Below are 55,821 nucleotides of genomic sequence, written 5' to 3'. Positions count from 1 at the left end.
CTCGACCAGACCGGGCTCGGTCAGGCCAGACTCGACCGGACCGGACTCGACCAGACCAGGCTCGACCGGACCGGACTCGACCAGACCAGGCTCCACCGAACCAGGCTCCACCGGACCGGACTCGACCAGACCAGGCTCCACCGAACCAGGCTCCACCGGACCGGACTCGACCAGACCAGGCTCCACCGAACCCGGCTCGACCGGACCGGACTCGGCCGATACGCAGACCCCTGACCGGCACAGCCACGCGCGCAGCCGCGCGGCCCGGCCCGCGACCCGGCCGCGGACGGCCGATACCGCCGGGTCCGCGTCCGGCCCGGGGTCCGGCCCGGGGGCCGGGGCCAGGCCAGGGCCCGTATCCGGGTCCAGGCCCGGGTCCGGACCGGGGTCTGGGTCTGGGTCCGGAACGGGGTCCGGACCGGGGTCCGGATCAGGCCCGGGTTCCGGATCAGTCTCCGGGTCCGGGTCCGGCCGGGGTTCCAGCCAGCGCAGCGCCCTCGCTCCGCTACCGCGCCGCGTACCGCAGACCAGCCTCGCCACCGAGCTGCGGGAGGACTCCGTGCCCTCCCGGGCGGACGACCCGTTGGAGGACTTCGACGCGGAGCGCGCGGCCGCCTCGCTCTCCGGTTTCCAGCGCGGAACGCTTCGGGCCCGTGACGACGGTGAGGAGTGGACGTACCACGAAGGAGGAAACGAACTAGGAAACGGAGGAGAGGAAGCCCCACCCGCGAGCCCAGGTACGCAGGTCCCCGTCCCCGGAAAAACCGTCACCTCGACTCCGCCGGCAGACCGCTCATGAAGGACACAGAAATGACACGCCCCATCCCCGCCACGCACAGCCAGCTCGACCAGCTGCTCACCGGACTGGTGGACCGGGTCGCCGAGGTGAACCACGCCGTCGTGCTCTCCGACGACGGACTGGTCGTCAGCAGGTCCACGGCGTTCCTGCGCGACGACGCCGAGCGGCTGGCGGCGACCGCCTCCGGCCTTGTGAGCCTCAGCAAGGGCGTCAGCATGGACTTCCGCGGCGGCCCCGTACGCCAGGCGCTCATCGAGATGCGCAACGGCTACCTGATCATCACCGCCGCCGGAACCGGCGCCCATCTCGCCGTGCTCACCCACCAGGGCGCGGACGTCGGCGTGGTGGCGTACCAGATGAACCTGCTCGTGAAGAAGATCGGCGAGCACCTGAGTGCGTCGCCGCGGGGCACGGTCGCCGCCGACCGCGGCGAGTGAGGTGAGCGGAGGCGAGGCGGCGGGTCGTCTCGTACGGCCGTTCGCGCTGACCGGCGGCAGGACCCGGCCCGACCGCAGCGACTTCTCCCTCATCACGACGGTGTCCGCGGTGGACCCGCCGCCCGCCTGGGCCGCCCGGACACAGCCCGAGCACGCCCGGATCCTGCGGCTGTGCGTGAAGCCGGTCGCCGTCGCGGAGCTGGCGGCCCACCTCGACCTGCCGGTGAGCGTGGTCTCCATCATGCTGTGCGATCTGCTGGCGGCGGGCCGAATCACCGTTCATGCGCCGCGTCCTGTCTCCGGGACGCCGGACATGGACCTGCTGCAGAAAGTGAGGGACGGCCTTGGCCGGCTCTGACGCACCAGTCAACGGGACTCCAGTCCAAGGGACTTCGGCCATAGCGGACCAGGCCCGGGGAAACTCGGCACCCGACACGGTCAAGATCCTGATCGCCGGCGGCTTCGGAGTCGGGAAGACCACCATGGTCGGGTCGGTCAGCGAGATCGACCCGCTGCGCACCGAGGAACGGCTGACCTCCGCGAGCCTGGGCGTCGACGACCTCCAGGGCCTCGACGGGAAGAGGGCCACCACCGTGGCGCTGGACTTCGGCCGGATCACGATGGGCCAGGACCTGGTGCTGTATCTCTTCGGTACGCCCGGACAGCAGCGGTTCTGGTTCATGTGGAACGACCTCGCGATCGGCGCGCTGGGGGCCGTGGTCCTCCTCGACGTACGCAGACCCGAGTCCAGCTTCGCCGCGATCGACTTCTTCGAGCGGCGGGGCATCCCGTTCGTCATCGGCGTCAACGGCTTCCACGGGCAGCATCCGTACACGCCCGAGGAGATCCGGGAGTCCCTGGCGCTCCCCGAGGGCACCAAGGTGCTGCTCTGCGACGCACGCGAGCGCGAGTCGTCCCGGGACGTACTGATCGCTCTGCTGGACCAGTTGATCGCCGCTTCAGCGAAGGCCTCGGCGTCGTAAGGAGAGCCGTAGGAGACAAGTCACAGGGAGACAAAGGCCACAGAGAGGCGTTCTTGCTGCGGAAACAGGGCATCATCCTCGGCACCGTCGCCCGCCCGCTGGCGCCTCTTCGGCTCCAGGACACCGTGCCGTCACACCGGGAGGGAACGGTTCCCGCTGTCCCCCTTTGCCTCGCCTTGTATCCGACACGCCCGCTCCCCACGGGTGTGCCGCGAAAGGACGACGTGCGCTGTGTCCTTGCTCCCTCTCGACAAACTCCCCGGGCCGCTCCCCGCCACCGCCACCCCCGGCCCCCTCCGCTCCCCCTCCCATACCCGCCACGCCCTTCGGGCACTGAGCCTGCTCCCGCTCCTTCTGGTCGCGGCCTGGGCGGCTCTCGACTGGCACACCGTGTACGACGGCGCCGCCCAACTGGCCTCCGCCGACCCCTGGTGGCTGCTGTCCGCTTTCTTCTTCATGTGCATGGGCTGGGTGGCAGCCGCGTGCGTCCGGCAGGGCGCCCTGCCCGAACGGCTCCCACCGGGGCTGCTGCTCGCCTCCCAGGTCGCCGCCGGCACCGCGAACCATGTGCTCCCGGCGAGCATCGGCGCCCACGCCGTCACGCTCCGCTTCCTCCAGCGCCAGGGCATATCCCTCACCAGGGGCACCGCCTCACTCGCGCTGTACTCGCTGGTCAAACCCCTGGCGAAGACGCTGGTACTCCTCGTCTTCCTGGTGTTCTTCCCGGGCGTGCTGGGGCTGGATGAACTCGTCCCGGACGAACGGACGTTGCACCTGATCGCCGGAGGCGTGGCGATCGGTCTGGCCGTGGCCGCGCTGCTTCTGTCGTTCGTACGTCCGCTACGGCGCCCGATCCTCAAGTTCGTACGCACCGCCCTGACCGACGCACGGATCCTGCACACCCGGCCCAGCCGCATCCTCGCGCTCTGGGGCGGAGCCGCCGCCACCCCGCTGCTCCAGGCCGGCGTGATCGCCTCGGTCGGCTTCTCGCTGGGCCTGCCGCTGACCTGGGCGCAGGTGACCTTCGCACTTCTCGTGGCCAGCACGGCGGTCGGAGCCGTACCCGCGCCGGGCGGCATCGGCCCCATCGACGCGGCACTGGTCTTCACCATGGTCCTCTTCGGCGCCCCCATGAGCCTGGCCACGACCACGATCATCGGCTACCGGGTCCTGACGATCTGGGTGCCGCTTCTGCCGGGAATGCTCGTGCTCTCGTGGCTGGTGCAGCGCAGGGTGTTGTGACGTGGTGACGGCCAGGTCTTCCAAGGGGACGAACGTCCGGTGCGCCGATCTCCCCCTGCTCGCTTGCTCGCTTGCTCGCTCGCTCGATTCGTAGTGATTCGTAGCGATTCGTACGCCGCTGAGGGCGAGCGTATACGCCGGATTGGCGTCAGCAGAGCGGTCGGCCGCGTTAGTCGATCGGGGCTCAGCGGCCAGTCCCCGAACCGGTCGCGAGCAGTCCGTTGACCACCAGCTCCGCCAACGCCTCCGCCGTGGCCGTGAGCTGCTGCGGCGAGGCGGCGTCGGTCCTGCCCAGGCGTCGCGCCAGAGGCACCTCCAGCAGTCCCGCGACGGGAGGGATGACGGCGAAGAACAGCACGTCGAGCGGGACGGGCCTCATGCGTCCGGAGGCCACGAGCCTGTCGATGACGGACACCAGGGTCTGCAGGACCGGGCTGATGTAGTGCTCGTACAGGTGGTCCAACCGCTCGCTGTCCCGGTTGAGTTCGTCGACGAAGAGCCGCCCGATCAGCGGCTCGTCCGCCGCTGTCCGGTAGAAGCCGGTGATGATCTGCCGCAGCTGCTCGGCCTCGTCGAGCGAGGGGTCCGGCTGCGGCAGACTCGCCAGCTGTGCGCCCAGGGCGGCGCCCACCACCGCGCGCCAGAACGCCGCCTTGGATCCGTACCGGTCGTTGATGAAGTTGTGGCTGACGCCCAGGCGGCGGGCCAGCTCCCGCGCGGAGGCATGGTCGTAGCCCAGCTCGGCGAAGGCCTCCAGCCCTCGTTGCAGGATGCTCTGCTCCTCGGGCACCGCGGGCGAGTGCGCGCCGGGGCGCCCCCGCCGTCGAGCGGATTCGGCTGCTGCTCCCACCGTTTCCTCCATTGCTGCTTGTACGTGCCTGCGCGCCGCGCACTGCCCCGGGCCCTCTCAGGGACCCTGGAACAGCTTACTTGACACATGTCAGATTCGAGCTGATCCGACCGGCGCCAAGCATCGCGAGAGCCAGTCGGCATGATCCTCTACCGGCGCGGCGTGCCGTCTACTGACCCTGACGCGGCGCCCGTGGTGCACATGTGAGACTCGGCCGGACGGCAAACGCACCCAACCGAAAGTGACGCCAACCATGACCGACTTTCCCGAATCAACGCTGGTGGTCACCGGAGCGACGGGACGCCTGGGTGGGCGCGTCGCCCGCCGCCTGGCCGAGCGCGGCATGGCGCAGCGGTTGCTGGTGCGTAACCCGGAGCGGGCGCCCGAGCTGCCCGGTGCCACGGCGATCGGCGGCAGTTACAACGACCATGACGCCGTAGTCCGCGGCCTGAGCGGGGCGAGGACCGTGTTCATGGTGTCCGCTTCCGAGAGCGCCAACCGGCTCGACCAGCACAGGGCTTTCGTGGACGCCGCGGCAGAGGCGGGCGTCGGGCACCTCGTCTACGTGTCCTTCTTCGGCGCCGCGCCCGACGCCGTGTTCACGCTGGCCCGTGATCACTTCCACACCGAGGAGCACATCCGGGCCAGCGGGATGGCGTACACCTTCCTGCGCGACAATCTGTATGCCGGGTTCGTCCCCGACCTGGCTGGCGAGGACGGTGTCATCCGCGGTCCGGCCGGGCAGGGACGTGCGGCCTTCGTATCCCACGACGACATCGCCGACGCCGCCGCCGCGGTCCTTGCCCGGCCGGCCGGGCACGCCGGTGCCGTCTACGACCTGACCGGTCCCGAGTCCCTGACGCTGGACGAGGCGGCGGAGATCGTGTCGGAGGTGCTCGGCCGCACCGTCACGTACCACCCCGAGACGGTCGAGGAGGCCTACGCCTCCCGCGCCTCCTACGGTGCCCCGCAGTGGCAGCTCGACGCTTGGGTGTCCACCTACACGGCCATCGCGGCCGGCCGGCTCGACGGCGTCAGCGACGCAGTCCCCCGCCTCACCGGCCACCCCGCCACCCCCCTCGCCGACGTCATACGCGCCGCCCGGGGAGGGGCCGGCAGGTGATCAGTACTCCAGCTCGGGGCGCAGGCGCAGCGGGCCGCCGACCGCGTGGAGGTGCTGTAGCACTTGGGCGTAGGAGTGGAAGAGCCCGGTCTCGTGGTAGGCGATGTCGTGCCGGGCGCAGAACGTGCGCACGAGTTCTTGGGCATGGCGCAGGCTGGGCCGCGGCATGGAGGGGAACAGGTGGTGTTCGATCTGGTAGTTCAGCCCGCCGAGCATGAAGTCGGTGAGCCGTCGGCCGCGGATGTTGCGTGAGGTCAGTACCTGTCGACGAAGGAAATCGATCTTGTCGTCCTTGGCGAACATCGGCATGCCCTTGTGGTTGGGGGCGAACGAGCATCCCATGTACAGCCCGAACAGCCCTTGGTGCACGGCGACGAAGCACACGGCCTGCAGGGGAGGCAGCACCCAGAACACGGCGCCGAGGTAGCCGCCGAGATGCGCCGTCAGCATGCCTGCCTCGGCCACCTTCGTCCTCCGCGATGTACGGGCACCGGTGCGCTCGAGCAGCGCCCGCACGCCGGCGACGTGCAGGGCGAGTCCCTCCAGAAGCAGCATCGGGAAGAACAGCCAGGCCTGGTGGCGGGCCAGCCAGGCGTACGCTCCGCTGCGGACGCGGGCGTGGTCCTGGGTGAAGGCGATCGCACCGTCGGCGATGTCCGGGTCGCGGTCGACGTGGTTGGGGTGGGAGTGGTGCCGGTTGTGCTTGGAGATCCACCAGCCGTAGCTGAGACCGATCAGCAGGTCGGCGTGCACGCGGCCGAGCAGGTTGTTGACGCGCTTGGAGCCGGAGATCTGGTGATGGCCGGCGTCGTGCCCGATGAACCCGGTCTGGGTGAACATCACCGCGAGGAAGGCAGCGGTCACCATCTGCCACCACGACGGTCCGATCAGGGCGAACGCGGTCCATCCGGCGGCCAGCAGAAGCAGGTTCCCCCCGATCTTGACGGAGTAGTAGCCGGGTCGCCTCTTCAGCAGCCCGCTCCGCTTGACCTCTCGGGACAGAGCGGCGTAGTCGCTGCCCCGGCTGCCGGGCGACGGTTCGGTCGTCGCGGCGTAGTCCGCCGGATCAGTGCTCCGGGCGCTGATGTCAGTGGCCACAGGGTTCCTTTCGGGGTGCACGGGCGCTGCCTGCCCGGCATGGGGAGGGGCGCCGGGTGCGGCACCGTACGGAGGCAGCACGAAACAGGCCCGCGGCGCGGGCCTGCCTCGGAACGGGGTTCGACCGGGTGTCCTCAGAGCGCGCGGACCTGGTCGGCCTGCATGCCCTTGGGACCCTGGCTGGCGGTGAACTCCACCCGCTGGTTCTCCTCCAGAGAGCGGAAACCACCCGTGTCGATCGCCGAGTGGTGGACGAAGATGTCGGCGCCGCCCTCATCAGGGGCGATGAAGCCGAATCCCTTGTCCGGGTTGAACCACTTCACGGTTCCTTGAGCCATGTGATGTCTCCTTCGAGATGGCGAGTAGTGCGGGAAACGCGCGCTTGCACGATCCCGGGCTGCTGGTCGCCAGCCGTCGAAGAAAACCCCCGAAAACGACAAAGCGCCCGCTGTCAGAACTCCGCGGGCGCTTCCACGTTCGCAAACTTCAACTACAACCACTGCCTACAACGCCCCGGGGGCCGGGAACGTTCCCGGCCCCCGGCCACCGGGCTCGAACCTGCCGCCCAGCGGCTTTCCAGGACGGACGGGCTGATGCGCGGACCGGCGCGAAAAGATGCCGTCGGCTGCCGGCCTCACTCAGGCCCTCGGCCCTCCGGTGTCGTCGGCGGCTCGGTGGGCACCGGCGCCGGCGGACGGAAGAGGACGGCCCGGGCCACGGGCGGGGTGAACAAGGCGGTGACGGGCGCGGAGAGGGTCAGTACGGAGCGGAAGGCGCGCCCCACGACGGGGTCGCCGGGGTAGCGCTCCTGGACTCGCCGCAGGTACCAGTCGGCGACGCGGTCCGCGGGCTCGCCGGCGACCGCGGTGCCGACCGCACCCGGCATCTTGCGGTCTGCCCCGGCGGAGATGTCCCATGCCTGCCGGGACGCCGCCAGGAGCGCCCGCTGCACGCGCCGCGTCGTGGGGGTCCGGCGCGGATCGGCCAGTGCGTCGCGCAGGGCGACCGCACTCATCGCGGCGACGGCCATGCCCTGCCCGTAGATCGGGTTGAAGGTGCACAGGGCGTCGCCGGTGGCGAGGAATCCGGCCGGGTGACGGCCGGGCAGGTCGTAGCGGCGGCGGATGTTCGCGGTCCGCCGGTAGCCGAACGCCGGCGAGAGCGGTTCGGCCTCGTCCAGCCACCGGTGCAGGAGCGGATGCGGCAGCCTCTTGGTGTACGTCTCGAACTCGTCGTCGTCCGTGGGCGGTTCGTCGCCGCGCAGCCCCGAGACGATCACCAGATGGGTGCCGTCTTCCAGGGGCAGCGCACCGCCGCCGTGGACCTCGGTGGGGCTGGGGTAGACGTAGTAGCCGAGGGTGTCGCCGCCCAGGACGCCGCTCTTGCCGCGGTAGATGCGGGAGGCGTACGCGAGCCCCGTGTCGATGGTCTCCTCGTGCGGGGCCTCGGCCCCGATCGCCGTGAACCACTGCGGGACCTTCGTGCCGCTGCCGGAGGCGTCGACGACCAGGTCGGCCTCGAGGGCCCGCTGGTTTTCGCGGTCGTCGCCGGAGCGGTCCCGCAGCAGCACACCCCGCACGCGCGAGGCGTCACCGAGGAGCCCGACGACATCCGTCCCCTCCACCGCGCTGATCACCGGGTTGGCGAGGACGCGCCGCCGCACCAGTTCCTCGAGCTGCGCGCGGGAACCGGTGTAGATGTGCGTCGTCGCGGGCAGCCGCCGGAGCCAGCGCCCGTCCTGCCGCTGCACCATGTCCGAGGGCATGCCCACGCGCGGCGCCCCCGCCGCCAGCAGCTCCGCCAGGAAGCCCGGCAGCAGCGACTCCAGGGCCACCTGCCCGCCCTCCAGCAGGACATGCGGATGCCGGCCCTGCGGTACGCCGGGCCGCGGCTTCGTGCCGTCCGGGAACCGGTCGCGCTCGACGACGGTCACCCGCTCGGCGTGCCCGGCCAGGACATGCGCCGCGAGCAGCCCCGCGAGGCTCCCGCCCACGACGACCGCATGCCGCCCGCCCCGGCCACCGCCCACACCCCAACGGCCCGTTTCTCCGGCAGAGTTCACCGATCCGCTCCCCTGGTCGCCACGTCGTGAGAAGGCATCAGTATCCCGCTCCGCAAAGAGGGTTGACCGCGTTCCGGCCCTTCTGCGCGTCCCGAACACACCCGCCCCGGATCACTCCCCCGGCCCCGCCGTCAGGGCGCGTTGCCGCTCAGGATGTCCACAGGCCAGTGGTTCCCTCCGGGAGGAAGGCGCATGGCCCACTTCGGCGAACGCGAGGCCGCGATCACGGACGCGGTGTGGGCCGAGGCACACCGCTGCTCGTGCGCCGCTGAGCGTCCGGGCGAACCCGCCGGCTCCCCCACAGGAACCGCCTAATATCACCTGTGATGGAGATCCGGAGACAGCACACGGCCCGCGGAACGCGGTGGACTACGCGGGTCGCGGCGTTCTGCCCTGCCGTGGCCGTGCTGCTCGCAGCGCTGGCGTTCTGCCTGGGGGTCACGGTCCACGGCCAGAGCGCCCCTGCCACCGCCTCCATGACCACCGTGTCCGCCGCTGCCGTCCCGGCGGGCACATCGGCAGGACCCCACGGGACGGCAGCCGCGCACTCGTCCGACTGCCTGCCCGGCGATGCGTGCTGCCGCCTGGCCGCCGAGGGTCTGCGAGCCGTGCTCGCCACTCCCGCCCAGCCCCTCCCAGCGGTCGTGTCCCGTATGCCGGGCCTTCCCCTGTTTCCGGACACTTCCTCACGCTCCCCGGGAGCCGCGCCGGCCTGTCACGCTCCCGACCTCCACGTCCTCCAGGTGCAACGGACCTAGACGGATGCCCGGCGCCGTGCGCGCTCGCGCACAAGCAGCCGGCTTCCGCCCATCGACTCCCACACCTGCACCCACCGCCGCGCGACGACACCGCGCTGCGGGGACGAGGAACACACAGCCATGAGCAAGACGAGCAAGAAGGCGGCCGCCGAGGCGCGGCGGGCCAAGATAGAGGAGATGCGTCGCGCCGAGCGGGCCCGCGAGCGCCGCAACCGCATCATCACCATCACACTCAGCACGGTCATCGTCGCCGGACTGGTCGGCTGGGGCGGCTACGCCCTCAACAGCGCCAACGAGAAGGACGAACAGCAGGCCGCCGCGAAGAAGAAGCCCGTACGCGGCGAGAAGACCTGGGACAAGAAGAAGCTCACCCAGAACCACGTCCAGGGCACCGTCGACTACACGATGAACCCGCCCGTCGGAGGCGACCACAACCAGGCGTGGATGACCTGCGACGGCACCGTCTACACCAAGCCCATCACCAACGAGAACGCCGTCCACTCGCTCGAACACGGCGCGGTCTGGATCACGTACAACGACAAGGCCGCCGACGCCGACGTCAAGGCACTGAGCGACAAGGTCTCCAGCACCCCGTACACGCTGATGAGCCCGAGCAAGGACCAGTCCGGCACCATCATGCTGTCGGCCTGGGGCACGCAGCTCAGCGTGGACAAGGCCGCCGATCCCAGGGTCGAGCAGTTCTTGTCCAAGTACGTCCAGGGCTCGCAGACCCCCGAACCCGGCGCCGCCTGCACAGGAGGCCTCACCGTCTGATGAGCTATACGACTGTGACGGAACCGGACGTGACCACTTCCGGCGACGCACCCGTCCGCAAGCCCTCCCCCGTCCCATGGGCCGTCGCCGCGGTGGCGGCCCTGGTCGCCCTCGGTCTGGTGCTCTGGCTGGTGGCCGCACCCGGCGACGAGGACACGTCCGACGCGCCCACCGCCGGTTCCGCCGACGCGGGCTTCGCCCGTGACATGGCCGTCCACCACCAGCAGGCCGTCGAGATGTCCTTCATCATCCGCGACCGCACCGACGACGAGGACGTACGCCGCCTCGCGTACGACATCGCGCAGACCCAGGCCAACCAGCGCGGCATGCTGATCGGCTGGCTCGATCTGTGGGGCCTGCCGAAGACGTCCGCCGACGGCTACATGGCCTGGATGAAGGGTGACGGCCACATGGGCCACCAGTCGAAGGGCGGCTCCCTCATGCCCGGCATGGCCACGGATGCCGAACTCGGCCAGCTCGGCAAGGCCCAGGGCAAGGACGCCGAGATCCTCTACCTCCAGTTGCTGACCGACCACCACATGGGCGGCGTCACCATGGCCCGCGCCTGCGCCGAGCAGTGCGAGGTGCCCCAGGAGCGGCAACTGGCTCAAGGGATGACTGAGGGCCAGCAGTCGGAGATGAGGCTCATGGCCGACATGCTCGAGGAGCGCGGCTCGGCGCCTCGCTGATGACGCCGTCCGTAAGGGCCGGTGGCCGGGGCGAGCGTCCCGGCCACCGGGGCGCTCCGTCCGCCGGCCCGGCGGCTCCCGCGTGCTACGAACCGGCAGACGGCTCAGGCGGGAAGTGCGCCGCCGGGTTCGGCGATCGTCACCGGCGGTCCCTCAGTCGCAGGTGACTTCGTCGCGGGGCACGTACCGCGTCTTGAAGGTCTCCCGCTTGACTTCCTTGCCGCTGTCCTTGAAGACCCGGTCGACCGCGACGTCGAAGCCTTCGAGCGGGGTCTGCGGCACGCACTTCTCTCCGGAGCCCTCGCGGGTTTCGGGCTGCTTCACGTTGGTGCGCGGGCCCTTGGCCGCTTCCACGGTGTCGTACTTCTTGGTGCCGAGGAAGGTGACCGTGACGGAGGTGTCCGTCGCAGTTGCGTCGATGTAGATGGCGTTGCCCGAGTCGTTCCTGAACTTCAGGTCGAGGAGGCCCCAGGCCACCGTCGCCTCCCGGCCCTCCGGATAGCGCTCGATGTAGAAGGAGTGAGCTCCGTACTCCACCGGCTTCACGCCGGCGAAGAAGATGGCGTTGAAGACCGTGGTGGCGACCGTGGAGACGCCGCCTCCGGCCGCCTTCTCGTACTGGTTGTTGTTGATGATGATGCCTTCCACGAACCCGTTGGCCTCGGTCCGCTCGCCCACGGTGCCGTTCAGGCTCCAGGTCTCGCCGGGCAACACGACGGACCCGTCGATCAGTTCCGCGGCGCGGCCGATGTTCGTGACGCGGTAGGCCTCGGGCTCGAAGTTCTCCGTGAAGCTCGAGATCCTCTCCTTGATGCCCAGGCGGCCGACGTTGTCGCGGGTCAGCTCGGGCTGGACCTCCTTGGTGGCCACTGCTCCGGTCCGGGCCGCGCCGGTCTTGGTCAGCAGCGGCAGTACGGCCTTCTTGAGCGCCTTGGCCGTGACCTCCTGTCCGGTCTTGCCGTCCGAGGCCACTGCCACTCGCCCACCGTCCAGGCGCAGCTTGGCGTTGACCGCCTTGTCGGTGGCCGGTGCGAGCGGACTTGCCACCGCGGGATCGGCGAGGAGCCCCTTGCCGTCCAGTGCGAGGGTCAGCCGCTTCTCCCCGTCCGGCTTCATCGTGAGGTGCTTGCCGAGCGTCGCCGGGCTGATCGCGATGTCGCGGCCACCCGCGGTGAGTGTGACCGGGGCCGACATCGCCGGCGTGGCGAGTTCCTTCATCGCGCGGTTCACCTCGGCCGCGCCGACCTCCGGTTCGGTGGTGCGGACCGGCAGCCGCACCGGCTCCTTCCCCTGCCCGGGGATCGCCGACGCCAGGGCCTCGACCGCACCGTCCACGTCCAGGGCCCGCCCGGTTACCGGCCGCTTCGGCACCGGCTCGCCCGCCTGGAAGACGACGTCACCATCCCGCGCCTTCCGGTCGTACGTCTTCGCCTTCTCGGCCAGTGACGCACGGGCTTTCGCCTCGTCCACGCGGATCACCGGTTCGACCTTGCGCTCACCACTCGTGAACAGGCGGCCGATCACGGTGAACGGGTCGGACCCCACTTGCGCGGCACGAGCGACGGTCTCCTCACTGTCCAACGAGATGCCGTCCACGTCGACGGTGCCGGCAGTGTCGCCGAGGCGCACCTTGACCGGCTCCGACCAGGCCCCGCCAAGGCCGCTGGCCAGCTTGTCCCTCGCCTGCGTGCGGCTCAGCCCTCCGATGTCGACGCCGCTCACCCGCGTGCCCTCGGGGACATCGTCACCAGAGGTCAGCAGACCCACCAGATACAGCCCGCCGAAGCCGACACCCGCCACCCCCGCCACGAGCGCGACACGAAGGCCTATTCGGCGACGACCGGCCGACGCGGTGTCGGCGGGTGGATCGAGAAGGGATGGGCGACTCACTGGTGCTCCTCGTCTGTGACTGTCGCGTGCGGGCAGGGCCCCGCGCCGGGGGCCGCTCGCCGGGCGAGGAAGAAGAGGTTTGCGGTGATTGAGAAGACTTCGGCACTGGTCCGGAGAGCCCGAGCGGCGGCGGTGCCGTTCCGTCTCGCCGCGGGGTCAGCCCCTCGACTGGTCGCCACACCCTAACTCCCAGCTCACTAAGCCAGTTAGTGGTAGGGGGGTAACGTCGGTCACTACCGCTGACGTCGTGAAGGGGCAGACGGAGGCGTCGCCCTTCGGCGTCTCGCCCCAGCTGCCCGCCCAGCCTCTCGGCGCCGGCTGCACACCCGCAGTGCAGCCGGCGCCGCAGCTGCCGGGCGGCGGCGAAGCCGCAGCGGTGCCGGTTCCGGTGCCCGAATGGCAGGGGCAGGCACCATGCGGCGCCCGCCCCTGGTCAGTGGACCTGCGGTGGGTCAGGCAGCGACGGGCTGCGACGCGGGCTCGGGGGTCACCAGACGGCCGGTGCGGTGCAGGCCGTACAGGGCGGCCGCGCAGGCGAGGCCGAGCGCGCACAGAGAGACCCACGGCAGCGCCGGCATCCCCGCCTCGCGGGCCGCGTCCAGCGCGGCACCGGTCAGCAGGTTGCCGAGCGTGATGCCGACCCCGCAGATGGTGTTGTACAGCCCGTAGTGCGTGGCCACGAGACGGTCACCGGAGAGACGCACGATGGTGTCCATCTCGAAGGGGTACGCGATCATCGTGCCGACCGCGAGCAGCAGCGCGGCGAGCGTCGGGGGCACCGCGGCCAGCAGCCACAGCCCCACTCCTGACCCGGGTACGGGCACGGCGGTGGCCACCAGCAACGGCACGAACGCCAGCCCCATGATCGCCAGCCCTCGGGTCAGCGCCTGGCCGGGTTCGTACCGGGCCTTGCACCAGGCGGTCACCCTCGTCTGCCCGACGATGGTGCTCAGCCCGGAGACCGCGAACAGCACCGCCACGGCGGCCGTACCGAACTCGCCGTCACCGCCGAGCCTGCGCACCTCCAGCGGCAGGGACAGATAGACCTGGAAGGTGAGGACGTACGAGCCGATCATGGCGCCGGAGAAGAGCAGGAACGGCCGGTTGGCGAGGATGCCGCGCCACTGGGCGAGCACACTGTCCCGGCCCTGACTCTCCTTGCCCTTGGTGTCCTCGGCCCGCCGGGCGGGCAGCGCGCGGATCTGCACGACGGACAGCACCGCGAAGATCGCGGCCGACACCAGGCAGGTGATGCGGAAGTCCACCCCGGTCAGCACCATGCCCACGAGCGGGCCGAGCAGGATTCCGGCCTGGTAGAAGACGTTGAACAGCGCGAACGCCTCGACCCTGCGCTCCCCCGCGTCCGCGGCGAGATACGCCCGGACCGCCGGGTTGAAAAGCGCTCCGGCGAGCCCGGTGGCCGCCGACGCGGCGATCAGTGCGGCCAGCGAGTCGACCAGTCCGAGTGTCGCGAAACCGACCGTACGCAGCACGCATCCGGCCACGATCATCGGCTTGTAGCCGAGGCGGTCGGCGAGTGTTCCGCCGACGAGGAACATGCCCTGCTGGCTGAAGTTCCGTACGCCGAGGACGAGTCCGACGACCCAGCCGGCCAGTCCGAGGGTGCCGGACAGGTGGGCGGCCAGGTAGGGCATCAGCATGTAGAAGCCGAGGTTGATGGTGAACTGATTGACCATCAACAGCTGGACACTCCGGTCGTAGGAGCGCATCTGCGTGAGTGTCGCCTTCACCGCGAACCACCCGTCCCCGTGACCGTCTCCGAAACGGTCTCCGCCACCAGGGCGACCGGATCGGTGACCGCCGTGCAGCGGGCCCAGCGGGTGACTTCCTTCTCATCGGGACGGCCGACGACCTCCGGCTCGGGCGCCGGAGTCACGCCCAACAGCCCATGTTCGGCGCAGTATTCGTCGTCGTAGACCGTCTCCAGATAGCGCTGGGGCCCATCGGGGAAGATCGCCACGATACGGGTGCCCGGCGGGGTCGTACGCGCGACCCAGCCGGCCACCAGCGCGACCGCGCCGACACTCCAGCCACCGGTGGCGTAGTGGGAGGCGGCCAACTGCCTGCAGGCCCAGACGGATTCGCCCGGGGCCACCCAGTGCGCCTCGCTGAAGTTCTCGTACGCCACGTTGCGCGGGTAGATGCTGGAGCCGAGACCGCGCATCAGGCGGGGCCGGGCGGGCTGCCCGAAGATGGTCGAGCCCACGGTGTCCACGCCCACCACCCGCAGCTCGGGGTACAGCTGACGCAGGACACGTGAGGTCCCCGCGGAGTGGCCTCCTGTGCCGACGCTGCAGACGAGTACGTCGATGTGGCCCATCTGCGAGGCGAGTTCGAGGGCGAGCGGAGTGTAGGCGGCGACGTTGTCGGGGTTGTTGTACTGGTCGGGGCACCAGGCTCCGGGGTGTTCCGCCATGAGTTCGGCGACGCGGTCGCGGCGGGCCTGCTGCCAGCCTCCGGTCGGGTGCGGTTCGGGGACCATGTCGACGGTCGCACCGTAGGCGGCGAGCAGCCGGTTCATCGACGGTTCGAGGCCGGGGTCGGTGACCAGGGTTACGGGGTGGCCGTAGACCATTCCGGCCAGGGCGAGGCCGAGGCCGAGGGTGCCGCTGGTCGACTCGATGATCGGGCGTCCCGGCCGCAAGTCGCCGCGCGCTCGGGCCCGTTCGACCATGTGCAGTGCGGGGCGGTCTTTGATGCCGCCGGGGTTGAAGCCCTCCAGCTTCGCCCAGAAGCCGCGGTCCGGCTCGGTGAACGGCTGGGAGATCCGCAGAACGGGGGTGTTGCCGACGAGCCCCTGGAGCGTGGGGCCGGCAGGGGTGGGGTCGCTCGTGGTCAGTGAGTGCATTTCGTTCGCTCTCGTATCGATACGGATGCGTGCGGATGCTCATCTCGCGCGACGGCCAAGGCACGCCGCACGGCGGGGCGCCGAGGGCCGCCCCGCGCGGCGGCCTCTATATGCGCCACCTGCAGATGGCGGTGAGAGCGGACCGGCCACCGCTCAGCAGCAGTCTTCGCACGGCGCCAGGGGGCTGTCGTACGGGAGTTGCTGTGGCGTCCGTCAGCGACAGCGCGGTGACGGCCGTCGGCGGGACTCGAAGAGACGGCTGCGGGACGAAGGCCTGCCCGAGGCGGGGACCGTGGCAACGGTCGGGAGACTCGGACGCGTCGGGGTTCTCACCGTCGAAGCCCTCGGCGGGCGGAGGGGCTTCACTCGAGGCCGCCGCCGATCGAACGGGCGGCTCCGGCGCGTGGCGTTGATCGCCGAGGCACACCGTCAGCATGAACAGCAGGGCGCACAGCGTGCTCCGGATGAGCAGGCTCCTCCGGAGCCGACGTAACCGTGAAGCACGGGAACTGGAGAGGGCAGGGATGGGCGGCACAGGTCCTCCGCGGGGCGGCCACTGCCCGTACGGGAACACTCCCGGTCGGGGCAGGGATCAGTGGGGGGTGAGGGAGAGAGCCGTCGACCGTCCCCGCGCCACGCCGTGGGCGCTGCGCGCGGGAGGTCGGACGTGATGTACCGGTCGCCGGGAGAAGGCATGACGCGGTCTTGGGCCGAGTCCAGGAATCCCGGAAAGGGGTGGACCGGTCCGGAAGGCGCCGGCCTAGATACGAAGAACCGTGGAGTCCGCCGCTTGCGTTCTCGGAATCGTGAAGCCCCGTGCCGCGGCGGCATGGCGGGCGGGCGCGGAGCCGGGCCCCTCGTCGCCGCTCTCCGGACTCAGCGGAGACAGGCAGGGCACCGCCACATCGGGACCCTGCGAAGGCTGTCCCATCACACAGTCCGCATCGGCGTGCTGCTGTCCGTGGCCGTCGTGATGACCCTCCGGCTGCCCGCCAGTCGGCTGCGCCGACATAGCACTCGCAACGTCTACGTGTTCGACGGCGGACCCGGAATGAACGCCTGCCGCCGAGACGCCCTTTTCGGAGGCGAGGTGACTCACCGTGGCGTCAGGACTGACGGCATGCGTATACAGCAGACCGAAGAGGAACAGGCCGAGCCCCACCACACGCCACAGAGCCGCTGATGAGCGGCTCCTTGGCATACGAGATGGAGACCAGGCCGTAATCATGCCGTGATCCTAACCCGACTGCGAGGACCCGGCATGCCGTCCCAGGAGAACATCGCGTGAACCCAGCCACATGACGGCGCCAAGGTCGCCCGATAGGGCCAATTGCGCCGAATTTCTGGGGACTTCACCGTTCGCAAACGTCTTGTTCTGCCCCGCTCCACGGCCGCGGAGAACAGAGAACGGGTGGCCGGACGGCAGTGTGCACCGCCCGGCACCCCCGCTTCTGTCGCCGGGTCAGCTCTTGCCGAGCATCTTGTTCATCTGCTCGATTTCGGCCGTCTGGGCCGTGATCACGGCGTCGGCGAGCTTCATGGCGTCGCCGTACTTGCCGTCGGCCTTCTGAGCCTCGGCCATCTCGACGGCTCCCTCGTGATGCTTGATCATCATCTCGAGGAACATCTTGTCGAACTCGGCACCGGAGGACTTGTCCAGCTTGTCCATGTCCTCACTGCTCATCATGCCGGGCATGCCGGACGACATGTCGTGACCCATGTCCGACATGTCCTCGGGGACCTCCTCGCCCCACGAGGTGAGCCAGCCGGACATCGTCTTGATCTCCGGGTCCTGGGCCCCCTTGATCTTCGCGGCGAGGTCCTTGACCTCCTTTGACGAGGCGCGGCTGTCGGCCAGTTCGGCCATGTCGACGGCCTGACGGTGGTGCTGGATCATCTCCTTGGCGAAGGAGACATCCTGGCCGTTGTGATCGCCGGCCTTGGCCGAGGCGGACGCGGACGGGCTGGAGTCGGAGTTCATCGACCCCATGTCGTGCCCGCCGTCGTCGCCGCCACAGGCGGCCAGGACGAGAGCCGCCGCACCGGCGGTGACGGCGAGTGCGGTACGACGGACGAGCTTGCGCTGTGCAGTCATGGTTGAGCTCCTGCGTTCGGATCTGGTGAAAGGCATGCCGAGACGCGGCGCCGCCCTGTGTGGGCATACGGCGACGCGTGGGGCGCTCTAGATCCGCAGGAGCTGGAGTTCGGAGAGTGAGGGCGGAGCGCGACCGCCGTCGGGATCGCTGCCGACCCGAGACGCCGGCGCGTCCGCAGCACCGGCGCGGGCCACCGGGTCGGGCAGGAGCGCCGGTGCCACCGCGGGACCGCCGGGTACGGAGGCCGAAGCGCAGGTCGGATCGGCATGATCCGTGTGGCCCGAACAGCCGCCCTCACCGTGATCGCACGCGCCGGGCATCGACGCCACGACGTCCGTGTACACGACCGACACCATCCGGTCGTGCCCCGGGGCAGGGGCGATCTCGGGAACGGGCCCGAGTCCGTGCATGCCGAGCAGGCCCAGCAGCAGAGCGCATACGAGCAGCCCACAGGACCGCACCGTCGAGTGCGGTCGAGGGAGCTGTCGTAAGCGGGTCACGGGCACATCGTAGGGCGTTGAAAGTCTGGTCGGCCCGCCGCCTACTATGAGCCTACGTATTCGGTGGCGAAAGGAAGTCAGGGCGATGCGGCGGCTGGGGGATCTCGAGGCAGAGATCATGGATCGTCTCTGGACATGGAACCGTCCGGCGACGGTGCGGGAGGTCGTCGACGACATCAACAAGGTCCGCCCCATCGCGTACACCACGGTGATGACCGTCACCAACATCCTGTACAACAAGGGCTGGCTGCTGCGGGGAAAGCAGGGTCGCGCCTGGTTGTACTCCCCGGTGCGCAGCCGCGAGGCGTACGCCGCCGCGCTCATGGAGGACGGTTTGGGCGAGAGCAAGGACCGCCCGGCCGCGCTGGTCCACTTCGTCGAGAACATGTCCGATGACGAGATGGCCGCCCTGCGCAAGGCTCTGCGGACCGTGGGACGACAGGAAGGCTGAGTCGTGAACGCGGCCCCGGTCCTGGTCGGCTACACCGCAGCGGTGGGGTTCCTCGCCCCGCACCTCATGCTGCGCGGCAACTGGCAGCACCGGACCCCCGCGCTGGCGGCAGCGGTGTGGCACGCCCTGGCGGTCTCCTTCTCGATCGGGACCGCGCTGGCCGCGTACAGCCTGGCCGTGCCGGCCGAGCACCTGCACGCGGGCCTGCTGGGCCTGCTGCACACCTGCGGCGTGGACGTGGGCACGACTCGGCCCGACCCGGACACCGCGGACCGGCTTGCCGTCGGCGCCCCCGCCGCGATCGGGATCGCCCTGGTGGCGAGCTTCGTCTTCCACGTCGTACGAGCCCGCCGGGTGCGGACTGAGCACCGGGAGGCGGTCGACCTGGTGGGCCGCCGTTCGGCCCGGCTCAGCGCCACCGTCCTGCCGTACGGCGTGCCCGCCGCATACTGTCTGCCCGGCCGGGACCCCCGGATCGTGATCAGCGACGCGGCCGAGCGTGAGCTGTCCACCGAGCAGCTCGCGGCCGTGCTGGAGCACGAGCAGGCCCACATCGTGGGCCGCCACCACCTGTTCCTGGCCGCGGTGGAAGCGTTCCACTCGGTGTTCCGGTGGCTGCCACTGGCCCGGCACGCCCGGGAACAGACGGCGCTCCTGCTGGAGATGGCCGCGGACGACCGCGCACTGCGCAACCACTCCCACGAGGCGCTGGCCACGGCGATGTACGAGATGGCCACGGCCCGCACTCCGAAGGGCGCCCTGGCTGCCGGCGGCCAGAACGTCCTGATCCGCCTGAAGCGAGTCCTCGGCCCGCGCAAGGCCCCGCACCCCGCCCTGCGGGGTTCTGCGGCCGCCGCGGTCGTGACCGTGCCGCTGCTGCCGCTGCTTCTCGCCTGCCCGCCCGGGATGAGCTGACGCCCGGACTTACCAGCTCTACGTGAGGCCGCTGTGACTCGGGATCACTTGCGATGCGTAATACGAAGCTACTAAGTTCTAAACTCCCTCTATGAATGCGGCGCTGGACGCGGGCCGAGGCCCCGCCCAGCGCCGGGTCCATGGGGCAGTGCCGAAGTCGGCTGGTGTCGCCCGACGACCAGAGTCCGTCGCTCGGTCCACAGACGTGCAGAGGAGTCACTCCACGATGGGAACGCACCGTCGGCCGAAGCCGCCCAGCCGCGCCCGGATCGCCACCCTCGGCATGGCCGCCGGCGCCGTCAGCCTCCTGCCGACGCAGAGCCAGGCGGCCCCCAATCCCACGGTGGGCGAGGTCCGCAAAGAAGTGGAACGGCTCTACGAGGAGGCCGAGGGCCCCACCGAGGAGTACAACGCGATCCGCGAGCAGCAGAAGAAGCTGCAGCGCGAGGCCGACCGTGCGCAGGACCGCCTGGCCCGCAAGCAGCAGGAGATCAACGAACTGCGGGAGGAGATAGGCCCGTTGGCGGCCGCGCAGTACCGCAGCGGCGGCATCGATCCGAGCGTGCAGCTCTTCCTGTCCGGTGACCCGGACGACTACCTCGACAAGGCCCAGATGCTCGACCGTACGAGCAACCGGCAGGCCGAGGCCCTGAGGGCGATGCAGAGCAAGCAGCGCGAACTCGCGCAGGAACGCATGGCCGCCCAGAAGCGCCTGAAGGCCCTGGAAGAGACGCGCACCAAGGCCGCCAAGACGAAGGGCGAGGTCCAGGACAAGCTGGCGAAGGCCCGCAAGCTCCTCAACAGCCTGACCGCCGACCAGCGCGCCAGGATGGAAGCCGACCAGGAGCGGGACGACGCCGCCGCAGGCGCCAGCGACTCCCCGTCGACGTACAACGGCCCGGCGAGCGGCCGCGCCAAGGCCGCCCTCGACTTCGCGTACGCGCAGCTCGGCAAGCCCTACGAGTGGGGCGCGACCGGACCGAACTCCTACGACTGCTCCGGCCTGACCGGTGCTTCCTGGCGTGCGGCGGGCGTTTCTCTGCCGCGTACCGTCAAGCAGCAGTACGACGCGGGCCGGAAGGTGGCCCGGTCCGATCTGCAGCCCGGCGACATCATCTACTGGTACAACGACAACCAGCACAACGGCATGTACGTCGGGAACGGCAAGGCCATCCATGCGCCGCGGACGGGCAAGAACATCGAGATCGTTCCGCTGGACTCGATGCCGTTCTTCGCCGCCAGCAGGCCCTGAGCACCGACGCCCCCACCGCCCGAGGAACGTTTGTGACGGCACGCCCGGCCGTCCGCCCTCTGCTCTTCAAGCCATCGTGAGCTCCGGGAAACATCTACTAAGAGGCTTACAGCAATCGGGTGACGTAGGCTCGCCACCCCAAAACGGGGGACCGGAGGGGGACGCCGACCAGGGGCTTTCGTGCCGGGCGCGTCGGCGATGAAGCCGCGGTACGCAATCCCACCCTCCCCTGAACACCTTCCAACTCCGAAACGTACTAAGGGCACTAGCAGTTAATGCCCCACGCAGCACCTCGCGGTGCTCCGTACGACGAGGCGGCGTCGGCAGCGCAGGCCCCGCCGGCTCGGACGATCGGGAAGGTGAAGATGGGAATGCTCGCGCTCAGTTGGGCCATCGCGTTGGTCTCCGCGCTGGTGGCCGCCGTCAGCGCGGTCCGGGTGGTGACCAGCAGCGGCGAGACGCGGTTCTCGGCAGGCGGCGACCTACTGATGGGGCTGTGCATGGCGGCCATGGCTCTGCCCGCGACGGTTGGCTGGTACGCGGGCTACGGCATGTGGTGGTCAGTGGCCTTCGGCCTCCTCGGGCTCGGGGCTGTGGCGATGGCGGTCAAGCACACGCGCTCGTCCGGGTGGAAGCATGGCCGTCACTGGGTACACCTCATCGTCGGCAGCTTCGGCATGGTGATCATGACGCTGGCCATGACGAGCACGTCGTCCGGTCCGGTGCTCGCGCTGGGCAGCGGGCACTCCATGGCGCACATGCCGGGCATGGAGAACACGGCGAGCGCGCAGGGCACAGCGGGCACGCACGAGATGGAGGGCATGGAGTCCATGGATGGCATGGAGGGCATGGGTTCCATGCCCGGGATGGGATCCATGCACGGAATGGACATGCCCGGCATGACGCATGCCGCGGCTGGCGCCGGTTCCTCCGACGGGTCCGGTTCCGTATGGCGGTTCGTGATCGCGGCTCTCGCTGCCTACTTCCTGCTGTCGATCGGCGCGTCCGTGTGGGCCAGGGTCCGGGGCACCCGGCGAGGCGGCCGGAGTGCCGGCTCCCGGGGAGGCTGGGTCCGCTGGCTGCTCGCCATGCCGGACACCGTGCTCGTCTATCTGGCGTCGTTGACGCTCTCGGTGTGGGACAAGACCAGCATGGGCCGGCGATCGGGCCACGGACGGCGCCGCAAGCTCGGAGCCGCGCCGGACGCGGCGCTGGCAGCGCATATCGGCATGGGCGGGACCATGTCCGCGATGCTGCTGATGATGGTCGCGTGAAAGCCGGTCTGGTCGTCCGCGACCGGTGAACGCCGCGACGGGACCCGCGCGGCCCCGTTGCCGGCATCAGCATCCGTCGCACGGAGTGGATTCAGCACGGACCCGCACGGCTCAGCAGGAGCCCATATCGCTGAGTGCGGGCACCCGCGAAGCCGTTCGTGTCCATCACCCGGGACGGAGACAATGGACATACGCGATCCCCGCGCTCGGGCGGCCTCGGACTCCGTTTCCCCCAGCCACAGGCCGCGTACGGGCGCCCGTCCGAAGGGGCCGGTCCGATGTCGCATCCACACCTCCGCAGGCGCACCGCCCCGTTGGCGCTCGGAGCAACAGCCGCCCTGCTGCTCGCGACCGCCTGTTCCAACGGGGACGAGGAACCCGCCTCGACCTCACCCAGCATCACGATGGAGAACTTCGCGTTCAGCCCGGCGAATCCGGAAGTGGGGCCCGGCGACAAGATCACCGTGGTGAACGAGGACTCCTCCGCTCACACCGTCACAGCCGCGAAAGGCGACGCCTTCGACACCGGGAACATCGCCGGCGGAGATTCCGGGTCGTTCACCGCCCCCTCCCAGGCCGGTCGATACGCCTTCGTCTGCACCCTCCACCCGAACATGACAGGCACTTTGATCGTCCGCTGAGCCGACAGGAACCTCGGTTGGCGCCCATCCCCTCCACGGATCTGAGCGCGGCGGGGCCCACATGGCATCAGAGCCACAGCCATGGCCCCGCACCCTGCCCGACGCTGGCGCCTCCGGCGCCCGCTGCCCCTCTCCAGCGGTTGTGGAGCAGTCACCGGACACGACAAGCCGCAGACCCCACCCCGTACACCGAGCGGCAGGGGCGGCTCGAGGCAGTCGGCGGCACTCTCCCCACCGGCCGTCCGCAGAGGCTTGAAAACACCCTCGCATGTATACCCCCGAGGGGTATATAGTTCTCGACCGTGAGCCCGAGGACGGGCCGCTATCGAGGGGAATGGGGATGAAGGACATGGACCACAGCGCTCACCACACCGGCACCACGCACGACCCGGCCGCCCACGAGGGCCACCACGGTCATGCCGACCACACGATGTCCCACGGCGCGCACGGGAGAGTGTCCTGGGCCATGGCGGCGAAGGCGACCCTGCACTGCCTGACCGGGTGCGCCATCGGCGAGATCCTCGGCATGGTCATCGGCACCGCCCTGATGTGGGGCAACGTGCCGACCATGGCCCTGGCGATCACGCTGGCGTTCCTGTTCGGCTACTCGTTCACGCTGTTCGCCGTACGCCGGGCCGGCCTGGACTTCAAGACCGCGATCAAGGTGGCCCTCGCCGCCGACACCGTCTCCATCGCCGTGATGGAGATCGTCGACAACACCATCATCGCCCTCACCCCGGGCGCGATGGACGCCCACCTTTCCGACGGGCTGTTCTGGTTCGCTCTCCTGGGCGGATTCGCGGTCGCCTTCCTGATCACCACGCCCGTGAACAAGTGGATGATCGGCCGCGGCAAGGGCCACGCCGTCGTCCACGCCTACCACTGAAAACCTGCCCCACACACGCGCCGCCCGGGACACCCCACAGCACAGGGGGTATCCCGGGCGCGCGTGTGTGGGGCACCACCGCACCACCCTCTCCGGGTGGAACTGGCCCGTCGGCTGCGACTGCAGAAGAGCACCGTCAGTCGGCTTGTTGGGCAGCCGACCGCCCGCGGCCGGGTGGAACGCGCCCCAGCCCCCGACGACGGCCGCGGCGTCGTCCTGCGCCTCACCGCCTCAGGACAGGAATCCGGTCAACCGGCCGGTGCACCAGAAGCTCCGCCGACAGCGGCAGCGCGACTGGCGGGCATCCGGTGACCAGCACCGGCTTCCACTCCAGAGCCGGTGGCGCCGATGTTCACGGTCGGCGACACCGCGTTGCCCCACACAAAGGCGGATCACTCAGCGTGAACCGGCGAGCCGACCGCACCAGCATCATTCCTCGCCCGGCACCAACCGCAGCGAAACCGAGTTGATGCAGTACCGCTGGTCCGTCGGCGTCGGGTAACCCTCGCCCTCGAAGACGTGGCCCAGGTGGGAGCCACAGCGCGCGCACCGCACCTCGGTCCGCACCATCCCGTGCGAATGATCGGAGACAAGTTCCACGGCATCCGAGTCGCGTGCATCAAAGAAGCTCGGCCAGCCGCAGTGGGACTCGAACTTCGTGTCGGAGGTGAAGAGTTCGGCGCCGCAGGCGCGGCAGGAGTAGACGCCCTTCGTCTTGGTGTCGGTGTACTCGCCGGTGAACGCGGGCTCCGTGCCGGCCTGGCGCAGGACCGTGTACTCGGCCGGGGTCAGCTCGGCCCGCCACTGCTCGTCCGGCTTTTCGATGTCGTACGACATGAAGCTCAGTCCCTCACTTCGACTGGAGGCGGTCCAGGATCCGCGGGCCCAGGTCGGTCACGTCACCCGCGCCCATGGTGAGAACGAGATCGCCCGGCACGGCCATTCCCGCGACCACGGTGGGGGCGTCCGCCTTGTCGTGCACCGGCGTCACCTCCGCGCCCGCCGCCCGTGCCGCGTCGACGATCAGCTCGCTCGTCACGCCGGGGATCGGGTCCTCACGCGCCGGATAGATGTCGAGGACGATCGACGCGTCGGCCAGGGACAGGGCCTGGCCCATCTCCCGGCCCAGTTCCTGGGTGCGGGAGAAGAGGTGCGGCTGGAAGACGACGAGGATGCGGCCGGAGGCGCCCGCCCGCATGGCCTCCAGGTCGGCGGTCATCTCCGTCGGGTGGTGCGCGTACGAGTCGATGACCTGCACGCCCGCCGCCTCGCCCTTGAGCTGGAGACGGCGCTTGACTCCGGTGTACGCGCCGAGCGCCCCCGCCAGTTCCGCCGCGGGGACGCCGAGCGCGACGCCCGCCGCCAGCGCGGCCACCGCGTTGCCCGCGTAGTGCCGGCCGGGGACCGAGACCGTGAAGGTCAGCTCCTCGCCGTCCAGCAGGACCGTGACCTCGCTCTTGAGGCCGTGCGGCACGATCGAGACGATGCGTACGTCCGCGTCCTCGGCCTCGCCGTACGTCACGACCCTGGGCCCACCGGAAACTCGCGACGTCAGTTCCCGCGCGCCCTCGTGGTCCGCCGAGATCACCAGTGTGCCGCCGGGCACGATACGGCCCGCGAACGTCTCGAAGGACTCGTAGATCTCGTCCATCGAGGCGTAGTTGGCGTGGTGGTCCAGCTCCACGTTCAGCACGATGGCCACCTCGGGCGCGTACTTGTGGAAGCTGCGGTCGCTTTCGTCGGCCTCGGCGACAAAGATCTCGCCGTCGCCGTGCAGCGCGTTCGAGCCGGGGGCGTCGAGGTCCCCGCCGATCGCGTACGAGGGAGCCAGGCCGAGTTCCGACAGCGACACCGCCAGCATGGACGTGGTCGTCGTCTTGCCGTGCGTACCCGCCACCGCGAGGGGCCGCAGTCCCTCCATCAGCGAGGCGAGGGCGTCCGACCGGTGGACCACCGGGATCCCGAGCTCGGCGGCCCTGGCCAGCTCCGGATTGTCCGCACGGATCGCGGAGGACACGACCACGCACGTGGCGTCATCGGCAAGGTGCTCGGCAGCGTGCCCAATGTGCACGGTCGCGCCCAGCGCCCGCAGCGCCTCAGCCGTCGCGGACTCCTTGGCATCACTCCCCGCCACCTTGGCCCCACGCTGAGCGAGAATCTTCGCGATCCCCGACATCCCGGCCCCACCGATCCCGATGAAGTGCGGTCGGTCCATGGCGGTAGGAAGGCCGGCTGCCATGCGTGTTTCTCCCAAAGGTGCGGTACGACAACGGTTCGCGCCCACTCTCGGGCGCGCGGCCCCAGCCTATTCTGTGCCGCACTTGCCCACCGGCGGGAGGGGACGTGGGCCGGTGCGTCATATGCCCGTCGCGCAGGTTCTGTCTCAGGTAACCCGCCCTGTGTACCAACACCGGGCCGTATGCCCACCCTGCGACGGGCTGACGCACCGGCCCACGGCCCCGCACCCACCACCCACCCAAGGGGCGCGGGGCTGTGACAGCAGCGGCTCCGCCGCGGGGCGCGACCAGCCACGACGGGCTCGCAGTCAAAACACGAACCCGGCCCCCACGGCGCTCCCATCCCCAGCCCAGCGCCGGCGTTACACCTTGCTGTGCGAGAACAGCTTCAGCACCGGCACCCCCACCTTGTGCCGAGCCCGCGAGGCCCAGTCGCGGTGGAAGAACTCCTCCACGTAGTGGGGATCGGTGAGCACGATCACCTCATCGGCGTCGGCCTCCTCGACAAGGGACTTGAGCGAATCCAGTGGATGGTGCTCGATCAACCGCCCCACCGCCTGCGCCCCCGCCGCCCGCAGGGCAACCAGCGAGACGTCGAGGGCTCGCTGCCCCTCACTGACCGCCTGCTCACCGGCGGGAGCCTCCAGCTCGCGCGCCGCCTCGTCCAGCGAGCCGAGCGCCACGTCGTCGATGGCTCGCAGCAGCCGGGCCGCCTGCTCGCCGCGGGGCTGGAGCAGCACATGGAAGGCCACCTCCTCGTCCCCGTGCAAACCGGTGACGAACTCCACGTCGGCGGACGTGAGGGCCTTCTCGATCATCAAAACGCTTGTGAACACGACAGACGCCCCTTCTCCTCCGAGGGCCGTCGTTGGCCCTGCCTCCTCCGTGGACCCGTTTCCAGGCCCGCGAAAATCATCCTGCCCCGTACCCGTACGGATACCGCGGGAACTAGTGTGCCCTCGCAAGCAGAACCGGAACGATCAACTCCGGTGCGTCACGCCCGACGGTATCGACTGAACAGGAAGCCGGCCTCCTCCAGCAGGGACGTCAGCTCGAACCGCCTGGGCACCGCCACCCGAGGCCCTCCGGCGATGCGCTGCGCGTCCCCCGCCGTGAGCATCGGCGAGACCGCGAGGCACAGCTCGTCGAGTACCCCCGCCGCGACCAGCTGACCGAGCAGCCGCGGCCCGCCTTCGGTCAGCAGCCGGTGCAGACCGCGCTCACCCAGGGCGCGTACGGCCCGGGCGGGGTCCACACCCATGCCGTCCCCGGCGATCACCACCTGGACGCCGGCCTTCTCGGCGGTCGCGATCCGGTCGGGAGCCGCCGCGGCTCCCGTGAGCAGCAGCGTGGGCACCAGCGGCGAGGTGAACAGCGGCAGCGTGAAGTCCAGTTCGAGGCTTGCGCTCACCACCGCGATCGCGGGCGCCGGGCCCTGGCCTGCCGCTTCGCGGAGCGCGGCGAAGTCCTCACGCGCGCGTGCGGGCCGGTACCCCTCCTTCCGTACCGTCTCCGCACCGACCAGCACCACATCCGCGAGCCCCCGCAATGTGCCGAAGATCCGCATGTCGGTGGCGCTGGAGATGGGCTGTGAGCGGCCGTCGTGCTGGGCGGCGCCGTCGAGCGTGGAGACCATGTTGGCCCGCAGCCAGGGCTCACGGCCACCAGGACCGTGCTCGGGATACGCATAGGCCGCGGCCAGCTCGGCCAGGCTCCACTCGCGGTCCGCGTCGCCCCCGGAGGGCGCTGTCTCGTCGGTCACAGGGAACAGGCGTCGCATATCGGCAGTGTGGCACGCCCCGTAGAGTGAGTAAGCGTGTCCACTTCCACCGCAGCCTCCGGGACCGGCCCGAGCGCCGATGCGACCCCGCTGTCCCTGTGCGCCCGCGAGCCGCACGTCCCCGCGGACCGGCTGGTCGCCGAGATGGTGCCGCCGCCGCGTTTCGACTCGGTCCGCTTCAGTACGTACATCCCGGATCCGAACCAGCCCAGCCAGAGCGAGGCCGTCAGGGTGCTCGACGGCTTCGCGACCGGGCTCGGCGGGGCGCACACCAGTGGTGCGGGCAGGCGCCGCTGGTTCTCCCGCAAGCCGGAGGCCCGGCCTGCCGGCCCTCGCGGTGTCTACCTCGATGGCGGCTACGGCGTCGGCAAGACGCACCTGCTCGCCTCGCTGTGGCACGCGACCCCGGCGGAGCCCACGCTCAAGGCCTTCGGCACGTTCGTGGAGCTGACGAACCTGGTCGGCGCGCTCGGCTTCCAGCAGACCGTGAAGACGCTGTCCGGTCACCGTCTGCTGTGCATCGACGAGTTCGAGCTGGACGACCCCGGCGACACCGTCCTCGTGTCCACGCTGCTGGGCAAGCTGGTCGAGGCGGGCGTAGCGCTCGCGGCCACGTCCAACACGCTGCCCGGCAAACTCGGCGAGGGCCGGTTCGCGTCGGCCGACTTCCTGCGGGAGATCCAGGGGCTTTCCGCGCACTTCCGCGCGCTGCGCATCGACGGCGAGGACTACCGCCACCGCGGGCTGCCCGAGGCCCCGGCGCCGTTCTCCGACGAACAGGTCACCAAAGCGGCGTACGCCACTGAGGGCGCCGCGCTCGACGACTTCCCGCACCTGCTGGCGCACCTCGCCCGAGTGCACCCCAGCCGGTACGGCGCACTGACCGACGGCCTGAAGGCGGTGTGCCTCACGGATGTGGGGCCGGTCCCGGATCAGTCGACCGCGCTGCGGCTCGTCGTCTTCGCCGACCGGCTGTACGACCGCGAAGTGCCGGTCCTCGCTTCCGGGTCGCCCTTCGACCAGTTGTTCAGCGAGGAGATGCTGAAGGGCGGTTACAGGAAGAAGTACTTCCGGGCCATTTCCCGGCTCACCGCGCTGGCCCGCGACGCGAAGCCGTTGGTGGAGAGCTGACTCCTGGGAACTCTCACCGGCCCCTTCAGGTTCTCTTCAGGGTGAAACGCTAAGTTAACCCTGCAAACAACTTCACGCGTTAGCTTGGTTGTTGACGTGAGAAGCCTTGACCGGAGAGCGGCTGAGAGGGGGCGCATGTTACGAGGCACGACGGCCCGAACGCTGTACTGCGTACTCGCCGCCGTCCTACTGGCCCTGCAGCTCTTTGCTCCCACCGTCTCCGTCGCGTCCGCACACCCGAGGACCGAAACCGCGGCCGACGCCAAAGCCTTCGGCTGCGGCGAGGGCAAGCATCTCAACGCCGAGACGCCACCCCTGAGGGTCCGCGACCGGCAGCGCTCCGCGGACTCCGCCCAGGAGAATCCGGCGCGCGCCCTGTGCGCCCGGAATCCCGCGGCCGAGCACGGGAACACGGCACACGCCGTGGCCGCCGAGTCGCTCCGTACGAGCAGATCGTCAAGAGCCCACTCCACGGCGGTACTTCAGGTCTTCCGTTGCTGATCTGACCGCCGGGAACGAACCGTTCACGACCCACCCTCACCACGCCACGTCTGCCGAGCGCGCGACGTGGGGGTCGTGCCGACGTGCCCGCATGCGCTCTGTCTCGTCAACCGACGTGCCGTCACGGCACGCCAGGTACACACCGACGCGCCCTCATGGCGCGCCAGGAGGAACTGACACATGCAGCCCCTCATCGATCACGCACGCTCCTTCCGCAAGCAGTCGGCTGAGCGCCCGGAGGAGTTCGCCCGCCTTGCCGAAGGCCAGTCCCCGCAGGTGCTGTTCATCACCTGCTCCGACTCGCGGGTCGTCCCGGCCCTGATCACCGGAGCCCGGCCCGGTGAACTCTTCGAGCTGCGCACCGCGGGCAACATCGTGCCCCCGTACGCCTCCGAGCAGCCCACCAGCGAGGCGGCCACCATCGAGTACGCGGTGGAGGTCCTCGGAGTCGACGACATCGTCGTCTGCGGCCACTCCCACTGCGGTGCCGTCGGCGCCCTGGTCCGCGACGAGGACCTGACCGCCGTACCCGCCGTCCGCGACTGGCTCGCGCACGCAACACCCAAGCCGACAGGCACGGTTGAGGACCCGACCGTCACCGACGCCGTTCAGGGCCACGTACTCACCCAGCTGCTGCGCCTCCGCTCGTACCCGTGTGTGGAGCGACGCCTGACAGCGGGTCAACTACGCCTGCACGGCTGGTTCTACGAGATCCACACCGGCTCCGTACTGACCCACGACGCCCAGTCCGACCTCTTCACGGAGCTCTGAGGGCCACCATGCGCAACAAGTACCCCTATCTGCGGCAGGATTTCGCCGCCTCCCTCGTCGTCTTCCTCGTCGCCCTGCCACTGTGCGTGGGCGTCGCCGTCGCCTCCGGCGTACCGGCCGAACTCGGCCTGGTCACCGGCATCGTGGGCGGGCTCGTCACCGGATTCCTGCCCGGCAGCAGCCTGCAGGTCTCGGGTCCGGCCGCCGGTCTGACCGTGCTGGTCTTCGAGGCCGTACGCGAGTTCGGGCTGCCCGTGCTCGGTGTCATCGTGCTGGCCACCGGACTGATCCAGCTCCTCATGGGCGCCCTGAAGTTGGGGCGTTACTTCCGGGCCATCTCGGTGGCCGTCGTCGAGGGCATGCTGGCCGGCATCGGGCTCGTCCTGATCGCCGGGCAGCTCTACTCGGCGGCGGGCGTGGAGGCCCCGGCCTCCGGTCTGGCCAAGCTGGCCGGACTGCCGGGGCTGCTCGCCGACTCCACCGGATCCGCCGAGGCGCTGGCCTCGCTCGGTCTCGGGGCCGGCACGATCGCCGTACTCGTCCTGTGGAAGCACCTGCCGAAGCAGGTGCGCACGGTGCCCGGGGCGCTCGGCGCGGTCGCGCTCGCCACGATCGTGGCGCTGGTGTTCTCGCTGCCCGTCGCGACCGTCGAGGTCCAGGGCCTGCTCGACTCGATCCAGCCGCCTGGGCTCGACGCCTTCGGTGAGCTGGCGAGCGTGGGCCTGCTCGGCACAGTCGTGGCCTTCGTGCTGATCGCCTCGGCGGAGTCGCTGTTCAGCGCCGCCGCCGTGGACCGGCTGCACGACGGACCGCGCACCGAGTACGACAAGGAACTGATGGCGCAGGGCGCGGGCAACACCGTCTGCGGTGTGCTCGGCGCGCTGCCGATGACCGCGGTGATCGTGCGCAGCTCGGCGAACGTCCAGGCGGGCGCGCGGACGAAGGCGTCCCGTGTGCTGCACGGCGTGTGGCTGCTGCTGTTCGCGGCGCTGCTGCCCGCGGTGCTCGCCTACATTCCGCTGCCGGCGCTCGCGGGCATCCTGGTGCACGCGGGCTGGAAGCTCATCCCGCTGCGGGGGATCGCGTCGATGTGGCGTGATCACCGGGGCGAGGCCCTGATCCTGTGCGTCACGGCCGTGTCGATCGTCGCGGTGAACATGTTCGAGGGCGTCCTGATCGGGCTCGGCCTGGCCGTCGCCAAGACGGCCTGGGAGGCCTCGCACATCAAGCTGGAGGTCATCGACAAGGGAGCGGGTCCGGTCCAGGCGTACCTGTCCGGCAACGCCACCTTCCTGCGGCTGCCGAAGATCCTCGACAACCTGGAGGCGCTGCCCCAGGACCGGCCGGTGGAGCTGGACCTGTCCGGACTGCACCACTTGGACCACGCCTGCCGTACGGCCCTGGAGAACTGGGCCGAGCGGCACAGCGCGACCGGAACCGAGCCGGTGAAGGTCAACGCACCGTAGCCGACCCTTAACACCCCGCGAGCAGACCTGGTCCGAGGCTCGACCGGAGCCTCAGACCAGGCATATTGTGAAAAGAGCGACATAAGACTACGTAAGCGACGCCTCGAACGACAGGGCCTCGACCGGCAGGGGGTCGTCATCATGCTTGAGGAGTTGCTGGCCGCGGGCGTGGCGGCCGGGAGCGCGGGGCTGGTGTACCTCGCGGCGGCGGCACGGATCGTCAGGCAGTACGAGCGGGGTGTCGTCCTGCGGCTCGGGCGGCTGCGCGGTGAGCCTCGACCGCCCGGGTTCACCATGATCGTCCCCGCGGTCGACAAGCTGCACAAGGTGAACATGCAGATCGTGACGATGCCCGTGCCCGCCCAGGAGGGCATCACGCGGGACAACGTGACGGTGCGGGTCGACGCGGTGGTCTACTTCAAGGTCATCGACGCGGCCAACGCGATCATCCGGGTCGAGGACTACCGCTTCGCGGTCTCGCAGATGGCGCAGACCTCACTGCGTTCGATCATCGGCAAGAGCGACCTCGACGACCTCCTGTCGAACCGCGAGAAGCTCAACCAGGGCCTGGAGCTGATGATCGACAGCCCGGCGGTGGGCTGGGGCGTGCAGGTCGACCGGGTCGAGATCAAGGACGTGTCCCTGCCGGAAACAATGAAGCGGTCGATGGCCCGGCAGGCCGAGGCCGACCGGGAACGCCGGGCCCGGATCATCAACGCCGACGCGGAACTCCAGGCCTCGAAGAAGCTGTCGCAGGCCGCCGGGGTGATGGCCGAGCAACCCGCCGCACTCCAACTCCGACTGCTGCAAACGGTCGTGGCGGTCGCCGCCGAGAAGAACTCGACGCTGGTGCTGCCGTTCCCGGTGGAGCTGCTGCGGTTCCTGGAGCGGGCGCAGCAGCCCCAGGCCTCTCCAGCCCTCGACGACCGGGGAGAGCCCATGGCTCCGCCGACTGCCCCGACTCCCCCGCCACCCGGGCCGCCTGACGACCTGTCACCACCCGTGTCGCGCGACGATCAGTGAGACGCCACGCTACGCGCGTGGTTCACGCGGCCCCAACCGCGTGGTACACACGTGCGGTCACAGTCCTGTCCGCCAACAGGAAGGCCGCCCCATGTCCGCCACACGACGGCAAGTACTCGCCCGCACCGGTGCCCTGGGAGCGGGCATCGCGTTCTCCGGTGCCCTGTCCGAACTCTTCGCCGGTACGGCCACCGCGCTCGGCCACTCCGGATACGGCCCCCTCGTCCCCGACCCCAAGGGCCTGCTCGACCTGCCGGAAGGTTTCCGCTATCGCGTGCTGTCCCGCGAGGGCGACGAACTCCGCTCCGGCGAGGGCAAGGTGCCGGGCAACCACGACGGCATGGCCGCCTTCGCCGGACGTTCCGCGGGCAGGCACTCAGGCCGCGTCCACCTGGTCCGCAACCATGAGAACCGCAACACCGCGACGCTCGCCGTCCCGACGGTCAAGGGGCTGACGTACGACCCGATGGGCAAGGGCGGCTGTACGACGCTGACGCTCGACGAGCACGGAAAGGTGCTCGGGGAACGGGTCGCCATCGCCGGTACCGCCGTCAACTGCGCGGGCGGGCCGACCCCTTGGGGCACCTGGCTGACCTGCGAGGAGAACGAGGACAAGGCCGGCACGAACGGCTACACCAAGGACCACGGCTTCATCTTCGAGGTCGACCCGGCGGATCCGTACCGCACGGGTGCCGTGCCGCTCACCGCGATGGGCCGCTTCCAGCACGAGGCGATCGCCGTCGACCCGAAGCGCGGCATCGTCTACGAGACCGAGGACGCCTTCGAGAAGCCCTTCGGCCTCTTCTACCGCTTCCTGCCCAACAAGCCGGAGGGCGGCAGGAGTTCACTCCGCGCGGGCGGCCGGCTCCAGGCGATGCGCGTGCCGGGCGTCCCGGACCTGTCCACGATCCAGGAGACGGGCGCCACGTTCGACGGCATCGAGTGGGCGGACGTACCGGACCCGCTCGCCGCCCAAACCCCCATCCGCCTGCAGGACTTCGGCCCCAAGGGCATCACCCACGCCCAGAAACTGGAGGGCTGCTACTGGGGCGGACGGAGCGTGTACTTCGTCTCGTCCTTCGCCCACAGCGCCGAGGGCTCCGCCGCCGACCACTACGGCCAGATCTGGCGCTACGACCCCGCCGCCCGCCGCCTCACTCTGGTGATCGTCTTCGGCCCCGACACCGACGTACAACTCCCCGGCGAGTCCCCCGACAACATCGCCCTCGCTCCCACCGGCGGCCTGATGGTCTGCGAGGACGGCGAGGGCGCCCAGCACGTGTACGGCGTGACGCGGCGAGGTGAGGTGTACGCGATGGCCCGCAACCGCCAGAACATCGGTACGCCCGAGCAACCCGAATGGGGCGAGTTCGCGGGCGTCACCTTCTCCCCGGACGGCAAGACGATGTACGTGAACTGCTATCGGCCCGGGACGACGTTCGCGGTGACGGGGCCCTGGCGTAGGTAGTCCCTCCGCGCGGTGCCGAGCGCGGGCCGTCGGCGGCTTCAACGACGAGCTGCCGGACCGTGGACGCGGCGTCAGGCCGGGCGCGTTCGATGTTCTTGTCCGCTGGACCGCAGCAGTGCGGCTCCCGTGGGAGTCAGGGTGTGCAGGACGGCCGGCCCGTGGCGGCTGCTGATGAGAAGGCCCGCATCGCGCAGGACGGCAGTGTGGCGGGTGGCGGACGCCGCGGAGACGCCCGCGGCGCGGGCCAGTTCGCCGGTCGTGGCACCCACCGCGGTTGCCTGGAGAATGACGGCGCGTGTCGCGCCGAGGAGCGCGGAGAGCGGGGCCCGTGGCTGCTGGGCGCCGTCATCGTCGATGCGAGGGGCCGCGGAGCGCAGCGGGTATGCGAGGACGGGCGGGAGGCCGGAGTCGGCCAGCGACACCGGGGAGCCCCAGCAGAAGTACGAGGGCACGAGCGTAAGGCCGCGCCCCTGCAGATACAGATCGCGGTCCTCGGCGTAGTCGACCTCCAGTGTGGGACGCCGCCAGCGCATATACGGCCCCAGCCCGGCCAGGAGCCCGTCGGTGCCGCCGTCCAGCAGGGCTCGGGCCCGGGCGGAGCGGTCGGCGTCGATATGTGCCTGTATGTGATCACTGTGGGGAAGAATGGCAACGTCGTAGTAGGTCCGGATCACTTGGACGAATTCGTTGCGTTTCCCGTTGTCGGCTAATCCCAGGGCCCAGGCAGGAGCACCGCTCACCCGGTCCAGGATGCTCAGTTCACGCAGCACCCGTCGGCGGGGGGTGCCGAGGATCGCTTCCAGGCCGGCGTCCAGGCCTTCGGATGCTTCGCCCGGCGTGAGGAAATCCGGGAAATAGGTGCCCCTCGGATAGAGGGGCAGCAACACGTCGCGGACGGCGGGTGCAAGGCCCTTGTCGTGCAGATCCGCGCGAGAAGTCCGATGCCAGTCGGCGTACGACCATAGACCTCGGCGGCTTTGGAAGCGGAGCAGGCTGAAGAAGACCTCCCAGAGCGGATCCGGTCTGGACGCGACTTGGACGCGCGCGAGATCGGAATCCGTGAAGTGGATGCGGAGCATTCAATTCCCCTCATTCACCAGGGCTTTTGCACTCAGGCGCAAAAGTATGTCGATGCCGCCGGGGAACTGACAAGGTGCTCTCGAAACCCATTCACGGGCTGGCTCACAGCACCGCCAACAGGGTTCAACAGGGAGGGAACTTGTGAGAAGTTCATCCGTTTTCGGCATGTGGGCACGGCGGACCGCGGTCACCGTCGCGGCGGTCGTCTTGGCAGGAGTGAGTTTGCCGTCGTCAGCGCACGCGAGCGTATCCCAGGGAGGCGTGTACGGCTCCGGAGTGGTGACGGACGACTGGGGGGACGAAGGGCCGCTCTCCACCACGAGGAACTCGCACAACAGCGTGGTTGGCCTCTGGCAATGGGTCTTGTGGGCTGACGGATACCTGCCGGAATCCGGCGTCGACTGCCATTTTGGAAGCCAGACGCGAGCAGCAACGATGAAATGGCAGGACGACCGCGGCCTCGATGATGACGGGATCGTAGGCCCGGCGACGTTCGGCAGAGCGGACAACAACCTCTACTGGGACGAGATCGAGATCCGCTACAACGGAAAAGTCCGGGACCTGGGCAGCATATACAGGACCACCTCCGGCATGTGGTACGGCAGCGGCGTCGGACGCTTCGCGTACACCAATGCCGACATTTGCGGCTGAGCTTGAACAGATGGGCCCCGCCGCCGCCCGAACGTGGCGGCCGGGCCCATCGCCCGCATGTGTGCGGCCAACTGGCAACTCTGTGCGAGAGCACTTCGCCCGGTCGAAAGTCCTGGCCCCGTGGTCGCGCTCGCGAGCACCCTTCTTTTCCCTATGACCGCCACCCATCTTGGGAGAGACACCATGCGCACGCGCACCCACCGCTTGGCCCTCGTCTGCGGCACCGCCGTAGTGGCCACCGGAGGACTCCTCGCCGGTACCCCCACGGCGAGCGCTGCGGCGGCCGAGGCCAACTGCAATTACATCGACGACTCCGCCCGGCCCACGGTCAGCCCTGGTGACACGGGAGATGCGGTTCGCCAGGTGCAGTGCCTCATCAACTACTACAGCGGCTACCCCAACTGGCTGGAAGAGGACGGGGGTTACGGCTCGTACACCCTGGAGGCCGTCCACTGGGTGCAGACCTGCAACGCCACCACGGGCGGTGCGGACGGCATCGTCGGTCCCAGCACGTGGTCCCGGCTCTACACCCCCAAGCCCGACTGCGACCTCTAGCCGCAACCCGACAGGAAGAACCCCACGATGAGACTCGCGTACTTCTCTGGCTCCCGGAGCGCAGGACAGGCGGTTTCCCCGTTACCTCGACGCACGTTCCTGACAGCCCTCGGAGCCGCTGCGGCGTTGAGTGCGGTGCCCCGCCCACCCTCGGCAGCGGCTGCCACGCCCGACGCGTACACCCTGCTGACCCGTGCGGACTGGGGCGCGGACGAATCACTGCGCTTCGCCGCCGACGGCACTGAACTCTGGCCGCCGCAGTACTTCCCCGTCCAGACACTCAGCGTTCACCACACCGACGACCGCAGCACCGACCCGGACCCGGCCGCGGTGATTCGCGGGATCTACCGCACCGACGTGCTCGTCGACGGCTATGGCGACATCGGCTACAACTACCTGATCGACAAGAACGGCCGTGTGTACGAGGGTCGCTGGTCCGGCACCGATGGCACGGCCGCGCATGATGCTGCGGGGCGGCTCGTCACCGGGGCACATATTGAGGGATACAACTCCGGCAATATCGGCATAGCCCTTCTGGGCACGCTGACCGACACGCCCCCGTCGCCCGCCGCACGCAGCACGCTGGTCCAGCTCCTGGCCGAGCTCGCCGAGCGGCACGCGATCGCCCCGTTGGGCAAGGTGGTCTACCGCAATCCCGTCAGCGGAGTCAGCCGACCCGCGCCGGCCATCGGCGGGCACCGCCATTGGGCGGATACCGACTGCCCCGGCACGGTGTACACCGCCATGCCGTCAATCCGCGAGGAGGTCGCCGACCTGCTCGCCGGGTGACGCTCACCGGGTGCTTTTCGATTCATCACCACTGCTGCTCAAAGCGATCGGATTCTCGTGTTGGACGGAAAAAACGTCGAGGGGGAGGCTGGGCGTACCGAATGACTCCCCCAGGAGGAACCTCCATGCAGACACGCACCATCGGCGAGGTCCAGGTCGGCGCGATCGGTCTGGGCGGTATGCCGATGTCCATCGAGGGGCGCCCCGACGAGCGGCGTTCGGTCGCGACGATCCACGCCGCGCTGGAGGCCGGTGTGACCCTGATCGACACCGCGGACGCCTATCACCTGGGCGCCCACGAGGTCGGCCACAACGAGTCCCTGATCGCCCGTGCGGTGGCCGAGTACGGCGGAGACACCTCTGACGTGCTGATCGCGACGAAGGGCGGTCATCTGCGGCCGGGCGACGGCTCGTGGACGCTGAACGGCTCGCCGGAGTACTTGAAGAAGGCATGCGACGCGTCGCTCGAGCGGCTCGGCGTCGAGGCCATCGGGCTCTACCAGTTCCACCGGCCGGACCCGAGGGTCCCCTACGCGGAGTCGGTCGGGGCGATCCGCGATCTGCTGGACGCGGGAAAGATCCGCTTCGCGGGCGTCTCGAACGCTGATCCCGATCAGATCCGGCAGGCAGGCGAGATCCTCGGCGGCCGGCTGGTGAGTGTGCAGAACCAGTTCTCGCCCAAATTCCGCTCCAGCGAACCGGAGTTGGAGCTCTGCGCGGAACTGGGCATCGCGTTCCTGCCGTGGAGCCCGCTGGGCGGGATCGCACAGGCCGGTGAACTGGGCTCGCGGTTCGCCGTGTTCGCGGACGTGGCGCAGGCGCACGGAGTGAGCCCGCAGCAGGTGTGCCTGGCGTGGCTGCTCGCGAAGGCGCCGGTGGTGATCCCGATTCCGGGTTCCTCACGCCCCGAGACCATCCGCGACTCGGTCGCCGCGACGGAGCTGAAGCTGTCCGCCGAGGAGCTGACCCGACTCGACGCGGCGTGACGAGCTGACGAGGAGCGCGGAGGAGGCGGGTTCACCGGTGCGGGCATCGGTCGCACCGGGTCCGGCCTCGGCCTACGCTGGAGCCATGAGCGACTACTGCGGCACCGGTGGCTCCGAGGCCGCCCGGGAGGCCCCGGAAGCTCCGGCGAAGGCCGAGGGCCCGCCATTCGCCGAGTGCGTGCTGTGCCGGAAGCCCACGGAGTACCCGGAGTCGTACAAGGGGATCACGCTGTGCCCCGTCTGCGAGTGGCAGGAGGCGCAGCGCACCGCCTGCTCCGGCTGATCAACTGCGGCGCGCTGTGAGCGCGCACGCCACCGCCGTCGCCGCGATCGCAACCATCGCGGACGCAGCCAGGGGCAGGACCGGCGCCGGTACCGTCCCCGACTGCGAGCCGTCCACCAGAGCCGTAATGGCTGTACGGGCCGGTGACCCCGCCACCACCAGCGCGAGGAGTGCCGCGAGCAGCATCGCCGGTACCGCCCGGCCGGGCGACCGCAGCAGCGGCCACGTCGTGAGCGCGCCGACAGTTGTGCCGAGGAGGGCGCACACCAGGGCGGCGAGCAGCCCGGCACCGCCCGCCGGGACGACGGGCACGCGCGTCTGGTGATCCGTACTCGCCGGGTCACTGATCACTGTCACGACCACCGTCGCCACCACACCCAACAGCGCCGCCGCGCCGAACGCGACCAGCAGACAGGCCAGATGCGCCCTCGCGGGCCCGACCGCCGCGCCCACACAACCGCGCGCCGCGGGCGGCTCGTTGGTCGCGCAGACCCGTACGAGCCACGCGGCGACGGGCAGCACCGCGGCGGCCCCGTAGCCGAGCGAGTCCAGCACCGGCTGCCCCGCCTGGACGCCGACGGCCAGGAACACCGCGTACAGGATGACCGGCGGCAGCCAGCGCTGCGAGCGCAACAGAAGGGCGGGCTGATAGCGGAGGAGGGCGGTCATGGGCGACCTTCGGATCGGAGCCGGCGGGTGTGCGAGTGCCGTACGACATCCTCCGCCACCGTCACCACGTGCCATGGCGGCCGAGCTGTCAGCAAGGTCCGCAGGAGTACGTCCGAGTGGGCTTCGGCCACGGTGAGGCGGAGCCCGCCCGCCCTCGTCTCCTCGACGGACGTGACGAGCCGCGCCGCGTCCGGCGGCAGCTGGGCACCCGGCGCGCCCTGAACCACGACGACGACCTGCGGTCCCTGTGGGACTGAACCGCCTTGATCCGTACGGAGCTTCAGAGTCCCCTCAACAACGGCGTACGTCGCGTCCGCCACCCCCGCCAACCGCCGCGGGTCGTGATCGACGAACACGGCCGTCCCACCCGCGGCCGTACGCTCCACCACGGCCCGTTCCAACTCCGCCCGGGCGGCGGAGTCGAGGCCGGTCCACGCCTCGTCGAGGACCAGCAACTCCGGCTCAGCGAGCAGCGCCTGGGCGACCGCGACCTTCTGGCTGCTGCCCTTGGAGAGTTCCGGCATCGGCGTACGGGCGTACGCGGCGGCGCCGAAACGCTCCAGCCACTCGTCGGCGGCGCGGCCGGCCGCCGCACGGGACAGTCCGTGGATGCGGCCGAGGTGGGTCAGATAGCCGGTCGCGGTGAAGGGGAGGGCGGACGGGAAGCGTTCGGGGACATATGCCGTGCGGGGGCGACCGGTGATACGGCCCTCTGTGGGGGCGTCGATTCCGGCGAGCAGACGCAGCAGGGTCGACTTGCCGGTGCCGTTGGCTCCCTCGACGCGGACCAGTGTGCCTGGGGCCAATGTCAGATCGATACCGCGCAGCACCCAGGGACCGCCGAGGCCGTAACGGCGGCCAACTCCCGCCAGCAGTAGCTCCCGTTCCATGCGGACCATCCTCACGCGTACGTTCGGCCTCGCGCAGAGGAACCGATCTTCCGCCTGGCAGACTGGAGGGCGTGAGCAGCGACCAGACGACCACCCCGGGCGGCCAGGCCGGCACTGAGGACACCCCCTTCCGCCATGAGTCGACCGCCCGCGACAAAGTGCCCCAGTTCGTACTGCCGTTGGTCGTCCGTATCGAGCGGAACGAGCCCCCGACGCGTACGGACGCACTCGAAACCGCTGCCCGCGCCGTCCTGGTGATGCTCAGCGACGAGCGGTCGCAAGGGGACGGCGAGTGGGCGCAGGCCATGCGGGACTGGCAGGACGCCCGGATCCGCAAGGTGGTGCGGCGGGCGCGCGGCGCCGAGTGGCGGCGGGCCGAGGCCTTGCCGGGCATCACGGTCATGGGCAGGTCTGCCGAGGTACGCGTCTTCCCGCCGGTCCCCCTCGACGGCTGGCCCAAGGACCTGGCCCGCCTCCAGGTCTCCGGCACGGACCTCGACGACCCGGAAGCACCGGGGGACGCCGACGCGACAGCCCCCGTGCTCTGGATGAGCCCCGAGGTCGACATGTCGGCCGGCAAGGCCATGGCCCAGGCCGGTCACGGCGCCCAACTCGCCTGGTGGGAACTCCCCGACGAGGCCCGCAAAGCCTGGCGCGACGCCGGCTTCCCCCTCTCGGTCCGCACTTCGCCTCCCGCCCTGTGGGCCCAACTCACCACGAGCGGACTCCCGTTGGTACGCGACGCGGGTTTCACGGAGATCGCGCCCGGGCTGACGGTCGCAGTCGAGGGGTACGACCGGGCCGACGCCCTGCCGGAAGGCGTGCGCCGACCGGCCACCTGGCGCTGAGCAAAGGGCTTGCTGCGAGCCGCCGCTGGCAGCAAGCCCTCCTTCTAGTCCAGGGCTAGCCCAGGGTGACGCGCAGGATGCGGTCCGCGCCGTCCGGCTGGCCTCCGGGGGCGTCGGCGTTGGTGGTTGTCAGCCACAGCTGCTCGCTGCCGGGCACCTTGAGCACCGTACGGAGCCGGCCGTACGTACCGACGTAGTACGCCGTCGCCGTGCCCACGTTCTCCGTGTCGCCCTCGATGGGGATGCGCCAGAGGCGCTGGCCGCGTAGTGCGGCCATGTAGACGACGTTGTCGGCGATGGCGATGGCGCTGGGCGAGGCCTCGCCGGTGGTCCAGGTCGCCTTCGGGTTGGTCATCCCGGCGACCGAGCAGGTGCCCTCGCAGGTGGGCCAGCCGTAGTTGGCGCCGGGCTTGATCAGGTTGAGTTCGTCGAAGCGGGTGTTGCCGAACTCGGCCGACCACAGCCGCCCGTTGCGGTCGAAGGCGAGCCCCTGCGGGTTGCGGTGGCCGAGGCTGTAGACGTGGGTGCCGAAGGGGTTGCCGGGGGCCGGGTCCCCGGAGGTGGTCAGGCGCAGGATCTTGCCGTTGAGGGAGTTCCGGTCCTGGGCCAGCGCGGTGTTCTGGGCGTCGCCGGTCGAGGCGTACAGATAGCCGTCGGGGCCGAAGGCGAGCCGTCCGCCGTTGTGGTAGCGGGCCTTGCCGATGCCACGGAGGATCACCGTGTAGCCGCTGAGCGAGGTGCCGTCGTACGTCATACGGGCGATGCGGTTGCCCTCGGCGGCGGTGTGCATGAAGTACACGTGGTGGTTGGTGGCCCAGTCGGGGTCGACGGCGACGCCCATGAGTCCACCCTCGCCGTCGGTGGTCTGGCTCTCGGGGACGGTCCCGACCTGGGTCTTCGCGCCGTCGGGGGCGACCGTCCAGACCCGGAAGTCGTCGCGCTCGGTGACCAGGGCGCCTGAGCCGTCGGGCAGCCAGTCGACGCCCCAAGGGATGGTCAGCCCGGTGGTGAGGGTGGTGACGGATGTCGGTACGCCATCAACTGCCCTCGCAGCGGCGGGAGTTGCGGTGTCGGCCTGGGCAGGAACGAGTCCGGTGAGGCTCGCGAGTAACAGCCCGGTCAGGGACAGAGCCGTGCCCGTGGTCAGCGCTCTGCGGGTTCTGTGGGTTCTGCGCTTGCTGGTCGGTCGCATCGAGTCTCCAAGAGTGGGGGGCCGTCTCAGAATCGCGACCTGACGGAACACGGTCAATCGCTTGAACGAAATCGCTTGCTACGGGGACTCACAGGGCCCCAACTCCCCCGGGTTGTTCAGCGATTGACCGCGAAGACCGTGCCGCTGTCATTGCCCACATAGACCGTGCCGCCGGTCGCCGCGGGTGAGGAGCGGATGTCCGCGCCGGTCCGGTGAGTCCACAGTTGCTTGCCCGTGCCCGTGTGTACGGCATAGAGGTTGCCGTTCTTGCTGCCGACATACACGGCCTTGCCCAGGACCGTCGGCGAGGAGTAGACGATGCTGCCGATGGTGAACTTCCACCTCTGCTTCCCGGTGAGGGCGTCGACCGCGTACAGATTGCCGTCGTCGCTCCCCACGTAGACGACTCCGCCGGACACCGCGGGCGAGGAGCCCACGCCGCCCCGTGTGGTGAAGGTCCAAAGGCGTTTGCCGGTATCGCAGTTGACGGCGTAGAGGTTGCCGTCGTAGCTGCCCGCGTAGACGACGCGATCGGCGATCGCCGGTGAGGACTTGACGTCGCCGTCCGTGTCGAAGGCCCAGGCGCGCTCTCCGGTCGCCGCGTCGATGCCGTACAGCCGGGAGTCCTCGCTGCCGACGAAGATCTTGCCCCAAGCGACCACCGGGGAGGAACGGATCCGGCCCTCGGCGGCGAACGCCCACTTCCGGTCGCCGGAACGGGCGCCCACGGCGTACAGCCCGCCGTCGTCGCTGCCCGCGTAGACCACTCCCCCGGCGACCACAGGTGAGGAGTTGACCTCTCCACGAGCGCTGAACTGCCAGCGCTGGTCGCCGGTCTTCACGTCGACGGCATAGAGGTGGTAGTCCGCGCTGCCGAAGTAGGCGAGGCCCCCGGCCACGGCGGGACAGGTGTAGACGCCGTTGCCGGTGCTGAACGCCCAGCGTCGCTCGCCGGTTTCGGCGTCCAGGGCGTACATGCTCCCGTCCTTGCTGCCGGCGAACACCAGCCCGCCCGCGGCGAGAAGGGCGGGCGCCACCGGGCCGCCGGTGCTGTACGTCCATCTCCGGTCCCCCGGGGCGGGGGCGGTCCCCGGGTCGTTCAGGGGGTCGTTGCCCGCGCTCTCGTCGGGGTCGTCCTGGTCGCCGAGCCCCAGCCAGTAGGTGCCCGCGCCGACGGCGGCGACGGTGCCTGCTCCGGCGAGCGCGATCAGCACGCGGCGACGGGTGGGCGTATCGGGATCGCGGTCTCCCCCGCCACCCGGAAGCGCTCCGCCGGTCGGAAGCGGTCCGCTGCCCGACGGCCCGGGTGATGGATCGCCCGACGGCGCGGGTGGTGACGGCTGCGGTCGCAGTCGCGCGTCCGTCCAGGTGGGCGGACCACTCGGGGGTACGGGGCCGAAGGCGCCCGGACCGGAGTACCGCGGGCCCTCGGGCGAGGCGACCGTCGGTGTCCGGAGGGCCTCGGGTGCCCCCGCGGATTGCCCGGACGGCTCCTGCGGCAGGCGGGGATCCACCGCGGCCCCGGCTCCCGCGACCCCGGCCGTCGCGGGCCGCGGGCCCGTCGGTGACACCTCGCGGCCCATGCCGGCCTCCTCGGCCCGCCGCACCGAGGCGGCCACCGGCGCGGGCAGCCAGGCCCCGCCGTGCAGGGCGAAGGTGACTGTGTCCTTTCCGTACTGGCCGTACTGGCCGTACGCCGCCGTGGGTGACGGAAGGATGCGACGGGCGAACTCCGCGAGCAGCTCCGCGACCGTGGGCCGGCGTGCCGGATCCTTCTCGAGGCAGTGGGCGAGGAGCGGGCGCAGCCCTTCCGGTACCGCGGACAGGTCGGGCTCGTCATGGACCACGCCGAAGCCGATCCCGGCCGCAGGGCCGGAGCTGAAGGGCGCTTCGCCACAAGCGGCGAAAACAAGCACGCTCCCGAGGGCGAACACATCGGAGGGCGTACCGGCGCGCCCACCCGTCAGCTGCTCGGGCGACATGAACGCGGGCGTGCCGACGACGACTCCGCTGCGGGTCAGCGAACTCGAACCGGCACTGATCGCGATGCCGAAGTCGATCACCTTGGGCCCGTCGGGAGCCAGCAGCACATTGGAGGGCTTCAGATCCCGGTGGACGAGTCCCGCCGCATGGATGGCCTGGAGCGCCTCGCTCAGCCCGGCGCCCAGCGCGAGCACCGAGGATTCGGGCAGCGGACCGTGCCGCGCGATGGTGGCGTCGAGCGAGATACCCGCGACATGGACGGTGGCGAGCCACGGCGGGTCTCCGTACGGATCCGCGTCGACGACCGCGGCCGTGAACGCCCCGCTGACAGCGCGGGCGGCGGCCGCCTCCCGCGCGAACCGCTGCCGGAACTCGGGGTCGTCGGTGAGTTCGGGCCGGATCGTCTTGACGGCGACCGCGCGCCCGCCCGGCGACCGCCCCAGGTAGACGCGCCCCATCCCGCCCGCTCCGAGGCGGCCCATGATGCGGTACGGCCCCACCTGCCGCGGGTCGCTGCTTTCCAACGGCTGTGCCATGGGCCCCCCTGACCCCGCCGGAGGGCCTCGCCCCCCGGATGTCTGTCCCGTCCATGATGTCCGGCAGGCGCAGAATACGCACCTCACTGTGCGCTCGGACGCGGGCGGAGTACGCGCGGGTTCCACAGCACGCGGCAGCACCCCTGCTGCTGAAGAGCTGAAGGGGTCGGGAGTTACTGTAAGTCGCCGCAAGTTGCCGGGAGTTGCGAAGGATATCCCTGAACAGACCTTGCCACCCGATCTATAGCATTTCATTGCAACGGACACCCTTGACAGCCTGCGGGCTGTTTCGCCACGTTTGAGCTCTGCCGAGTAGCAGGACAAGGCAGGACGGACGCGGAGAACGCGTGTGGGGGAAACGGGGGGCGGTCGCCCATGCGATCGATCAGCAGTGATGGCGACATCACAGACATCACCATCCACAGAGCCGAGCATCTCGACGCCTCGCTCAGCCGGGCCTGGCACAAGGCGATGGACGAGTCGCCCGACTACGCCAACCCCTTCCTGGCACCGGAGTTCGCGGCCGGGATCGGCGGTTGCCGCGGTGGCGCGCGGATAGCGGTCCTGCACGAGAGAGGCGAACCCGTCGGCTTCTTCCCGTACGAACGCAACTCCTTCGGCGTCGGCCGGGCCATAGGTCTCGGCCTCTCCGACTGCCAGGCCCTCGTGCACCGCCAGGGGATCACCTGGGACACCGAGCAACTGCTGCGCGCCTGCGGGCTGTCCGTTTTCGAGTTCGACCATCTAGTCGCGGAGCAGAAGCCGTTCGGCAGGCACGTCACGGGGACGTTCCCCTCACCGGTGCTCGACCTGAAGCCCGGCGACGGCGACTACGCCCAGTGGCTGCGGGCCGCGTACCCGGGGATCGCCAAGACGACGCTGAAGAAGGAACGCCGCCTGGGGCGTGACCTGGGCGAGATGCGGTTCGTCTTCGACGAGCGCGACCCGCGGGTGCTGCGCACGCTCATGCGGTGGAAGTCCGCGCAGTACCGCAGGACGGGACGGATGGACCGGTTCGCGCGGCCGTGGATCGTGGACCTGGTGGACCATCTGTTCCAGGTGCGCGAGGAGCACTTCACCGGTGTGCTGTCCGTGGTGTACGCGGGCGACCGCCCGGTGGCCGCACACTTCGGGCCGAGATCGCGCACGGTGTTCGCGGCCTGGTTCACCGCGTACGACCCCGACTTCCGCTACTACTCGCCCGGCCTGATCATGCACCTGCGGATGGCCGAGGCGGCGGCCCGGGACGGCGTACGGCTGATGGACATGGGCCGCGGCGACAAGGAGTACAAGGACTGGCTCAAGACCCGCGAGCTGCGCGTCGCCGAGGGCTTCGCGACCCGTTCGCACCCGGTGGCGACCGCGCACCGGCTGTGGCGCAGACCGGTGCGCGGCCTGCGGAACACGGTCCTGGCCCATCCCGCCCTGCGCGAACCGGCCGACCGGCTGCTCAAGACGGTCGGCACCTTACGGACGTCGGGCCGGACGGGCTCCGGCAGCGGCGTACCCCGCCCACACTGAGCGGGCTTCTCCCCTCCCCCGGGGCCTTCCGATGACGGAGCGGGCTGATCGACGCGCACGCGAGAGCACTCGCCCTGCGAAAGACACCCTTGCACGCCCCGGTACGCCCCCGTACGCCCCCGCGAACGACCCCCTCGACGGCCCTTCGACGGCCCTTCGACAAGAAGAGGTGACCATGCCGTACGGATCGCGGCTCGCCGCGACGATGACACGGCGGCTCGGACGCGAATGCGTCTACACACCCTCGGCACGGCTGGCGCTGTATCTGGCACTACGACGCTGGTGCCGGCCAGGCGCACGCGTGCTGATGTCGCCGGTGAACGACGACGTGATCCTCTTCGTGGTCCTCGCGGCCGGGCTGCGCCCGGTGCAGGCCCCGGTGTCCATGTGGGACGGCAATATCGACCCCGCCGCAGTACCCGAGTCGACCTGGCGGAACGTGGACGCCGTTCTGACCACGAACCTGTACGGGTTGCCGGACCGCGTCGTCGAACTGCAGCGCCGCTGCGAGGAGTTGGGGATCCCCCTGCTCGAGGACGCGGCACACGCGATCGGCACGCATGTGGACGGGCAGCCGATCGGGACGTTCGGGAAGGCGGCGGCATTCAGCCTGTCCAAGCATGTGGCGGCGATGGCCGGCGGTTTCCTCGCCGTCGAGGACGCGCGCACCCGGCGGGAGCTGGAGCTGCTGCGCGACGATCTCCTCGAACCGGCCCGCCTGCGCACCGACCTGGCCGCGGCACTGCGTCCGCTGGCGCGTTCCGCCGTACGCAGTCTCCATCTGGTGCGTCCCGCGTGGCGCACCATGCAGCGCCTCGGTCTGCTGGAACGCGACGACTTCCGCATGCCCCTGCACGCGCCCCGGCTGGCCCGTAGCGCTCGCGAGGCGCCCAGCCTGAAGGCATACGAGCCATGGGTACGCGTCGACCTTCACGACTTCCGCTCCCGCCACGGAGTCCTGGTCCGCGGCCAGTTGAAGCTCCGCATGGCGGGCCTCGACGCAAACCTCGCCCACCGCAGGGTCGGCACCTCCCTGCTGTCGGGCACCGTCTGGGCCTCCCCGGCGCTGCGCGACCGAGCCACCCAGGAGGGGCCTCCTCCCGTCTTCCGGGTTCCCCTCCTGGTCCACGACCGCGACGCCCTCGTGGAACGCCTGGTGAATCACGGTGTGGTCGCCGGATACATCTACGATCCCCCGCTCGACGACTACGCGGGCTCGGAGTTCGCCGAACCGTCCCCCGCCCCTTCGGCGGCCCGCTGGTTCGCCTCACACGTACTCCCGGCCGACCCGCTCCTGGCCCGCAGGATCACCGCCGCCCTGACCAGGGAGCAGGCGCGGACGGCGTACCCGCCCCTGCTGGCCCCGCTGCCGGCCCCCACGCCACGGACGCCCTTGGGCTGACGGAGATACGTACGCTCGCCAGGTGAACCTCCTTTTCCTGATGACCGATCAGCACCGGGTCGACACCCTGGGCTGCTACGGCAATCCGCATGTGGACACCCCGAACCTCGACCGGCTCGCGGCCACCGGCACCCGCTTCGACCGCTTCTACACCCCGACCGCGATCTGCACTCCGGCACTGGCCGGCCTGCTCACCGGCCAGTCCCCGTTCCGGCACCGCCCGCCGGCTGTACGACCGGCTGCGCGAGCGCGGTGACAACTTTTACCACTGGATGACGCCGATGTACGACATCGGGCCCTCCGACCACGACCCCAGCCTCAGCGTCTTCGAACTGGAGGACACTCCGAGAAACACGCCGAGTGACGATTTCGAGGCGAGCTGTGCGCCCTGTGTGCCCCTGCTGACGTAGTCACGACCTGCCGCGGCACACGCCCGTGTGGGACGGTGGGCAGTGCCGGGCCACCGGCCGGACCACCGACGCAGGAGGTCACGACCATGAACGACGTCGCATCCGCCCCCGTCCCGAACGCCGAACGGCTGGCCGAGGAGATCTTCACCGGGCTGCGCTCGGCCCTCGAGATCCTCGCCGTCGACATCGGCGTCCGCCGCGGCCTGTACGAGGCCCTGGCCGCGCACGGCCCCATGACACCCCGCGACTTGTCCAAGACGGCGGGCATCCATGCACGATACGCCCGCGAGTGGCTGGAGCAGCAGGCCGTCGCCGGCGTGCTGATCGCCTCCGGACCCGCCGCTTCCGGACCCGTCCACGACGATTACGAGCGGCGCTACGAGCTGCCCGCCGAACACCGGCGAGTGCTGCTGGACCGCGACGACCCGTTCTATCTGGCGACGGGCCCGCAGTTCATCGCCTCGATCGCCGAGGCCCTGCCCGAGGTGCTGGAGGCCTTCGGCACGGGCGGCGGCGTACCGTACGAGCGCTACGGCGAGGGCACCCGCGAGGGCATCGCGGGCCTGAACCGGCCCATGTTCCAGCCGGTGACGCTCCACTCCTGGGTCGCGGCCCTGCCGGACGTCCACCGGCGGCTCTCCGAGGCTCCGGGCGCGCAGGTGCTCGACCTGGGCTGCGGCCTGGGCTGGTCGACGATCGCCCTCGCCCGCGCCTTCCCCGAGGCCCGGCTGACCGGCATCGACCTGGATGCCGCCTCCATCGAGCAGGCCAGGCGCAACGCCGAGGAGGCCGGTCTCGGTGAGCGCATCGCCTTCGTACGCACCGACGCCGCGGGAGCAGGCCTCGACGGAGCCGTGGACCTCGTCACCGTCTTCGAGGCACTGCACGACATGGCGGACCCGATCGGGGTGCTCGCCTCGGTACGCGGACTGCTTTCTCCCTCGGGCGCTGTGCTGATCGGGGACGAGAAGGTGAGCGAGGAGTTCACCGCTCCGGGCCCGGAACTCGACCGGCTCAACTACGCCTTCAGCCTGCTGCACTGCCTGCCCGCCACCCGTGCGGAGGGCGCGAAGGTGGAGGCGGGCACGGTCCTGCGGCCCGCCACGGTACGTGCGTACGCCCACGATGCCGGATACGGCTCGGTGCAGGTGCTGGACATCGAGCACGACCTGTGGCGCTTCTACCGGCTGAGCCCGTGACGAGGTGCGACGGACAGGTGGACGGACAGGCTGCCCGGCGTACGACCTTGACAGTGACCGGGAGCCGGCGATGACACGGCAGGGTCGAACGGGGCAACCGCACCAGGCAGCTGGTGCTTCGCCGTACCGTCGACATCGCCTCCGCGGTCGGGTTCCACTGCATCGACTACGTGGTGCACGCGTGGGACGTCGCCGCCGAGGTGGGGATCGGTCTTCGGCTGCCGGACGAGGTACTCGCCGCGGGACTTGCCGTCGCCCGCCGGGTGCCGGCCGACCCGGCGAGTCGCGGGACGGGTTCCGCGTTCGCACCGGCGCTCGACGTGCCCGGCGGTGCGGACCCGCTCGACGAGACACTGCGGCTGCTGGGGCGCTCGCCCGAGGCATGGCCGGATCCCATCGGAACAGCGGCCGTCAAGGGCTGAACACAAGGATCATCCCGTCCGTATTTCATGGCACTGGCCTATTACGGGATCCCGGCCGGGCACAGGTACACGCCGACGCAACCATGGCGGACCGTCGGAACCTCAGCGGACCGTCGGAACCTCAAATGTTGCTCTGAACGTCCCCGCCGATGGGTTCGGCCCCGCTTGCCGGGGCCATGACCCGGTTACGCCGGAACACAGGTCCGTCGAAGGAGACGACGCACAGGTCCTGGTGAAACCGTGGTGAAGGAGGGGACGATGCAGCGACTGGGTACGGGAATCGGATGGCGGCCAGAAATCGCCGAGGCCGTCGAGCGCATGCCCGGCATCGACTGGGTCGAGGCCGTCGCGGAAAACGTGTGCCCGGGACACATCCCGGAGTCACTGCGGCGCCTGCGCGACCGCGGCGTCACGGTCATACCGCACGGCGTCTCACTCGGCCTCGGCGGCGCGGAACGGCCCGACGAGGACCGCCTCACCGTCCTCGCCGAGCGCGCCGAGGCGCTCGCCGCACCGCTCGTCACGGAGCACATCGCGTTCGTTCGCGCGGGCGGCCTCCTCACCGCCTCGCCACGACTGGAGGCCGGGCACCTGCTGCCCGTGCCGCGCACCCGGGACGCCCTCGACGTCCTGTGCGAGAACATCCGTATCGCGCAGGCCGCCCTTCCCGTGCCGCTCGCCGTCGAGAACATCGCGGCGCTGTTCTCCTGGCCGGGCGAGGAGATGACCGAGGGGCAGTTCCTGTACGAACTGGTCGACCGTACCGGCGTACGTCTTCTCATCGACGTGGCCAACCTCCACACCAACCACGTCAACCGCGGCGAGGACCCCGCCAAGGCCCTCGACGAACTGCCCGTCGAGGCCATCGCCTACGTCCACGTCGCCGGCGGCTTCGAGCGCGACGGCGTCTGGCACGACAGCCACGCCCACGCCGTGCCCCCGGCGGTCCTCGACATCCTCGCGGACCTGGCGTCCCGGGTGCGCCCACCGGGCGTACTCCTGGAGCGGGACGAGAACTTCCCCGAACCGGCCGAGCTGGAGCGGGAGTTGGCGGCGATCAGGGAAACGGTGGAGAAGGCGAAGGCTCCGAACGCAAACGGCAAGCCTTCAGGCGTACGGGACGGGGGCGCCCCGCAGGACCCCACAGGCACCGAAGCCGCCCGTCAGCGCCTCGCCCTCGCCCAGGCCGCCCTGCTCTCCGCGCTCGTCGCCGGAACCCCCGCACCCGAGGGCTTCGACCGGACGCGGCTGGTCGTGCAGGCGCGGGCGCTCGCCTCGAAGCGGGCAGACGTCGTCGCCAAGGTCGCTCCGGAACTGCCGGAGATCCTGGCGGGGGCGTACCGGCCGGAGTTCCTGGCGTACGCGCAGGGCCACCCGATGACGGATGGCTACCGGCACGACGCGCTGGCCTTCGCCGAACACCTGCTTCTGCACGGCCGCCTCGAAGGCGCCCACGTGCAGCGGGAGTTGAGCGACTGGTGGCTGGAGCGCTCGGGCCCCGCCCCGCTGTCGCGACGCCCGGCGGCCCGGCTGGCGCGGGCCACGCGACGGGTTCTGCTGAGGCGTTGAGGCGGCTGCTCAGGCCAGGCCGGCGACCAGCTCGCCGATGTCCTTACGGCGCCCGGTGTAGAACGGGACCTCCTCGCGGACGTGCATCCGGGCCTCGGAGGCGCGCAGGTGGCGCATGAGGTCGACGATGCGGTACAGCTCGTCGGCCTCGAAGGCGAGGATCCACTCGTAGTCGCCCAGCGAGAACGAGGCGACCGTGTTGGCGCGCACGTCCGGGTAGCCGCGGGCCATCTTGCCGTGGTCGGCGAGCATGCGGCGGCGGTCCTCGTCGGGCAGCAGGTACCAGTCGTAGGAGCGCACGAACGGGTAGACGCTGATGTAGTTGCGCGGCGTCTCGTCGGCGAGGAATGCCGGGATGTGAGAGCGGTTGAACTCCGCGGGGCGGTGCAGCGCCATGTTCGACCAGACGGGCTCCAGAGCGCGCCCCAGCTTCGTACGGCGGAAGAGGTTGTACGCCTCCTGGAGCTGGTCGGAGGTCTCCGCGTGCCACCAGATCATGAGGTCGGCGTCGGCGCGCAGCCCGGACACGTCGTACGTGCCGCGGATCGTGACGTCCTTGGCGGCGAGCTGGTCGAAGAGCTCCTGGACCTCGTCCGCGTAGCCGGCGCGGTCCTCGGGGAGGACGTCTCGCAGCTTGAAGACGGACCACAGGGTGTAGCGGATGACCTCGTTCAGGTCCTTGGCCAGCTTGCCCTTGTTCGGGATCTTGGCGGGGTCGGTGGTGGGGGCGTCGTCACTCATGGGGCTATTCTCCCGCTCCGCCGTGCAGGCTCTGCACCGGGTTCATGATCAGCTCGTCCAGTCCGCCGCGGTCGCCCTTCAGCTGGTCCACGGCGGCGTACGCGCTCGCGATGCACGCCGGGATCCCGACTCCGTCGTACGCCGCTCCGCACACGGCGAGGCCCGGCAGCTTGCCGACGTGCTCCCGGATGCGGGCCACGCGCGCGTGGTGCCCGACGGGGTACTGGGGCAGGCCGTCGGTCCAGCGCGTGACGCCGGCCGCTATGGGCGTGGCGGCGAGGCCGGTGGCTTCGCGCAGGTCGTGGCGCGAGACGTCGACGAGCTCGCCGTCCTCGCGTCCGAGGATCTCGGTCTCGGCGAACCGCCCCACGGACGTCCTCAGGACCATCACGTCCGGGTTCTCCTCGTCGATCCACCCCCACTTCTGGGAGGCGAACGTCGACGCCTTGATGGTCCGCCCGTCCACAGGCGGCACCAGAAAACCGCTCCCTTCAGGGAGGCGGATGTCACCGCGCCGGTAGGCGAGCGTGATGAGCGCCATGGAGGCGTACTCGACACCGGCGAGCTCAGCAGCGGCAGCGGGCGCTTCGTCGCGCAGCAACGCGGCAGCCGCCACAGCGGGAACGGCGACGACCACGCCGTCGGCGTGCAGCACGCGCCCTCCGGCGACGACGCGCCAGGCCAGTCCACCAGATCGCCCAGCCGCCTCCCCCGCCGACCTGCGCAGCTCTGTCACCTGCGCCCCTGTGACGATCTCGCCGCCGCGCGCCCGCACCGACTCGGCCACCGCGAGCGGCAGTTGGCCGACGCCGCCTTCTATGCCCATGAAGACGGGGCCGGTCTGCTGTGCGGCAGCCGCCCGGGCCTGGATGCCGCGGACCGCCTCCGTCAACGACGTGTGCGTACGAGCCGCCTCGAAGAGCTGGGGGACGGCCGAGCGCATGGAGATGCGGTAGGCGTCGCCCGCGTAGACACCGCCCAGGAGCGGCTCTATCAGGCGGTCCACCACCTCGTGGCCGAGGCGGGCCGCCACATACTCCCCCACTGCCACGTCCTCGCCGATCTCCGTGCGCGGCAGGTCGGCGTCGCGCTCGATGCGCTGCACGCCCTCCGCGGAGAGCAGTCCGGCGAGGGCCGACGCGGTGCCGGGCACACCCATGACGTGGCCCTTGGGCATGGGTCGCAGCGCCCCCCGCGTCCAGATCGACGCGCTCGCCGTCGCGGGCGGCCGCAGCCGGGCGTCGAGGCCCACCTCGCGGGCGAGCGCCACCGCCTCGGGGCGCCGGGCCAGCATCGACTCGGCCCCGAAGTCGACCCGCGCACCCGCGATCTCGCCGGGGAGCAGCTTGCCGCCGAGCCGGTCCGAGGCCTCCAGGACGGTCACGCGCGCGCCGCTGTCCAGCAGCCGGTGGGCGGCGGCCAGACCGGCGATGCCGCCCCCGATGACGACGACATGACCCGCGTCCGTACGTGTCTCTGCGTGCATGTCTCCACTGTCCCAGACCCCACTGACACCTCCCCAGGGCCCCACTGACACCTCCGCAGGGCCCCAATGACCCCCGCGGAGCCTCGGTGTCCGTGACGAGTCCGGACCGTGACCGCATCGGGACCGGATCCGCCCAACGTTCCGCCCACCTCCGGCGTCGAAGGAGCGTCCGTCATCACGACACCCTCGGGGGTACGCCGACATGCAGACGCGTGGCACCACATCCAGGCACCGATCCGTACGACCTGCCCAGACCCTGTCGGCGCTGCTGCTGGCCGCCGCCCTCGCCCTCGCGGGGTGCAGCGGCGTGAGGGGCGGCGCTTCGGACTCGGGTGCGGGCGACGGCGGCAGGGACGCCGCACAGAGCAACGAGAAGGGCGCCGCCGCGGTCGGCGACGCGGATGGCAAGGGCAGGAGCGAGCAGGCCACCGCGCCACCGAAGCTGAGCGCCACCCACATCATCCGTACCGCTTCCCTGACCGTGCAGGTCAAGGACGTACCCAAGGCTCTCGCCGAGGCCCGTACCGCCGTCGAGAACGCCGGCGGCATCGTCGGCAACGAGACCACCGACCGCGACTCCAAGGGCCGCGAGCACTCGCGGGTCGTCCTGCGGGTGCCCACGGACCGGTACGAGGAGGTGCTCGCGGACCTGGAGGGGTCCGGCAAGCTGATCCACCGGGCGGCGAAGGCGGAGGACGTCACGGACCAGGTCGTCGACGTGGAGAGCCGCATCAAGACGCAGCGCGCCAGCGTGATCCGGATCCGCGAGCTGATGGACCAGGCGACCAAGCTCAGCGATGTGGTCACGCTGGAAGGCGAGTTGAGCACCCGTCAGGCCGATCTGGAGTCCCTGCTGGCCCAGCAGGCGTCCCTGAAGGACCGTACGAGCCTTGCCACGATCACCCTGTCGCTGTCCGAGACGCCGGTGAAGGCGGCGGAGGACGAGGACCCGGGGCTGGCGGACGCGCTCTCGGGTGGCTGGAACGCGTTCGTCGCCACGTTCCGCTGGATCGCGATGGCCCTCGCCGCAGTACTCCCCTTCATGGTGGGCGCGGCGCTGCTCCTGCTGCTGTGGGTGCGTTTCCTGCGCCCCCGGCTGCCGCGCCGCCCGGCAACGGCGGGCGCGGGCGCGGGTACGGCGACTGCGGGCATGTCCCTGCCGGTCGCCCCGCCGGTGCCGGGAGAGGAGGGCCGGCAGGACTGAAATGCCGCACCCCCGTAGCGTGTTCGTATGAGCATGAGCCGTACGAGAGAACGCCTGGTGGTCGTCGGAGGGGACGCGGCGGGCATGGCCGCCGCGTCCCAGGCGCGCCGTATGAAGGGTCCCGACGAACTGGAGATCATCGCGTTCGAGCGCGGCCACTTCAGCTCGTACTCCGCATGCGGCATCCCGTACTGGGTGGGCGGCGACGTCGCGGACCGGGACCAGTTGATCGCGCGCAGCCCCGAGGAGCACCGGGAGCGCGGGATCGACCTGCGGATGCGTACGGAGGTGACGGCGCTGGATGTCGCGGCCGGCCGGGTCCGCGCCCGTGACCTGGAGTCCGGGGCCGAGGCGTGGACGTCGTACGACAAGCTCGTGATCGCGACGGGCGCCCGGCCGATCCGTCCGCCGCTGCCCGGCATCGACGCCCCGGGGGTGCACGGCGTGCAGACCCTCGACGACGGCCAGGCCCTGATCGACACGCTGGCCCGTACGTCCGGCCGGCGCGCGGTGGTGGTCGGCGCCGGCTACATCGGCGTGGAGATGGCCGAGGCGCTGGTGAACCGCGGGTACGAGGTGACGGTGGTCAACCGCGGCAAGGAGCCGATGTCCACGCTCGACCCCGACATGGGCCGGCTGGTGCACCAGGCCATGGAGGGCCTGGGCATCACGATGGTGAACGACGCCGAGGTCACCAAGATCCTCACCGGCGAGGACGGCCGGGTCCGCGCGGTCGCCACGGAGGACGCCGAGTACCCGGCGGACGTGGTGGTGCTCGGCATCGGCGTACGCCCGGAGACGACGCTCGCGCAGGCGGCAGGGCTGCCGCTGGGCGACCACGAGGGGCTGCTGACCGACCAGGCCATGCGCGTACGCGGCTACGAGAACATCTGGGCCGGCGGCGACTGCGTGGAGGTCCTCGACCTGGTCTCCGGTCGCGAACGGCATATCGCCCTGGGCACGCACGCCAACAAACACGGCCAGGTGATCGGCGCGAACGCCGGCGGCGGCTACGCCACGTTCCCCGGCGTCGTAGGCACGGCGGTCAGCAAGGTCTGCGACCTGGAGATCGCCCGCACCGGCCTCCGCGAGAAGGACGCACGCAGGGCAGGGCTCCAGTACGAGAAGGTCACCATCGAGTCCACCAGCCGCTCCGGGTACTACCCGGGCGCCGCCCCGATGACGGTGAAGATGCTCGCGGAACGACGCACCGGGCGCCTGCTGGGCGTCCAGATCGTAGGCCGCGAGGGCGCGGGCAAACGAGTGGACATCGCAGCGGTGGCCCTGACGGCAGGCATGACGGTAGAGCAGCTGACAGCTCTGGACCTGGGCTACGCGCCCCCGTTCTCCCCGGTCTGGGACCCGGTACAGGTGGCGGCACGCAAGGCGGTGGGGGCGGTGTTCGGCCGACGGTGACTGCCTGACTTGGGCTCAGTGCA

General features: G+C 70.4%; 55 protein-coding genes and 1 pseudogene. 36 read left to right on the top strand and 20 right to left on the bottom strand.

What is annotated here, in order from left to right:
- Positions 1-810: 810 nt before the first annotated feature.
- The 4 genes from ACGFNK_RS36250 to ACGFNK_RS36235 all read left to right on the top strand — a co-directional run bounded on the left by ACGFNK_RS36250 (position 811) and on the right by ACGFNK_RS36235 (position 3,461).
- Positions 811-1,236 carry a roadblock/LC7 domain-containing protein gene (locus tag ACGFNK_RS36250; RefSeq protein WP_344388906.1) on the top strand — a complete coding sequence of 142 codons (426 nt, stop codon included), beginning with the start codon at positions 811-813 and terminating at the stop codon, positions 1,234-1,236.
- A gap of 1 nt (position 1,237) precedes the next feature.
- Complete coding sequence (locus tag ACGFNK_RS36245) at positions 1,238-1,594, top strand: DUF742 domain-containing protein (protein ID WP_393422877.1); 357 nt, start codon at positions 1,238-1,240, stop codon at positions 1,592-1,594.
- 40 nt (positions 1,595-1,634) lie between these two features.
- Positions 1,635-2,219, top strand: coding sequence for an ATP/GTP-binding protein (locus ACGFNK_RS36240; RefSeq protein WP_393423000.1), 585 nt, complete (start codon positions 1,635-1,637; stop codon positions 2,217-2,219).
- A gap of 231 nt (positions 2,220-2,450) precedes the next feature.
- Positions 2,451-3,461: a YbhN family protein gene (locus ACGFNK_RS36235; protein WP_393422875.1), complete on the top strand. Its 1,011-nt coding sequence runs from the start codon at positions 2,451-2,453 to the stop codon at positions 3,459-3,461.
- Between the two features lie 184 nt (positions 3,462-3,645).
- Here the strand turns inward: ACGFNK_RS36235 and ACGFNK_RS36230 are convergent, their stop codons facing one another.
- Entirely contained in the window at positions 3,646-4,251 is a 606-nt protein-coding gene (locus ACGFNK_RS36230) for a TetR/AcrR family transcriptional regulator (RefSeq protein WP_393422998.1), read from the bottom strand.
- A gap of 313 nt (positions 4,252-4,564) precedes the next feature.
- On the opposite strand from ACGFNK_RS36230, the gene ACGFNK_RS36225 reads away from it, so the two are divergent.
- On the top strand, positions 4,565-5,434 hold the full coding sequence (locus tag ACGFNK_RS36225; protein WP_393422873.1) for an SDR family oxidoreductase: 870 nt from the start codon (positions 4,565-4,567) through the stop codon (positions 5,432-5,434).
- Here ACGFNK_RS36225 and ACGFNK_RS36220 read toward each other — a convergent pair whose 3' ends face one another.
- The 3 genes from ACGFNK_RS36220 to ACGFNK_RS36210 all read right to left on the bottom strand — a co-directional run bounded on the left by ACGFNK_RS36220 (position 5,435) and on the right by ACGFNK_RS36210 (position 8,525).
- Positions 5,435-6,532, bottom strand: a complete 1,098-nt coding sequence (locus tag ACGFNK_RS36220; protein WP_393422871.1) for a fatty acid desaturase family protein — start codon at positions 6,530-6,532, stop codon at positions 5,435-5,437.
- A 134-nt stretch (positions 6,533-6,666) separates the two neighbouring features.
- The gene (locus ACGFNK_RS36215; RefSeq protein ID WP_344388916.1) at positions 6,667-6,870 is read right to left on the bottom strand and encodes a cold-shock protein; all 204 of its coding nucleotides are present in this window, start codon (positions 6,868-6,870) and stop codon (positions 6,667-6,669) included.
- Positions 6,871-7,166: 296 nt separating this feature from the next.
- Complete coding sequence (locus tag ACGFNK_RS36210; RefSeq protein WP_393422996.1) at positions 7,167-8,525, bottom strand: FAD-dependent oxidoreductase; 1,359 nt, start codon at positions 8,523-8,525, stop codon at positions 7,167-7,169.
- A gap of 261 nt (positions 8,526-8,786) precedes the next feature.
- Here ACGFNK_RS36210 and ACGFNK_RS36205 point away from each other — a divergent pair, with 261 nt between their 5' ends.
- From ACGFNK_RS36205 to ACGFNK_RS36190, 4 genes are all read left to right on the top strand, one after another.
- Positions 8,787-8,909 (top strand): hypothetical protein, encoded by a 123-nt coding sequence (locus tag ACGFNK_RS36205; protein WP_393422869.1) that lies wholly within the window; start codon positions 8,787-8,789, stop codon positions 8,907-8,909.
- Between the two features lie 11 nt (positions 8,910-8,920).
- Positions 8,921-9,352, top strand: coding sequence for a hypothetical protein (locus ACGFNK_RS36200; protein WP_393422867.1), 432 nt, complete (start codon positions 8,921-8,923; stop codon positions 9,350-9,352).
- 120 nt (positions 9,353-9,472) lie between these two features.
- A complete protein-coding gene (locus ACGFNK_RS36195) occupies positions 9,473-10,126 on the top strand; it encodes a DUF3105 domain-containing protein (RefSeq protein WP_393422865.1) in 654 nt (217 codons plus the stop codon).
- Positions 10,126-10,815 carry a DUF305 domain-containing protein gene (locus tag ACGFNK_RS36190; RefSeq protein WP_393422863.1) on the top strand — a complete coding sequence of 230 codons (690 nt, stop codon included), beginning with the start codon at positions 10,126-10,128 and terminating at the stop codon, positions 10,813-10,815. The genes ACGFNK_RS36195 and ACGFNK_RS36190 overlap by 1 nt, the downstream gene beginning before the upstream one ends.
- Before the next feature lie 153 nt (positions 10,816-10,968).
- Here the strand turns inward: ACGFNK_RS36190 and ACGFNK_RS36185 are convergent, their stop codons facing one another.
- The 5 genes from ACGFNK_RS36185 to ACGFNK_RS36165 all read right to left on the bottom strand — a co-directional run bounded on the left by ACGFNK_RS36185 (position 10,969) and on the right by ACGFNK_RS36165 (position 18,170).
- Entirely contained in the window at positions 10,969-12,645 is a 1,677-nt protein-coding gene (locus ACGFNK_RS36185) for a VanW family protein (protein ID WP_393422994.1), read from the bottom strand.
- 512 nt (positions 12,646-13,157) lie between these two features.
- Positions 13,158-14,435, bottom strand: coding sequence for an MFS transporter (locus ACGFNK_RS36180; protein ID WP_393422861.1), 1,278 nt, complete (start codon positions 14,433-14,435; stop codon positions 13,158-13,160).
- A 17-nt stretch (positions 14,436-14,452) separates the two neighbouring features.
- Positions 14,453-15,574: a PLP-dependent cysteine synthase family protein gene (locus ACGFNK_RS36175; RefSeq protein WP_393422859.1), complete on the bottom strand. Its 1,122-nt coding sequence runs from the start codon at positions 15,572-15,574 to the stop codon at positions 14,453-14,455.
- Positions 15,575-17,036: 1,462 nt separating this feature from the next.
- Positions 17,037-17,669, bottom strand: a complete 633-nt coding sequence (locus tag ACGFNK_RS36170) for a DUF305 domain-containing protein (protein WP_386345139.1) — start codon at positions 17,667-17,669, stop codon at positions 17,037-17,039.
- A gap of 87 nt (positions 17,670-17,756) precedes the next feature.
- Positions 17,757-18,170 carry a DUF6153 family protein gene (locus tag ACGFNK_RS36165; RefSeq protein ID WP_393422857.1) on the bottom strand — a complete coding sequence of 138 codons (414 nt, stop codon included), beginning with the start codon at positions 18,168-18,170 and terminating at the stop codon, positions 17,757-17,759.
- A gap of 85 nt (positions 18,171-18,255) precedes the next feature.
- Here ACGFNK_RS36165 and ACGFNK_RS36160 point away from each other — a divergent pair, with 85 nt between their 5' ends.
- The 7 genes from ACGFNK_RS36160 (at position 18,256) to ACGFNK_RS36130 (ending at position 23,901) form a co-directional block, all read left to right on the top strand.
- Entirely contained in the window at positions 18,256-18,621 is a 366-nt protein-coding gene (locus ACGFNK_RS36160; protein ID WP_393422855.1) for a BlaI/MecI/CopY family transcriptional regulator, read from the top strand.
- A 3-nt stretch (positions 18,622-18,624) separates the two neighbouring features.
- Entirely contained in the window at positions 18,625-19,536 is a 912-nt protein-coding gene (locus ACGFNK_RS36155) for a M56 family metallopeptidase (RefSeq protein WP_393422853.1), read from the top strand.
- 226 nt (positions 19,537-19,762) lie between these two features.
- Positions 19,763-20,788 carry an NlpC/P60 family protein gene (locus ACGFNK_RS36150; RefSeq protein WP_393422851.1) on the top strand — a complete coding sequence of 342 codons (1,026 nt, stop codon included), beginning with the start codon at positions 19,763-19,765 and terminating at the stop codon, positions 20,786-20,788.
- Between the two features lie 371 nt (positions 20,789-21,159).
- Positions 21,160-22,062, top strand: coding sequence for a DUF5134 domain-containing protein (locus ACGFNK_RS36145; protein WP_393422849.1), 903 nt, complete (start codon positions 21,160-21,162; stop codon positions 22,060-22,062).
- A gap of 278 nt (positions 22,063-22,340) precedes the next feature.
- Complete coding sequence (locus tag ACGFNK_RS36140; protein WP_393422847.1) at positions 22,341-22,703, top strand: cupredoxin domain-containing protein; 363 nt, start codon at positions 22,341-22,343, stop codon at positions 22,701-22,703.
- Positions 22,704-23,052: 349 nt separating this feature from the next.
- Positions 23,053-23,589 (top strand): DUF4396 domain-containing protein, encoded by a 537-nt coding sequence (locus ACGFNK_RS36135; RefSeq protein ID WP_393422845.1) that lies wholly within the window; start codon positions 23,053-23,055, stop codon positions 23,587-23,589.
- A gap of 63 nt (positions 23,590-23,652) precedes the next feature.
- Positions 23,653-23,901: a MarR family winged helix-turn-helix transcriptional regulator gene (locus ACGFNK_RS36130; RefSeq protein ID WP_393422843.1), complete on the top strand. Its 249-nt coding sequence runs from the start codon at positions 23,653-23,655 to the stop codon at positions 23,899-23,901.
- A 117-nt stretch (positions 23,902-24,018) separates the two neighbouring features.
- Here ACGFNK_RS36130 and msrB read toward each other — a convergent pair whose 3' ends face one another.
- The 4 genes from msrB to ACGFNK_RS36110 form a co-directional block, all read right to left on the bottom strand.
- Complete coding sequence (msrB, locus tag ACGFNK_RS36125; protein WP_393422841.1) at positions 24,019-24,426, bottom strand: peptide-methionine (R)-S-oxide reductase MsrB; 408 nt, start codon at positions 24,424-24,426, stop codon at positions 24,019-24,021.
- A 13-nt stretch (positions 24,427-24,439) separates the two neighbouring features.
- Positions 24,440-25,828 (bottom strand): UDP-N-acetylmuramate--L-alanine ligase, encoded by a 1,389-nt coding sequence (gene murC, locus ACGFNK_RS36120; RefSeq protein WP_393422839.1) that lies wholly within the window; start codon positions 25,826-25,828, stop codon positions 24,440-24,442.
- 360 nt (positions 25,829-26,188) lie between these two features.
- Positions 26,189-26,662: an indole-3-glycerol phosphate synthase gene (locus ACGFNK_RS36115; RefSeq protein WP_386356077.1), complete on the bottom strand. Its 474-nt coding sequence runs from the start codon at positions 26,660-26,662 to the stop codon at positions 26,189-26,191.
- 158 nt (positions 26,663-26,820) lie between these two features.
- Entirely contained in the window at positions 26,821-27,606 is a 786-nt protein-coding gene (locus ACGFNK_RS36110) for a pyrimidine reductase family protein (RefSeq protein ID WP_393422837.1), read from the bottom strand.
- A gap of 36 nt (positions 27,607-27,642) precedes the next feature.
- On the opposite strand from ACGFNK_RS36110, the gene zapE reads away from it, so the two are divergent.
- From zapE to ACGFNK_RS36080, 6 genes are all read left to right on the top strand, one after another.
- Entirely contained in the window at positions 27,643-28,737 is a 1,095-nt protein-coding gene (gene zapE, locus ACGFNK_RS36105; protein ID WP_393422835.1) for a cell division protein ZapE, read from the top strand.
- Between the two features lie 135 nt (positions 28,738-28,872).
- A complete protein-coding gene (locus ACGFNK_RS36100; protein WP_393422833.1) occupies positions 28,873-29,238 on the top strand; it encodes a hypothetical protein in 366 nt (121 codons plus the stop codon).
- Between the two features lie 180 nt (positions 29,239-29,418).
- Positions 29,419-30,009: a carbonic anhydrase gene (locus ACGFNK_RS36095; RefSeq protein ID WP_393422831.1), complete on the top strand. Its 591-nt coding sequence runs from the start codon at positions 29,419-29,421 to the stop codon at positions 30,007-30,009.
- Positions 30,010-30,017: 8 nt separating this feature from the next.
- On the top strand, positions 30,018-31,475 hold the full coding sequence (locus ACGFNK_RS36090; RefSeq protein WP_393422829.1) for a SulP family inorganic anion transporter: 1,458 nt from the start codon (positions 30,018-30,020) through the stop codon (positions 31,473-31,475).
- Positions 31,476-31,616: 141 nt separating this feature from the next.
- A complete protein-coding gene (locus ACGFNK_RS36085; RefSeq protein WP_393422827.1) occupies positions 31,617-32,498 on the top strand; it encodes a slipin family protein in 882 nt (293 codons plus the stop codon).
- Between the two features lie 91 nt (positions 32,499-32,589).
- On the top strand, positions 32,590-33,966 hold the full coding sequence (locus tag ACGFNK_RS36080) for a PhoX family protein (protein WP_393422825.1): 1,377 nt from the start codon (positions 32,590-32,592) through the stop codon (positions 33,964-33,966).
- Positions 33,967-34,037: 71 nt separating this feature from the next.
- Here the strand turns inward: ACGFNK_RS36080 and ACGFNK_RS36075 are convergent, their stop codons facing one another.
- Positions 34,038-35,045 (bottom strand): ArsR/SmtB family transcription factor, encoded by a 1,008-nt coding sequence (locus ACGFNK_RS36075; protein WP_393422823.1) that lies wholly within the window; start codon positions 35,043-35,045, stop codon positions 34,038-34,040.
- Positions 35,046-35,322: 277 nt separating this feature from the next.
- Here ACGFNK_RS36075 and ACGFNK_RS36070 point away from each other — a divergent pair, with 277 nt between their 5' ends.
- The 5 genes from ACGFNK_RS36070 to ACGFNK_RS36050 all read left to right on the top strand — a co-directional run bounded on the left by ACGFNK_RS36070 (position 35,323) and on the right by ACGFNK_RS36050 (position 38,310).
- Positions 35,323-35,697: a peptidoglycan-binding protein gene (locus ACGFNK_RS36070; RefSeq protein WP_388682655.1), complete on the top strand. Its 375-nt coding sequence runs from the start codon at positions 35,323-35,325 to the stop codon at positions 35,695-35,697.
- A gap of 183 nt (positions 35,698-35,880) precedes the next feature.
- The gene (locus tag ACGFNK_RS36065; protein WP_393422821.1) at positions 35,881-36,252 is read left to right on the top strand and encodes a peptidoglycan-binding protein; all 372 of its coding nucleotides are present in this window, start codon (positions 35,881-35,883) and stop codon (positions 36,250-36,252) included.
- Positions 36,253-36,387: 135 nt separating this feature from the next.
- Positions 36,388-37,041 carry an N-acetylmuramoyl-L-alanine amidase gene (locus tag ACGFNK_RS36060; RefSeq protein WP_393422819.1) on the top strand — a complete coding sequence of 218 codons (654 nt, stop codon included), beginning with the start codon at positions 36,388-36,390 and terminating at the stop codon, positions 37,039-37,041.
- Positions 37,042-37,166: 125 nt separating this feature from the next.
- The gene (locus tag ACGFNK_RS36055; protein WP_393422817.1) at positions 37,167-38,027 is read left to right on the top strand and encodes an aldo/keto reductase; all 861 of its coding nucleotides are present in this window, start codon (positions 37,167-37,169) and stop codon (positions 38,025-38,027) included.
- Between the two features lie 85 nt (positions 38,028-38,112).
- Entirely contained in the window at positions 38,113-38,310 is a 198-nt protein-coding gene (locus ACGFNK_RS36050; protein WP_393422815.1) for a hypothetical protein, read from the top strand.
- On the opposite strand, the gene ACGFNK_RS36045 is transcribed toward ACGFNK_RS36050, so the two are convergent.
- Both ACGFNK_RS36045 and ACGFNK_RS36040 read right to left on the bottom strand, forming a co-directional pair.
- Complete coding sequence (locus ACGFNK_RS36045; protein WP_393422813.1) at positions 38,311-38,979, bottom strand: ABC transporter; 669 nt, start codon at positions 38,977-38,979, stop codon at positions 38,311-38,313.
- Positions 38,976-39,869, bottom strand: a complete 894-nt coding sequence (locus ACGFNK_RS36040; protein WP_393422812.1) for an ATP-binding cassette domain-containing protein — start codon at positions 39,867-39,869, stop codon at positions 38,976-38,978. Before ACGFNK_RS36040 ends, ACGFNK_RS36045 begins: the two co-directional genes overlap by 4 nt.
- A 71-nt stretch (positions 39,870-39,940) precedes the next feature.
- On the opposite strand from ACGFNK_RS36040, the gene ACGFNK_RS36035 reads away from it, so the two are divergent.
- Positions 39,941-40,717: a peptidyl-tRNA hydrolase gene (locus ACGFNK_RS36035; RefSeq protein ID WP_393422811.1), complete on the top strand. Its 777-nt coding sequence runs from the start codon at positions 39,941-39,943 to the stop codon at positions 40,715-40,717.
- Between the two features lie 55 nt (positions 40,718-40,772).
- Here the strand turns inward: ACGFNK_RS36035 and ACGFNK_RS36030 are convergent, their stop codons facing one another.
- Together ACGFNK_RS36030 and ACGFNK_RS36025 are read right to left on the bottom strand one after the other, a co-directional pair.
- Positions 40,773-41,909 (bottom strand): PQQ-dependent sugar dehydrogenase, encoded by a 1,137-nt coding sequence (locus ACGFNK_RS36030; protein ID WP_393422809.1) that lies wholly within the window; start codon positions 41,907-41,909, stop codon positions 40,773-40,775.
- Positions 41,910-42,025: 116 nt separating this feature from the next.
- Complete coding sequence (locus ACGFNK_RS36025; RefSeq protein WP_393422807.1) at positions 42,026-44,428, bottom strand: PQQ-binding-like beta-propeller repeat protein; 2,403 nt, start codon at positions 44,426-44,428, stop codon at positions 42,026-42,028.
- A gap of 375 nt (positions 44,429-44,803) precedes the next feature.
- On the opposite strand from ACGFNK_RS36025, the gene ACGFNK_RS36020 reads away from it, so the two are divergent.
- The 6 genes and pseudogenes from ACGFNK_RS36020 to ACGFNK_RS35995 all read left to right on the top strand — a co-directional run bounded on the left by ACGFNK_RS36020 (position 44,804) and on the right by ACGFNK_RS35995 (position 50,951).
- The gene (locus ACGFNK_RS36020; protein WP_393422805.1) at positions 44,804-45,949 is read left to right on the top strand and encodes a GNAT family N-acetyltransferase; all 1,146 of its coding nucleotides are present in this window, start codon (positions 44,804-44,806) and stop codon (positions 45,947-45,949) included.
- A 175-nt stretch (positions 45,950-46,124) separates the two neighbouring features.
- Entirely contained in the window at positions 46,125-47,351 is a 1,227-nt protein-coding gene (locus ACGFNK_RS36015; RefSeq protein WP_393422803.1) for a DegT/DnrJ/EryC1/StrS family aminotransferase, read from the top strand.
- 22 nt (positions 47,352-47,373) lie between these two features.
- Positions 47,374-47,571: pseudogene (locus ACGFNK_RS36010) on the top strand (sulfatase-like hydrolase/transferase); the annotation flags it as partial.
- Between the two features lie 276 nt (positions 47,572-47,847).
- Complete coding sequence (locus ACGFNK_RS36005; RefSeq protein WP_393422801.1) at positions 47,848-48,960, top strand: class I SAM-dependent methyltransferase; 1,113 nt, start codon at positions 47,848-47,850, stop codon at positions 48,958-48,960.
- A gap of 113 nt (positions 48,961-49,073) precedes the next feature.
- Positions 49,074-49,382 (top strand): hypothetical protein, encoded by a 309-nt coding sequence (locus ACGFNK_RS36000; RefSeq protein WP_393422799.1) that lies wholly within the window; start codon positions 49,074-49,076, stop codon positions 49,380-49,382.
- A gap of 258 nt (positions 49,383-49,640) precedes the next feature.
- Positions 49,641-50,951: a DUF692 domain-containing protein gene (locus tag ACGFNK_RS35995; RefSeq protein WP_393422797.1), complete on the top strand. Its 1,311-nt coding sequence runs from the start codon at positions 49,641-49,643 to the stop codon at positions 50,949-50,951.
- Between the two features lie 9 nt (positions 50,952-50,960).
- Here the strand turns inward: ACGFNK_RS35995 and hemQ are convergent, their stop codons facing one another.
- Positions 50,961-51,692 carry a hydrogen peroxide-dependent heme synthase gene (gene hemQ, locus ACGFNK_RS35990; RefSeq protein WP_386356020.1) on the bottom strand — a complete coding sequence of 244 codons (732 nt, stop codon included), beginning with the start codon at positions 51,690-51,692 and terminating at the stop codon, positions 50,961-50,963.
- A 4-nt stretch (positions 51,693-51,696) separates the two neighbouring features.
- Positions 51,697-53,178, bottom strand: coding sequence for a protoporphyrinogen oxidase (gene hemG / locus ACGFNK_RS35985; protein ID WP_393422795.1), 1,482 nt, complete (start codon positions 53,176-53,178; stop codon positions 51,697-51,699).
- A 202-nt stretch (positions 53,179-53,380) separates the two neighbouring features.
- Between hemG and ACGFNK_RS35980 the strand changes: the two genes are divergently transcribed.
- Together ACGFNK_RS35980 and ACGFNK_RS35975 are read left to right on the top strand one after the other, a co-directional pair.
- Positions 53,381-54,382 carry a DUF4349 domain-containing protein gene (locus tag ACGFNK_RS35980; protein WP_393422793.1) on the top strand — a complete coding sequence of 334 codons (1,002 nt, stop codon included), beginning with the start codon at positions 53,381-53,383 and terminating at the stop codon, positions 54,380-54,382.
- A gap of 27 nt (positions 54,383-54,409) precedes the next feature.
- Positions 54,410-55,798 carry an FAD-dependent oxidoreductase gene (locus ACGFNK_RS35975; protein ID WP_393422791.1) on the top strand — a complete coding sequence of 463 codons (1,389 nt, stop codon included), beginning with the start codon at positions 54,410-54,412 and terminating at the stop codon, positions 55,796-55,798.
- Positions 55,799-55,821 lie beyond the last annotated feature (23 nt).

It is taken from the genome of Streptomyces sp. NPDC048825 (assembly GCF_043198355.1).
Taxonomy (GTDB): Bacteria; Actinomycetota; Actinomycetes; order Streptomycetales; family Streptomycetaceae; genus Streptomyces; species Streptomyces xiangluensis.
This window is presented reverse-complemented; position numbering and strand designations above follow the sequence as displayed.

What these genes read in the sequence shown, in the direction of transcription:
- ACGFNK_RS36250 (WP_344388906.1), top strand. Translation starts at nt 811, where the DNA reads ATGACACGCCCCATCCCCGCCACGCACAGCCAGCTCGACCAGCTGCTC.
- ACGFNK_RS36225 (WP_393422873.1), top strand. Translation starts at nt 4,565, where the DNA reads ATGACCGACTTTCCCGAATCAACGCTGGTGGTCACCGGAGCGACGGGA.
- ACGFNK_RS36215 (WP_344388916.1), bottom strand. Translation starts at nt 6,870, where the DNA reads ATGGCTCAAGGAACCGTGAAGTGGTTCAACCCGGACAAGGGATTCGGC.
- ACGFNK_RS36205 (WP_393422869.1), top strand. Translation starts at nt 8,787, where the DNA reads ATGGCCCACTTCGGCGAACGCGAGGCCGCGATCACGGACGCGGTGTGG.
- ACGFNK_RS36200 (WP_393422867.1), top strand. Translation starts at nt 8,921, where the DNA reads ATGGAGATCCGGAGACAGCACACGGCCCGCGGAACGCGGTGGACTACG.
- ACGFNK_RS36195 (WP_393422865.1), top strand. Translation starts at nt 9,473, where the DNA reads ATGAGCAAGACGAGCAAGAAGGCGGCCGCCGAGGCGCGGCGGGCCAAG.
- ACGFNK_RS36190 (WP_393422863.1), top strand. Translation starts at nt 10,126, where the DNA reads ATGAGCTATACGACTGTGACGGAACCGGACGTGACCACTTCCGGCGAC.
- ACGFNK_RS36180 (WP_393422861.1), bottom strand. Translation starts at nt 14,435, where the DNA reads ATGCGCTCCTACGACCGGAGTGTCCAGCTGTTGATGGTCAATCAGTTC.
- ACGFNK_RS36175 (WP_393422859.1), bottom strand. Translation starts at nt 15,574, where the DNA reads ATGCACTCACTGACCACGAGCGACCCCACCCCTGCCGGCCCCACGCTC.
- ACGFNK_RS36170 (WP_386345139.1), bottom strand. Translation starts at nt 17,669, where the DNA reads ATGACTGCACAGCGCAAGCTCGTCCGTCGTACCGCACTCGCCGTCACC.
- ACGFNK_RS36160 (WP_393422855.1), top strand. Translation starts at nt 18,256, where the DNA reads ATGCGGCGGCTGGGGGATCTCGAGGCAGAGATCATGGATCGTCTCTGG.
- ACGFNK_RS36150 (WP_393422851.1), top strand. Translation starts at nt 19,763, where the DNA reads ATGGGAACGCACCGTCGGCCGAAGCCGCCCAGCCGCGCCCGGATCGCC.
- ACGFNK_RS36145 (WP_393422849.1), top strand. Translation starts at nt 21,160, where the DNA reads ATGCTCGCGCTCAGTTGGGCCATCGCGTTGGTCTCCGCGCTGGTGGCC.
- ACGFNK_RS36140 (WP_393422847.1), top strand. Translation starts at nt 22,341, where the DNA reads ATGTCGCATCCACACCTCCGCAGGCGCACCGCCCCGTTGGCGCTCGGA.
- ACGFNK_RS36135 (WP_393422845.1), top strand. Translation starts at nt 23,053, where the DNA reads ATGGACCACAGCGCTCACCACACCGGCACCACGCACGACCCGGCCGCC.
- msrB (WP_393422841.1), bottom strand. Translation starts at nt 24,426, where the DNA reads ATGTCGTACGACATCGAAAAGCCGGACGAGCAGTGGCGGGCCGAGCTG.
- murC (WP_393422839.1), bottom strand. Translation starts at nt 25,828, where the DNA reads ATGGCAGCCGGCCTTCCTACCGCCATGGACCGACCGCACTTCATCGGG.
- ACGFNK_RS36110 (WP_393422837.1), bottom strand. Translation starts at nt 27,606, where the DNA reads ATGCGACGCCTGTTCCCTGTGACCGACGAGACAGCGCCCTCCGGGGGC.
- ACGFNK_RS36100 (WP_393422833.1), top strand. Translation starts at nt 28,873, where the DNA reads ATGTTACGAGGCACGACGGCCCGAACGCTGTACTGCGTACTCGCCGCC.
- ACGFNK_RS36095 (WP_393422831.1), top strand. Translation starts at nt 29,419, where the DNA reads ATGCAGCCCCTCATCGATCACGCACGCTCCTTCCGCAAGCAGTCGGCT.
- ACGFNK_RS36090 (WP_393422829.1), top strand. Translation starts at nt 30,018, where the DNA reads ATGCGCAACAAGTACCCCTATCTGCGGCAGGATTTCGCCGCCTCCCTC.
- ACGFNK_RS36085 (WP_393422827.1), top strand. Translation starts at nt 31,617, where the DNA reads ATGCTTGAGGAGTTGCTGGCCGCGGGCGTGGCGGCCGGGAGCGCGGGG.
- ACGFNK_RS36080 (WP_393422825.1), top strand. Translation starts at nt 32,590, where the DNA reads ATGTCCGCCACACGACGGCAAGTACTCGCCCGCACCGGTGCCCTGGGA.
- ACGFNK_RS36075 (WP_393422823.1), bottom strand. Translation starts at nt 35,045, where the DNA reads ATGCTCCGCATCCACTTCACGGATTCCGATCTCGCGCGCGTCCAAGTC.
- ACGFNK_RS36065 (WP_393422821.1), top strand. Translation starts at nt 35,881, where the DNA reads ATGCGCACGCGCACCCACCGCTTGGCCCTCGTCTGCGGCACCGCCGTA.
- ACGFNK_RS36055 (WP_393422817.1), top strand. Translation starts at nt 37,167, where the DNA reads ATGCAGACACGCACCATCGGCGAGGTCCAGGTCGGCGCGATCGGTCTG.
- ACGFNK_RS36050 (WP_393422815.1), top strand. Translation starts at nt 38,113, where the DNA reads ATGAGCGACTACTGCGGCACCGGTGGCTCCGAGGCCGCCCGGGAGGCC.
- ACGFNK_RS36045 (WP_393422813.1), bottom strand. Translation starts at nt 38,979, where the DNA reads ATGACCGCCCTCCTCCGCTATCAGCCCGCCCTTCTGTTGCGCTCGCAG.
- ACGFNK_RS36040 (WP_393422812.1), bottom strand. Translation starts at nt 39,869, where the DNA reads ATGGAACGGGAGCTACTGCTGGCGGGAGTTGGCCGCCGTTACGGCCTC.
- ACGFNK_RS36030 (WP_393422809.1), bottom strand. Translation starts at nt 41,909, where the DNA reads ATGCGACCGACCAGCAAGCGCAGAACCCACAGAACCCGCAGAGCGCTG.
- ACGFNK_RS36025 (WP_393422807.1), bottom strand. Translation starts at nt 44,428, where the DNA reads ATGGCACAGCCGTTGGAAAGCAGCGACCCGCGGCAGGTGGGGCCGTAC.
- ACGFNK_RS36020 (WP_393422805.1), top strand. Translation starts at nt 44,804, where the DNA reads ATGCGATCGATCAGCAGTGATGGCGACATCACAGACATCACCATCCAC.
- ACGFNK_RS36015 (WP_393422803.1), top strand. Translation starts at nt 46,125, where the DNA reads ATGCCGTACGGATCGCGGCTCGCCGCGACGATGACACGGCGGCTCGGA.
- ACGFNK_RS36005 (WP_393422801.1), top strand. Translation starts at nt 47,848, where the DNA reads ATGAACGACGTCGCATCCGCCCCCGTCCCGAACGCCGAACGGCTGGCC.
- ACGFNK_RS35995 (WP_393422797.1), top strand. Translation starts at nt 49,641, where the DNA reads ATGCAGCGACTGGGTACGGGAATCGGATGGCGGCCAGAAATCGCCGAG.
- hemQ (WP_386356020.1), bottom strand. Translation starts at nt 51,692, where the DNA reads ATGAGTGACGACGCCCCCACCACCGACCCCGCCAAGATCCCGAACAAG.
- hemG (WP_393422795.1), bottom strand. Translation starts at nt 53,178, where the DNA reads ATGCACGCAGAGACACGTACGGACGCGGGTCATGTCGTCGTCATCGGG.
- ACGFNK_RS35980 (WP_393422793.1), top strand. Translation starts at nt 53,381, where the DNA reads ATGCAGACGCGTGGCACCACATCCAGGCACCGATCCGTACGACCTGCC.
- ACGFNK_RS35975 (WP_393422791.1), top strand. Translation starts at nt 54,410, where the DNA reads ATGAGCATGAGCCGTACGAGAGAACGCCTGGTGGTCGTCGGAGGGGAC.